This is a genomic window from Variovorax sp. PAMC28562 (genome assembly GCF_014303735.1).
Lineage (GTDB): Bacteria > Pseudomonadota > Gammaproteobacteria > Burkholderiales > Burkholderiaceae_C > Variovorax.
Window position 1 is genome coordinate 4,223,970 of the sequence record NZ_CP060296.1, and the last position, 56,678, is coordinate 4,280,647.

A 56,678-nucleotide genomic window follows, 5' to 3' on the forward strand; every position below is an offset into this window, starting at 1 on the left:
GCTTCAATGCGGACGTCACCGACGCGCTCGCGCAGGCTTGCCTCGCCGAACTCGAAGCGCTCGGCGTCGCCGCAAAAGACATCGACCATGTGCAAGTGCCCGGCGCACTCGAAGTGCCGATTGCACTGCAAGCGCTGGCCGAGCGCGGTGGCTACCACGCGCTGGTCGCGCTCGGCTGCATCATCCGCGGCGAGACCTACCACTTCGAGCTGGTCGCCAACGAGTCGGGCGCGAGCGTGAGCCGCGTCGCGCTCGACTACCGCCTGCCCATCGCCAACGCCATTCTCACCACCGAAGACCTCGCACAAGCCGTGGCCCGCCAGACCGACAAAGGTCGCGATGCGGCTCGCGTCGCCGTCGAAATGGCGCAACTGCTAGCCACACTTTCATGACCGAAGACACCACCAAAGACGCGATCGCCAAGACCGGCCCGCCCAAACAAATTCGCACCGGCCTCACCGCCACGGGCGTTCGCAAAGCTTCGGCCAAGTCGAGCCGAAGCCGTGCGCGCGAGTTTGCCTTGCAGGCCCTCTACCAGTACATCGTGGGCAAGAACGATGCGGCCGACATCGACGCCTTCACACGCGATCTGGCCGGCTTTCACAAGGCCGACTCGGCGCACTACGACGCGCTGTTGCACGGTTGCATCGAGGGCGAGGCGCAGCTCGACGTGCTGATTCTTCCCTTGCTCGACCGCGAAATGGAACGCATCTCGCCGATCGAACATGCAGTCATGTGGATCGGCGTTTACGAGTTCCAGAATTGCCTCGACGTGCCCTGGCGCGTAGTGCTGAACGAATGCATAGAACTGACCAAGGAATTCGGCGGCACCGACGGCCACAAGTACGTCAACGCCGTGCTCAATGGCTTGGCGCCACAGCTTCGCAGTGTCGAAGTCGAAGCAGACCGGCTGACCGGCAAGGCCAAGTAAAGAGATGAAGATTTCGTCGCGCGCCGAGCGCATCGAGCCGTTCTACGTCATGGAGGTGGCAAAGGCCGCGTCTGCCCTTGCCCGCGAAGTCGCGCACACCGATCGGCCGATGATCTTCCTGAACATCGGGGAGCCGGACTTCACCGCACCGCCGCTGGTGCAGGAAGCGGCCGCTCGCGCCATCCACGACGGCACCACGCAATACACGCAAGCGACCGGCCTCGATGCACTGCGCGAGCGCATCAGCGGCTGGTACGCCGAGCGCTTCGGCGTCGATATACCGGCGCGCCGTATCGTCGTGACGGCCGGCGCTTCGGCGGCGCTGCAGCTGGCTTGCCTGGCGTTGATCGAGGCGGGCGACGAGATCCTGCTGCCCGACCCCAGCTATCCGTGCAACCGCCATTTCGTCAGCGCAGCCGACGGCAAAGCCGTACTGGTGCCAACCACGGCGGCCGAGCGTTTTCAGCTCACTGCCGACAAGGTCGAATCCCACTGGACCGACAAGACGCGCGGTGTATTGCTCGCGTCGCCATCGAACCCGACGGGCACCTCGATCGCTCCCGATGAGCTGCGCCGCATTCACGAGGTAGTGACACGGCGCGGCGGCATCACGCTGATCGACGAGATCTATCTCGGCTTGTCTTACGACGCGAAATTCGGCCAGACCGCGCTTGCCATCGACGACCAGGTCGTCAGCATCAACAGCTTCAGCAAGTACTTCAACATGACCGGCTGGCGGCTCGGCTGGCTGGTGGTGCCCGATGCGCTGGTGCCGGTGATCGAACGGCTCGCGCAAAACCTTTTCATCTGCGCCAGCACGGTGTCGCAGTACGCAGCGCTGGCCTGCTTCGAAGCCGACAGCATCGCCGAGTACGAACGCCGTCGGGCGGAATTCAAGGCGCGCCGTGACTGGTTCATTCCGCAGCTCGACGCGCTCGGGCTGACCGTGCCGGTGATGCCCGACGGCGCTTTCTACGCATGGGCCGATTGCACCTCGTTCGCGCAAAAGCTGGGCATCGACGGCAGCTGGGATTTCGCCTTCGAGACCATGAAGCGGGCGCACGTGGCGGTGACGCCAGGCCGCGATTTCGGGACCGCAGAGACCAGCCGCTTCGTGCGCTTCTCTACAGCGAGTTCGATGGAACATCTGCAGGAAGCCGTCGAACGACTGAAGGCACTGGCCCGATGAGCTTCGCGTTTCCGATTCGGGTGTATTGGGAAGACACCGATGCGGGCGGCATCGTGTTCTATGCCAACTACCTGAAGTTCATGGAACGCGCGCGCACCGAATGGCTGCGGTCGCTCGGCATATCGCAGCATGCCTTGCGCGAAGAAACCGGCGGCCAGTTCGTCGTCAGTGAAACCACGTTGAAATACCATCGCCCCGCCCGCCTCGACGATGAACTGCTGGTTACAGCCGAAGCGCGGCAGATGGGCTCGGCGTCCTTGATAATCGGCCAGCGCGTGCTATCAAAATCAGAGCACGGACTTCTGCTCTGCGAAGGCACGATTCGCATCGGCTGGGTGGATGCCGTCACATTGCGCCCCGCGCGCATTCCGACACACGTTTCGGGAACCCTCGAGCACTCCATCGGCTCCATTGAAGAACCATCCAAGCCATGAACCAAGACCTGTCGATCATCAACCTCCTTATCCACGCGAGTTTCGTGGTGCAACTGGTCGTGCTGCTGCTCGTGATCGTTTCGATCTCCAGCTGGGCCGCGATCTTCCGCAAGTTCTTTGCGCTGAAGCGCATGCGCGCGCTGAACGACGAGTTCGAACGCGAGTTCTGGTCGGGCACCAGCCTGAACGAACTCTTTGCCTCGGCCGCGCAAAACGCCAAGCTGGCCGGGCCGATGGAGCGCATCTTTGCGTCGGGCATGCGCGAGTACCAGAAGCTGCGGGAGCGCCATGTGACCGATGCCGGCACGCTGCTCGACGGCGCCCGCCGCGCGATGCGGGCCAGCTTTCAGCGTGAACTCGATGCGGCCGAACAGAACCTGTCGTTCCTCGCGACGGTCGGTTCGGTCTCGCCCTACGTCGGCCTGTTCGGCACGGTCTGGGGAATCATGCATGCCTTCACTGGCCTGGCGGCGTTGACGCAAGTGACGCTGGCTACCGTGGCACCCGGCATCGCAGAAGCACTGGTCGCCACCGCCATTGGCCTCTTCGCCGCCATCCCGGCTGTGGTGAGCTACAACCGCTTCGCACGCGAGATCGACAAGATCGCCATCGCCCTCGAGACGTACATCGAAGAGTTCTCGAACATCCTGCAGCGCAACCTGTCGGCCAACGTCAATCCGGCGACCGCCGCGGTCTCGGCCACCGCGGGGCGCTGAGCATGGCTGCCGTATCGTCACGCGGCCGCGGACGCCGCACCATCAACGAGATCAACATGGTCCCGTTCATCGACGTGATGCTGGTGCTGCTGATCATCTTCATGGTCACCGCGCCGCTCATCACGCCGAGCGTCATCAACCTGCCGACGGTCGACCGCGCCAACAAGCAGCCCGACAAGCCGATCGAGATCGTCATCAAGAGCGACGACGAAGTGCAGATCAAGAAAGACCCGTCGACCGGCACCGGCGGAACCTCGTTGCCCATGACGCAGATCGGCGCGGCCGCCAAGGCAGCGCAAGGCGGCGACGACCAGCGGCCGGTCGTCATCAGTGCCGACAAGACGGTCAAGTACGACACCGTCGTCCGCGCCATGAACGAGCTGAAGAAGATCGGCATCGAGCGTGTCGGCCTGTCGGTCACGACCACCGGCACCGGCGCGGCGCCGGCCAGGGGCAAGTAAGCGCATGTCGCTCGCTGCCGATCGTCCCGAGTTCGCACCGCCGCCGCAGCGCGGCACCCCGCGCGCCGTCATCCTGGCGCTCATCGCGCATGCGCTGCTGATCGCGGCGCTGACCTGGGGGGTGCACTGGAAACGTGAAGCCGAGGACGATGCGGTCGAAGCGGAACTGTGGTCGTCGACCGTGCAACAAGCGGCGCCGCGGCTCTCCGCTCCGCCGACGCCGGTGACACCGCCGACGCCGACGCCGACGCCTCCACCCACCCCGGCACCGCCACCACCTCCTCCGCCACCGCCTGCACCGCAAGTCAGGCCCGATCCGACGCCGGCGCCACGCGCACCCGACATCGCGCTCGAACGCGAGAAGAAGCTGAAAGAACAGAAGGAGCGCGAGCGCGAAGAAGAGCGGCAAGACAAGCTGAAGGCGCAGCAGCAACAGCAACAACAGCAGGCCGCGAAGAAAGCGCAAGAGAAGAAAGACCTTGACGCCAAGCAGCGCGCCGAAGACGAGGCCGACCGCAAGCTGGAGCAGCAGCAAAAGCTGGCCGACGCCAAAAAGGCCGATGCGCAAAAAGCCGCCGAGGCCAAGAAGGCCGAGGCACAAAAGGCGGCTGCGGCCGAAGCGAAGCAGGCCGACGCTGCCAAGCAGGCTGCTGCCGACCGCGCCGCCACGCTCAAGCGCATGCAGGGCATGGCCGGAGCCACCGGTGCCGAGGGCTCGCAGGGCACGGCGCTGAAGGCGTCAGGCCCTTCCGGCGGCTATGGCGCACGCATCGCCGCCGCAGTGCGCCCCAACGTGACCTTTCCCGACGCTGACACCGTCAACGGCAATCCAGCCGCCGAGTTCGAAGTGAGCTTGGCGCCCGACGGCACCATCGTCAACGTCAAGCTCAGCAAGTCGAGTGGCTTGCCGAGTTGGGACGAAGCCGCCGAACGCGGCCTGCGCAAGACCGATCGTTTGCCGCGCGACAACGACGGGCGGATCTTTCCGTCGTTGATCGTTTCGCTGAAGCCGAAGCGTTAGAGGCCGAAGCGTCGACTGGGCCGGTAATCTACAACTCGTAGATCACCGCGGCCTTGCCCGCTTCAGCCTGCGCCGTCCAGCTCGCCAGCGCCGCATCGGTCGGGAAGAACTTCGCGCTTTCCCCCAGCTGCAATTCAACCTGCGCCCCGCCCCGCGCCAGCGACAAACGCACCGGCAGCCCCTGCCGCAATTCACCGTGCTCGCCCATCTCGGTGCGCGGTGGAAAGTCTCTGGCGATGCGCGCAATGTCCGGCGCCTTGCCATTGACTGCCACGCGCAGGAACTTGCCGAAGCGGCAACGCGCACTGGCCAGGTCCCACACCTGCTGCACCTGAAAACGCGCCTCGAAACCTCCGCGACCCGGCTGCAGTTTGCCGCTCAAGATCACCAGTTCGTCGTCCTTCAGCGTGTTGCGATTGGCGTTGAACAGCGCCTCGTCGGCGGTCGCGTCGATCGAGTCCGACTTGTCGTCGAGCTTGAAGATTGCCAGTCGACCACGCTGTCCGTTGATGACACGAAAGTCGCTCACGATGCCCGCGATGATTTGCGGTTCCCGGCTGTCCATCAGGTCACCCACCTCGCGCTTGCAGAAGCGCCGCACCTCGTGCGCGACCTCGTCGAACAGGTGTCCCGACAGATAGAAACCGACGGCCGTCTTCTCGAGTGTCAAACGCTCCTTCACCCCCCATGGCGTGGCGTCGACCAGCTCCGGCTCTTGCGTCGCCGAGCCATGCTCGCTGTCGCCGAAGATATCGACCTGGGAAGCGTTGGCTTCGGTGGCGCTCGCGAAGTCGAAGGCCTTGTCGACCGACGCGATGAGCGACGCGCGGTTCTGCTGGATCGAGTCGAAGGCGCCCGCCTTGATGAGCGCCTCGACCGTGCGCTTGTTGATGCGCTGCCGATCTACTCGCACGCAAAAATCGAACAGGCTCTTGAAAGGCCCGCTGGCGTTGCGCGCCTTGACGATCGCTTCGACCGCGAACTGCCCGGTGCCCTTGACGGCGCCCAGGCCATAGCGAATCGACTTGTCCGTTACCGGCTCGAAGCGGTAGTTGCCGCGGTTCACGTCCGGCGGCTCGAAGCTGATGCCGAAGTTCTTGATCGCGTCTTCGAACAGCACCTTCAACTTGTCGGTGTCGTCCATTTCAACGGTCATGTTCGCGCAGAAGAACTCGGCCGTGTAATGGACCTTCAACCAGCCGGTGTGATACGCCAGCAGCGAGTAAGCAGCGGCATGCGACTTGTTGAAGCCGTAACCCGCGAACTTCTCCATCAGGTCGAAGATCTCGTCGGCCTTCTCTTGCCCGATCTTGTTGACCGCTGCGCCCTTCCGAAAAATCTCGCGGTGCTCGGCCATTTCTTCGAGCTTTTTCTTGCCCATCGCGCGGCGCAGCAGGTCGGCGCCACCGAGCGAATAGCCGCCCAGGATCTGCGCGGTCTGCATGACCTGCTCCTGGTAGACCATGATCCCGTAGGTCTCCGACAGCATCTCTTCGACCAGCGGATGCGGGTACTCGACCGGCTCGCGGCCGTGCTTGCGCGCGACGAAGCTCGGGATCAGGTCCATCGGCCCCGGCCGATACAACGCGTTGAGCGCGATCAGGTCTTCGAGGCGCGTCGGCCGCGCGTCTTTCAGCATGCCCTGCATGCCGCGCGATTCGAACTGGAACACCGCCTCCGTCTTGCCTTCGGAGAACAGGCGGTAGGTGTGCGCGTCGTCGAGCTTGATGTCCTCGTAGGCGAACTGCTCCTGGCCCTTGTGTCGCGCGATGATGAAGTCCTTGGCGATCTCCAGAATCGTCAGCGTTGCGAGTCCCAAGAAGTCGAACTTGACCAAGCCGATCGCTTCGACGTCGTCCTTGTCGAACTGGCTCACCGCCGAGTCGCTGCCGGGCTGCTGGTAAAGCGGGCAAAAGTCGGTGAGCTTGCCGGGCGCGATGAGCACGCCGCCCGCATGCATGCCGATGTTGCGCGTCATGCCTTCGAGCTTTTGTGCCAGCTCGACCAGCATGCGAACTTCTTCTTCCTTCTCGATGCGGGCCGCGAGTTGCGGCTCCATCTCGATGGCGTAGTTGTTCTTGTCGCCCTCGACCTTCGGGTTGGGTGGGTACTGGATCGTCACCGGCTGTCCCGGCTTGTTCGGGATCAGCTTGCTGATGCCATCGCAGAACATGTAGCTCATGTCGAGCACGCGGCCCACGTCGCGAATCGCGGCCCGTGCGGCCATGGTGCCGAAGGTGGCGATCTGGCTCACCGCGTCGCGCCCGTACTTGTCCTTGACGTAGTCGATCACACGATCGCGATTTCCCTGGCAAAAGTCGATATCGAAGTCGGGCATCGACACGCGTTCCGGGTTCAGGAAACGTTCGAACAGCAGCTTGTATTCAAGCGGATCGAGGTCGGTGATCTTGAGTGCATAAGCGACGAGCGAGCCAGCGCCCGAACCGCGGCCCGGGCCCACCGGACAACCGTTGTTCTTGGCCCATTTGATGAAGTCGCCCACGATCAAAAAATAGCCGGGAAAACCCATCTTCAGGATGGTGTTGATCTCGAACTCGAGCCGCTCCACATAGCGCGGCCGCTCGACATCGCGCTTTGCGAGATCGGGGTAAAGATGCGCCAGACGCGCCTCGAGCCCCTCGAACGATTCGACGCGGAAGAACTCGTCGATCGGCATGCGCACGCCATCGACCTCAGGCGTCGGAAAGTTCGGCAATTGCGGCTTGCCGAGCACCAGCGTCAGGTTGCAGCGCTTGGCAATTTCAACCGTGTTGGCGACAGCGCTCGGCACGTCGACGAAGAGCGCTTCCATCTCGGCGACCGACTTGAAATACTGCTCCCGCGTGAACTTGCGAACACGGCGCGGATTGCCAAGAATTTCGCCTTCGGAAATGCAGACGCGCGCCTCGTGCGCCTCATAACCCTCGCGGTCTGCGAATTGCACCGGATGCGTCGCGACCACCGGCAATTTAAGGCGTGCAGCGAGTTGCACTGCGGCGATGACGTGTGGCTCGTCTTCGGGTCGACCGGCGCGCTGCAACTCGATATAGAAGCGATGCGGGAACAGGCTGGCGAGTTGCAAGGCGACCGCCGTTGCGCGCTCGGCGTGGCCTTGCAACAGCGGCGCGCCCAGCGGCCCGGCTTGCGCGCCCGACAGGCAGATGAGCCCACCCTGCAACTCTTCGAGCCATGCCAGCTTGCACACAGCTTGCGCCTGACCGCGGCCGACGTTCTGCGTCCATGCGCGCGCCAGCAACTCCGAGAGGTGCAAATAACCCTCGGTGTTTTGCACCAGCAAGACGATGCGCGTCACTGCACCGATTTCGGCGCCGAGGCCTTCGAGCATGACTTCGCAGCCCAGCACGGGCTTGACGCCTTTGCTGCGCGCTTCCTTATAGAACTTGACCGCACCGAACAGGTTGTTCAGGTCGGTGATGGCCAGCGCCGGCTGCTTGTCGGCAGCGGCGGCGGCGACGACTTCGTCGATTCGGTTGGTACCGTCGACGACGGAAAATTCGGTGTGCAGGCGGAGGTGAACGAACATGGATCGATTGTAGAAACTCGGCACTTCACGATGCGATTCAGCGCTCTCTAAAATGGTGGACTGTGCAAGAAATTTTGAATATCGCCGCTTACAAATTCGTAGGCATCGACGACGCGCCCATGCTGCGCGAAGACCTGCGTTCGCGTGCCCTGTCGACCGGCCTCATGGGCACGATTTTGCTGGCGCCAGAGGGCATCAACCTCTTTCTCGCCGGCGCCGCGGAGGCAGTGCGCGGATTCCTGGCCGGTCTGCGCGCAGACGAACGTTTTGCCGACCTCGAAACCAAAGAAAGCTGGTCCGCCACACAGCCGTTTCGTCGCATGCTGGTGAAGTGCAAGCGAGAGATCATCCGCATGGACCATCCGGCGATTCAACCCGCAGCCGGTCGAGCGCCGGGCGTCGATGCGCTCACGCTGAAGCGCTGGCTCGACCAGGGTCATGACGATGCCGGCAAACAGATCGTCATGCTCGACACGCGCAACGCCTTCGAAGTCGACGAAGGCACGTTCGAAGGCGCCGTCGATTGGCGCATCGACAAGTTCACGCAGTTTCCGCACGCGCTCGAAGAGCATCGCGAAGCACTGGTCGGCAAGACGGTCGTGAGCTTCTGCACCGGAGGCATCCGCTGCGAGAAGGCCGCCATCCTGATGCGCGAAGAAGGCGTGGCCGACGTGCTTCAACTCGAAGGCGGCATCCTCAAATACTTCGAGACGGTGGGCGGCGCGCACTACCGCGGCGACTGCTTCGTCTTCGACGGCCGCCGGGCGCTCGCACCCGACCTGAGCGCGCGCTCGACGCACGCCAGCGCTCGCGCACCCGAAGACCCGGACCTCGCAATCAAGCACTGATCGCGCACCTGCCAGTCTCGGCAGGTAGGCGTCAGGCAGGCTCGGATATTGTCCGCGCCATGCGCATCCTCCTGGTTGAAGACGAACTCGACATGGCCTCTTGGCTGGTCCGCGCGCTGACGCAAAGCGGCTTCGTAGCCGACCACGCGCCCGACGCACGCACGGCAGAGGCCTTCATGGACGGCACCGAATACGACGCCATCGTGCTCGACCTGCAACTGCCCGACAAGCACGGCATGAGCGTGCTGGCCGACATGCGGGACGCCGACAACCGCACGCCGGTGTTGATCCTGACCGCGCAAGGCGCGTTGCAAGACCGTGTGCGCGGCCTCAACCTCGGCGCCGACGACTTTCTGACGAAGCCCTTCGAGGTCGCCGAACTGGAGGCGCGCCTTGCGGCATTGGTCCGACGCAGTCGCGGACGACAACACCCGCGCATGCAATGTGCCTCGCTGTCGTACGACGGCGAGAGCCATGCCTTCTCGCTGCGCGGCACGTTGCTGCCGCTGACGCCGCGCGAACAGGCCGCGCTCACCGCCCTCTTGATGCGCACGGGCGCGCCGGTGAGCAAGTCGAACCTGTTCGGCAAGGTGTTCACCAACGACAGCACCGCGGGGCCCGACGCCATCGAGGTCGTGCTGCACCGGCTGCGGCGCAAGCTCGAGGGCAGCGACGTTCGCATCGTCACCGTGCGCGGGCTGGGTTACATGCTCGAAAGCACCGGCGATGCCGTGGTCGATGCCGATGTCTCCAACGCGCGCTGACAAGAACACCGAGCCGCGTCGCTTCGGCATTCGGGCGCGGCTGCTCGCGTTGCTGCTGCCGGGCATCGTCGCGCTGCTCGCGCTCGACAGCTGGAACGACTATCACGCCCTTTCGGAAACCGTCGCCAACGCCTACGACCAGAGCCTGCTGGAACCGGTCAAGGCGCTCGGCAACAGCATCGTCGTGCGGCCAGACGGCAAGGTGCAGGTGCATGAAGCCTTCTCGGTCGAAGCGATGTTCGCGGCGACCAGTGCGCGCTACAAGCATCTGCATGTAGGCATCACGCCCGTGGGCACAGACGGGCCGGAGACCACGCTCATGGGCGTACCCGACTTGCCTCCGCCGCCGGTCGCGCCGCCTGAGCAAAGCGTAGGCAAGCCGGTCTTCTACGACGCCTGGTACCAGGGGCGACCGGTGCGCATCGCGGCGCTGCGGCAGACCGTGTACGACACCCGCAGCACTCACGACATCCAAGGCGCCGGCGACACCAGCAGCAACGCCGCATGGCAGGTACTGATCCAGGCCGCCGAAAGCACTGGTCCGCGCACGCGTGCGGTCAACGAGTCGCTACAACAGGAACTGTGGCGCGATGCCCGGATGCTGCTGGTGGTCACGCTACTCGTCTGGCTAGGCGTCGCATGGACGCTGCGCCCGCTCGAAAGGTTGCGGGCCTCACTGCGCGAGCGTCAGCCCGACGACTTGAAACCGCTCGACCCGACCGGCATACCGCAGGAGGTGATGCCGCTGGTCGACGCCGTCAACCACCACATCGAAAGCCACCGCACGATGGTGGCCGAGCATTCGCAGTTCCTTGCAGACGCATCGCATCAACTGCGCACGCCGCTCGCGATCCTGTCGATCCAGGCCGGCTATGCAGTGCGTGAAACCGACCCCGAGCGCATGCGCGAATCGCTGCGGGCCATCGTGACGCAACTGGCGCGCACGCGTCGGCTCAGCGAGCAATTGCTGGCATTGGCACATGCGACGCACCAGGACAACGCGGGTGGCGCGCCTGCGCTCGTCGACCTCAACGCCGTGGCGCGCGCCGTGGTGCTTCAGTACCTGCCGCTCGCGCGGGAAAACGATCAGGATCTGGGCTGGATCGATGCGCGTGGCGACCTCCCCTTCGAGCGCACGGATGAAGCCGCAGCGGGCGATGCAGACGGCGAACCCACGCGGCCGGTGCTGCCCGTGCATGCGAACGAAGCCGAACTCCACGAGGTGCTGTCGAACCTCGTGCACAACGCCATCAAGTACACGCCGCGCGGCGGCAGCATCACCGTGTCCGTACGGCGCGATGCGCGCTATGCGCTGGCTGAGGTCTGCGACAGCGGACCGGGCATCAGTGCAGATCGGCGTGCCAGCGTGTTCCAGCGCTTTCAGCGAGACGCGTCGAGCGATGCGCGCGCCACGCAGGGCGCAGGCCTCGGGCTCACCATCGCGCGCAGCTACGCGCGCCGCAACCACGGCGACATCGAACTGGCGGATGCCGGAAGTGCGGACGGTGCGAGCGGGCCTGCCAGCACAGCGGGTGCGGGGCTCCGTGCGACCCTTCGTTTACCCTTAGCGAACCTTAAGTGATTACACGTATTTTGGGCGTCGACCGGGCTGCAGAGAGCCCATCGAAAGCCGATTGAAAGGCTCCATTTCTAGACTGCCTGCTCCAATCGAAGGAGACATATGCAAGAGCAGCAAGCCGGTGCGCCCGGGGCGACATCGCCCCTCAAGGCCCGGTTCAAGAAGGATTATTACGGCGGCGCGCTGATGGTGCTGGTCGGCGTCGCGGCCGCAGTCGCCGGCGTCGACTACCGCGTCGGCCAACTCGCGCGCATGGGGCCGGGCTTCTTCCCGGTCGCGTTGGGCTCGTTGCTTGCGCTGGTCGGCGTCATGATCGCTGCGTCCGCGCGCAACCCGAAGCCATCCGCAGAACCTGCCGTGTCGCACGGCCATCCCGGCGGCATGCCGGACATTCGCGGTGGTGTCTGCATCGTGCTGGCCATCCTGGCCTTCCTGCTGCTGGGCGTGTACGGCGGCCTGCTGCCGGCGACCTTTGCCATCGTCTTCATCTCGGCACTGGGCGACCGCGACAACACGCTGATCGAAGCCGGACTGCTGTCGCTCGCCATGTCGGCCATCGCCGTCGTGGTGTTCTGGTGGGCGCTGCAACTGCAGCTGCCGCTCTTCCAGTGGGGCGGCTGACACCATGATCTCGCAATCGCTTCATGACCTTTGGTTCGGCTTCGGCGTGGCCTTTCAGGGCACCAACCTGCTGTGGTCCTTCTTTGGCGTGCTGGTCGGCAATTTGATCGGCGTGCTGCCGGGCATGGGTGCGCTCCAAGCCATCTCGATCCTGCTGCCGCTCACCTACGTGATGCATCCGGTGCCCGCCATCCTGATGCTGGCCGGTATCTTCTACGGCTCGCAGTACGGCGGCGCCATCGGTGCCATCCTGCTGAACATGCCCTCGCATCCGCCGCATGCGGTGACCTGTCTCGACGGGTACCCGATGACCAAGCAGGGCAAGGGCGGGGTCGCGCTGGGCATCACGATGATCGCCTCGTTCTTCGCGGCATCGGTCGGCATCATCGTCATGATCTTTGCGTCGCCGTTGCTGGTGCAGATCGCCTTCAAGTTCGGCCCGACCGAGATCTTCTCGATCATGTTGCTGGGTTTGCTGGCAGGCTCGACCATGTCGCGCGGCTCGCCGCTCAAGGGCGTGGCGATGACGCTGTTCGGCCTGTTGTGCGGCGTGGTCGGCACCGACGTCAACAGCGGCAGCTTTCGCTTTGCCTTCGGCCTGCCGGAGTTGAGCGACGGCCTCGAGCTCACCGCCATTTCGATGGGCCTGTTCGGCGTGGCCGACTTCCTGCTCAACGTGAACCGCATGAAAGCCGTCGGCAGCAGCGCCAAGCTCACCCTGGCCGACATGCGTCCGAGCAAAGCCGAGCTGAAGCGTGCCTTCCCAGCAATAATTCGGGGCACTATCGTCGGCACCGTGTTCGGTGCGATGCCGGGCACCGGCCCGACCATCACGACCTTCATCGCGTACGCGCTGGAACGCAAGGTTTCGAAGACGCCGCACAAGTTCGGCACCGGCATGATCGAAGGCGTGGCGGGCCCCGAAGCGTCGGCGCACTCCAAGACGCAGGTCGACTTCATCCCCACCATGAGCCTTGGCATTCCGGGCGACGCGGTGATGGCACTGATCCTCGGCGCGCTGCTGATTCAGGGCATCCAGCCCGGCCCGCAACTGATCACCGAGCATCCGGACATCTTCTGGGGCCTGATCGCCAGCTTCTGGATCGGCAACGTCATTTTGGTGGTGCTCAACGTGCCGCTCATCGGCGTCTGGGTCAAGCTCTTGCGCGTGCCCTACAAGTACCTGTTCCCGGCTGCGATGTTCTTCATCGCGGTGGGTGTCTACAGCACGCAGAACAGCTTGTTTCAGATCTGGGAAGTGCTGGCCTTCGGCCTGATCGGCGCCTTGCTGATGTCACTTGATTTTTCGGTCGCACCGATTCTTCTGGGTTTCGTCCTCGGGCCGATGGTCGAAGAGAATTTTCGCCGTGCGCTGTTGCTTTCGCGCGGGGACATGACGGTGTTCGTGACACGGCCGATCAGCGGCACCTTCATCGGTTTGTGCGTGCTGCTGTTGGCCGGCGTGCTCTTCTCGGCATGGCGCAGCCGCCATGGTGAGACGCCGGTGCCGGGTCTCGACCTGCCCCAGCCACCGATCGACGCCACCCCGGCGGTCAACGAGTAAGCAACGAACGATCGGCCCTGCGGGGTCGATCCGAGCCGACGATCAAACCGGCGTGCTTTTAACGTCCGGCTCCTGGGCCCCGAACGGGTGCCCCGGCAGCGGAATGAACTCCGTCTCCCCTGGCACATGGCCCATGCGCTGGGCGGACCAGTCGGCGCCGGCCTGCAGGATTCGCTCCTTGCGGCTCGAGACGAAATTCCAGGTGATGTAGCGCGGCCCATCGAGCGGCTCGCCGCCGATCACCACGAGTTGCACATCGGCCGATGCGTGCAGCATGGCTCCCGCACCTTCCTGAAGAAACGCCATCGTGTGCGCTGGCACGTGCGTGCCATCGACCGACACATCGCCGTCGACCGCATACACAGCGAGCTCGGGTGCCAGCGCCGGCAGTACGAAACTCGCGCCGGCCTTCAACTGCACATCGAGGTAGACGGTCGGCGCATACGTCTTCACAGGCGACGTCTCGCCGAACGCGCTGCCGACGAGCACGCGCACCTTGGCGCCCTGCTCTTCGCACGATGGGATGTCCGCTGCAGCCGTATGCGCGAAATTGGGCTCGGCCTCTTCATGCGCCAGCGGCAGGGCGGCCCATAGCTGCAAGCCGTGGTTGACGTAGGTGTCGCTCTTCCGTTGATCCGGCTTGCGCTCGGAGTGCACGATGCCGCGACCCGACGTCATCCAGTTGATGGCGCCGGGGCGAATTTCCTGCGTATTGCCGAGGCTGTCGCGATGCATCATCGCGCCCTCGAAAAGATAGGTGACCGTGGCCAGGCCGATGTGCGGATGCGGCCGCACATCGTGCTCGCTGCCCGGTGTTTCGGTGGCAGGGCCGAAGTGATCGAAGAACACGAAAGGCCCGACCGATCGGCGCTTGGCCGAGGGCAAAAGGCGGCGAACTTTAAAGCCGCCGCCGAGGTCTTTGTCGGCCGGTGTCAGCAGTTGAGGTGCAGTCATGGCCGACATGTTGCATCAGGCTTTTGCAGAAGCCCAGCGTGCGCTGGCCTTGGCCACGCGCTCGCCGAAAAGGCGTGCGGTGTCGAGGTCGCCCTGCTGCATTTCGGCCGGCGACGAATCCGATGGCGACTGCGCCATGGCGCCGCTGAAAGAACCGACGTAGTTGACATCGTTGCGTTGCGCCGCCTTGCTGTTGCTCGGCATGATGGCCGTGCCGACCCAGAGACCGCCCTGCTGCATTGCCAGCGTGAAAAGGTAATGCAGCGTCGAGAGCTTGTCGCCGTTCATGGTGGCGCTGTTGGTGAAGCCGGCGAACATCTTGTCTTTCCAGGCTTGCGAGAACCATGGCTTGGACGAGGCGTCCGCGAACTTCTTGAACTGCCAGCTCACACTGCCCATGTAGGTCGGCGAGCCCATGACGATGGCATCGGCTGCTGCCAGGGTCTCCCAGCCGCCTTCAGGCAAGTTGCCGTCGGCATCGATCTGCACCAGCTCGGCGCCGGCGCCTTCCGCAACGGCTTGCGCCATGCGCAGGGTATGGCCGTAGCCGGAATGAAAAACGACTGCGATCTTGGACATGTTGATTTTTTCGGAGATTGAGGTGTTGGGTGGAGTGGATGCAGCGACTCAGCGCTTGTCGATGCTCAAACGGCCGGCACCGAAAGCAGCGAGCGCGAGCAGGCCGCCGGCAATGGCAATGTTCTTGTCGAAGTTGATCTTTGTGCCCATCACCTTGGCGACGTCCACAGCCCAGTACTTGTGGAAAGCCAGCGCAGCAGCCACGGTGAACACAGCCAGCACGATGGCGACGATGCGGGTTTTGAAGCCGAGCAGCAGCGCGATGCCGAAGCCAAGTTCCACGATGATCGCGATCACCGCGGCCACTTCGGGCAACGGCAGGCCAGCCGAGGTGATGTAACCGACGGTGCCTGCAAAACCCATGAGCTTGCCGATGCCTGCAGGAATGAACAGGTACGCAATCAGGATGCGGCCGACGAGCGCCAGAACGTCTTGCATCGAGGTGGTGGTGACGCCGGACGACGACATGGGTGCGGTGGTTGAGGCCATTGAAATACTCCTGAGTTGATAACGAAAAAAAGGGTCGTCTGCAGACGACCCGGTGGGGACTAAGCGGCGAGGTCGAACACCAGCACTTCGGCATCCTTGCCGGCACCGAGTTCGATCTTCGACTCGCCTTCGATCATCGCGGCGTCGCCGCCCGACAACTTCTGGCCGTTCACTTCGAGCTCGCCGCGCACCAGTTGCACGTAGCTCTTGCGCTTCGGGTCGAGCGCGAGGCTTGCCTTCTCGTCGCCGTCGATGAGACCTGCGAACAACCGCGCGTCGGCGTTCATGCTGACCGAGCCTTCGGCACCGTCCGGCGATGCGACCAGGCGCAGCTTGCCGCGCTTTTCAGCATCGTCGAACTTCTTCTGCTCGTAGCCTGGCGCCACGCCGCGCTCCTTGGGCTCGATCCAGATCTGCAGGAAGTGCGTGGTCTCGTCGGCCATGTGGTTGAACTCGCTGTGCTGGACGCCGCGCCCTGCGCTCATGCGTTGCACGTCGCCCGGCGGAATGGACTTGACGTTGCCCATGCTGTCTTTGTGAGCGAGTTCGCCCGACAGCACGTAGCTGATGATTTCCATGTCTTTGTGGCCGTGGGTGCCAAAGCCGCCACCCGCCGCCACGCGGTCTTCGTTGATGACGCGCAGGTTGCCGAAACCCATGTGCGCCGGGTCGTAGTAGCCCGCAAAAGAAAAGCTGTGAAACGAACGCAGCCAGCCATGGTCTGCATAGCCGCGTTCCTGTGATTTCCTGACTGTCAACATTTGGATTGCCTCTGCCCCTGTCGAGGAGCCTTGCTAACTGCCGCGCCGTATGCGCAGCGGATGGAAGTGACTTTAGGCCGGGTCGGCACTTGCAAAGGCATCCCGATTTGATGGCACCATTCAAATTATTTGAACGATGATCGGCCATGCCAACCCCTCGTGATGTCCTGACCCCCGACGCGTTGTCGATGCTGCAGACGGTGGTGAGCACCGGCAGTTTTGCCGGTGCAGCCCGCGCGCTGAACCTGGTGCCGAGCGCGCTCAGCTACCGCGTTCGGCAGATCGAAGACGCGCTCGACGTGCTTCTCTTCGACCGCAGCGCAAGGCAAGCCCGCCTCACCGAAGCAGGCACCGAGCTGCTGCGCGAAGCGGGCCGCATGCTGGCCGAGATCGATGCTGTCGCCAACCGCGTGAAGCGGGTCGCCACCGGCTGGGAACCGATGCTCACGGTGGCGATCGACAGCGTGATCCCGCGCGAACCGATCCTCGATCTCGCCTGCGCCTTCTATGCGATCGATCCACCCACGCGCCTGAAGCTGCGTGACGAAACGCTGCTCGGCACCATCGAGGCACTGACGACGGGTGAGGCCGACCTGGCCATCGGCAGCGTGCTCGATGCGGCCAGCCTGGCCTTCACCGCGACCGGCATCCGCAGCCGCCCGATCGGCGAGTTGCGCTTCGTCTACGCCGTCGCGCCGCAGCATCCGCTGGCACGTCTCGAAGGCGTGCTGACCGACGAGGTGCTGCGACAGCATCGTGCGGTGGCCGCAGCGGATTCGTCGCGCTCCGGGCCGACCATGACGGTCAACCTCGTCGGTGGGCAAGACGTGCTCACCGTCGGCTCGATGGCAGCCAAGCTCGCCGCCCAGCTGCATGGCCTCGGCGGCGGCTTTTTGCCCGAGCCGATGGCCCGCCCTTACATCGAGGCCGGCCATCTGGTCGAGCGTTCGACCTCGCGTGTGTTGCCTGTTGCGACCATGCATTGCGCCTGGCGCGTGCCCAGCGCAGGCAAGCCCGGCCGCGCCCTCGAATGGTGGCTCGCGCAGTTCGACCACGAGGGAACTCGCAAGGCACTGCTCGGGTGGCACCGGGGCCGCTGAAGCCGATGTAGAGTGCAAGCCGACTGTCATTCATCCCGTCAAAAAAAAGAGAGACCCGCCATGACCAAAAGCCCGCCTGCCAAGCGCCATCGAAGCGCCATCTCCCCGGCCCTCAAAGCCACTGCAACTTCGGCTTCGACCTCGACGTCGACTGCGAAGCCGAAGATGGCCGAGCGCCATTACGCCGTCATCGGCGCCGGCATCGCGGGCATTGCCGCCGCGCGCACGCTGGTGCAGGCCGGTCACCGCGTCACGGTGTTCGAGCGCGAGTCGCAGGTCGGCGGCCGCATGGCGAGCGACAAGACGCAGTTCGGCCGTTTCGACACCGGCGCGCAGTACTTCACCGTGCGCGATCCGCGCTTCGCCGCCGCCATCGAAACTGCGCCAGGCTTGTGCAAGCGATGGAGCGCCAATGCCGTGCGCGTGCTGGATGCCCATGGTCTCGTCGCTGAAGCCGCGCTGCCGTCGCGGGAGCCGCATTGGGTGGCGCAGCCGGGCATGGATGCGCTGGTCGCGCAATGGGCTGTGCCGCTGGGCAGCAGCGTCGTCACCGACACGCACGTCGTGCAGATCGAGCGCGACACCATCGACGGCAAGCGCTGGCAATTGCGCACCGCCGGCGCCGACGATTCGGTGCATGTGTATTCGGGCTTCGATGCGGTGTTGCTCGCCGTGCCACCGTCACGCGCACGGCAGTTGCTCAGTGCGCATTCACCCACGATGACGCAGAAGATCGAGAAGGTCCGCATCGCGCCATGCTGGACCTTGATGATCGCGTTTCCGCAGGCCAACCAGGCCAACATGTCGCACCTCGGTCCGCAGTGGAACGCGGCGCGCAGCACGCACCATCGCGTGGCCTGGCTCACGCGCGAATCGTCCAAGCCGGGACGCGAGCGTGTCGAGCGCTGGACCTTGCAAGCCAGCGCTCCGTGGTCGCAAGAACATCTGCGCGACGACAGCGCCCGCATCGAGGCCAAGCTGCTTCGCGCCTTCTCCGAGATCACCGGCATCCGGGCCGAACCTTCGTTCGCGAAGACCCGTTGCTGGGCCGAAGCGCAGACCCAAGTGCCGGTCGGCAAGTCGCACCTGTGGGACGCGAAAGCCCGCATCGGCATCGCTGGCGACTGGTGCATGGGTCATCGGGTCGAAGACGCTTTTCTGTCCGGACTCTCGCTCGCTCTCGCCGCACTGTGACCGCATCGGGGCGCGCTGTCCGCACCGGGCGGTTCGCCCCCTCGCCCACCGGCCCGCTGCACGCGGGCTCGCTGGTCGCCGCGCTGGCAAGCTGGCTCGATGCGCGTGCGCAAGGCAGTCGTTGGCTGGTGCGCATGGAAAACGGCGACACAGAGCGCTGCCTGCCCGGTGTAGGTGAAAGCATCCTCGAACAGTTGGCCGCATGTGCGCTCGTGTCCGATGAGCCGCCGGTTTGGCAGACGCAACGCCTGCCGGCTTACCAACAGGCTTTCGATCGATTGGTGGCCGCCGGCCTTGCCTACCCCTGCGCCTGCTCTCGCGCCGAGATCGATGCCGCACTCGCGCAGCAAGGTGTGCCGCACACGCGCCATGGCGAGCGCGTGTACCCGGGCACCTGTCGCAACGGACTGCATGGCAAGCCGGCGCATGCCTGGCGCTTTGCCACGGCGCGATTCGAAGCCGCGCACCCGACCGAGGGCGTCACCTGGATCGACCGCCGGCTCGGCCCGCAATGGCAAGACGTGGCGCAGGAGGTCGGCGACTTCGTACTGCGCCGCGCCGACGGACCGTGGGCCTATCAACTGCGCGTGGTGGTCGACGATGCCGAACAGCATGTCACCGACGTCGTGCGCGGCGAAGACCTGACCGACAACACCGCGCGCCAGCTATTGCTGCAGCGCGCACTGGGCCTGCCAACACCTCGCTATCTGCACACGCCGCTGGTGCTCGGTGCCGACGGCGAGAAACTGTCGAAGCAGACAGGCGCGGCTTCGTTCGACACCCGCACGCCGCAAGCCGCGCTGGCCGAGCTCGACAAGGCGGCGCGAGTTCTCGGCCTGCCCCCCGCACAACAAGCGATATCGCCGTCCGACGCGCTCACATCATGGGTTCCGCAATGGGCCGTTCTCTACAATCCGCCGCCGTGATGACCCAACTGCCTGACACCCCCCAAGACCCCAAAGACCCCAAAGACCCGACGCCATCCTCGGACCCGACCCATCCGTTGCACCGTCGCCTGAAAAGCTTCGTGCGCCGCGCCGGCCGCACCACTGACGGCCAGGCGCGCGCCTTTACCGAACTGGGTCCGCTGTACCTGCTGCCGTACAGCGAAGAGTCGATCGACCTCGCCACCGTGTTCGGCCGCGCGGCGCCGACCGTGCTCGAGATCGGCTTCGGCATGGGTGAAGCCACCGCATCCATCGCCGCGCTCATGCCCGACACCAACTTCCTGTGCTGCGAAGTGCACGAGCCCGGCGTCGGCGCCCTGCTCAAGCGCATCGGCGAACAGCAACTGACCAACATCCGCATCTGCGCCCACGACGCGGTCGAGGTGCTCGACCACATGCTGCAGCCCGACACGCTCGACGGCGTGCATGTGTTCTTCCCGGACCCGTGGCACAAGAAGCGCCACAACAAGCGGCGCCTGCTGCAGTCGCCCTTCGTCGCCAAGCTGGCCGCGCACCTCAAGCCCGGCGGCTACCTGCATTGCGCGACCGACTGGCAGCCGTATGCCGAGCAGATCCTCGAAGTGCTCGCGCACGAACCGCTGCTGCGCAATACGGCGGTCGATGCCAGTGGCTATGCCCCCAAGCCCGCTTACCGCCCGCTCACCAAGTTCGAGAACCGCGGCATCAAGCTGGGGCATGGCGTGTGGGACGTGGTGTTCGAACGTAGGGCGGAAACGCATCAGCGGCCACCCATCGTGCTGCGCAAGGCGACCGCTTCTGACGCCGCACTTATTGCCGACATCCACACCCGCAGCCGGGCGACCACCTACCGCGGCATGCTTTCCGATGCCTACCTCGACAACGAGATGGCAGCCGAAAGCCTGGCGCTCTGGCAGTCGCGCGCAGACGAACTCAGGGCCAACACCGGCAACGTGCTGATCGCCGAACGCAACGGTCAGCCGATGGCCTTCGTCCGCGTGCTGGCGCCCGACGACACCGGCGGCGCCTACCTCGACAACCTGCACGCGATGCCCGACCAAAAGGGCTCCGGCGCCGGCACTGCCCTGCTCGCAGCCGCGGCAGAGTGGGCGAAAGAACGCGGCGCCACTCACCTGCACCTGCGCGTGCTGGACGACAACGCGGCCTCCATCGGTTTCTATGAATCACGCGGCTGGCAACTCACCGATCGCATCAAGGACATCATGGGCGGCCAGGAAGTGACGGCACGGATCTATGCGTTGAGGCTGGACGTTCGTCGCACCTTCATCGCAAGCGCATAGCGTCGCGGCGCATGCCCGACGTGTCGCGTAAATGCTGTGCTGAAGGTGCTCGCCGAGCTGTAGCCGACGCGTTCCGCCACCTCGACCATCTTGCCCTCACCGCGACGCAGCAGGTCCTTGGCAAGCGCCATACGCCAGTCGAGAAGGTATTGCATCGGCGGCACGCCCACCGCGCGACTGAATCGCTCGAAGAAGGCCGAGCGCGAGAGTGCTGCTTCTTTCGCCAACTCGGCGACCGTCCATGGCCGGCTCGGCGTTTCGTGCATCTGACGTATCGCGGCCGCAAGTCTCGTGTCGGCAAGGCCTTGCAGAAGGCCGGGCGATGCAGTGCTCGCATCGGTTGACCGGAGCGCCTCCATCAGCAAGACCTCAAGCAGGCGCGCGATGATGACGCCGCGCGCCGGCCGTTGCTGTCGCGACTCCTCGGCGAGCAGTTTCACAATCGTGGCCAGCCGCGCCTCGCCATGCACATGAACAAGCACCGGCAGCAACGAGACGAGCAACGCCGCGTCGGGTGAACCGAAGACGAAATAGCCGCCCAGCAATCGCACATCGGCCGGACCTTTCTGCCTGCCGAAGCGCTTGTCGCCCAGGTCAGAGAACGGTGAAGTTGAGGACGAGTGCAACGAAATGGCCTCACGCCTTTTCGTGCTCGTCCTTTGCGTCAGGCTCGACGCGGTGAAGCCGGGGTTCGCAGGCATCAAGACGAAGTCGCCTTCCTCAATCGTGAGGGGCGCTTGACCATCGAACGCGAGGCGGCACGACCCTTCCAGCACCGCGCAGAAGAACGGATGTCCAGCAAACGGCTGGCGGGCGCTCCAGCGACCCGCACCTGTGACGACCTTGGAGAAGGCGGCGCCCGGCTGGAGCATGCCGACGACCTCGGAGAGCGGATCTACCATGTCTGGACTCCTGCAAACTAAACGTGGACTATAGACAGTAGTCAGTCCGGTCCCGCGGCCCTAACCTGTGGTTTTGCACCAAAGAAAACCTCATGAGAACCATATTGATCACCGGCTGCTCTTCAGGCTTCGGCCTCGAAACCGCGCGCTACTTCCTCGAGCGAGACTGGAAGGTGATCGCGACCATGCGCACGCCGCAGCAAGACCTACTGCCCAACTCCGATCGCCTGCGCGTGCTGGCGCTCGATGTCACCAAGGCCGAAAGCATTCGCGAGACCATCGAAGCCGCAGGGTCGATCGACGTGCTGGTCAACAACGCGGGCATCGGCGTTCTGGGCGCCTTCGAAGCCACGCCGATGCAGACCGTGCGCGAGGTATTTGAGACGAACACCTTCGGGCTCATGGCGATGACGCAAGCGGTGCTGCCTCAGTTTCGGCAGCGTAAGGCCGGTGTGGTCGTCAACGTCACTTCGGCCGTCACGATCACCCCGTACACGCTACTCGCCGCCTACACGGCGAGCAAGGCGGCGGTCGAAGCTTTCACCGAATGTCTTGCGCTGGAACTCGCCGGATTCGGCGTGCGCGTCAGCCTGGTCGAACCGGGCATGGGCCCGAGCACGCAGTTTGGCGCGAACGCGAGGAAGCGCATGGACGGACTGATTCCTGAAGCCTATGCAAGCCTTGCCGAAAGCGTGTTCGCCGGGATGTCCAAGGCGTCCGCCGTCACTCATGCGATCGATGTGGCGCAGGCGGTGTGGCGCGCCGCGAACGATGCATCGAGTCCGTTGCGCATCCCGGCGGGCTCCGATGCCGTGGCGCTGGCTGCAGAGGTCGATAGCCGTCGTGGAAAAATGGCGGAATGAGCATTGCATCGCCATGACCCTCCTCGACCTCGCGACGGTCCGCGCGTTCGAACAGCGCAGCTTCAACGCGTGGCCTGCGCGCGAGACGGTGTTCTTCAACGGCTGGCTGTTTCGCATGAGCGGCGGCTATACCAAGCGTGCCAACTCGGTCAACGCTGCCGAGGCGGGCGCATCTTTCGAGGGCGTGCGGGGCGCGGCGGAAACCTTCTATGCGCAGCATGGACTTCCGACTGTTTTCCGCTTGTCACCGTTGGCGCCGCCAGAGGCCGACCGCGAACTGGCCGATGCCGGATACGCGTTCTTCGACCCGACGCAGGTGGCACGTGCGACGCTGAGTGCTGCGGCGCCGCACGCATCAGTGAACATCTCGGCCGCACCATCAGCTGACTGGCTCGATGGCATCGCCGCGGCCAATGGCATCGCGTCGACGAACCACGAACTGCACCACGCCATGGTGCGTTCCATCACGATGCCGAGCGCCTTCGCCACCTTGCAGGACCACGGTGAGGCCATCGGCTTTGGGCTGGCGGTGCTGGAACGTGGCGCAGTGGGTTTCTACGACATCGTCGTGGCGCCGCACCGACGCCGGCAGGGTCATGGTCGTATGCTCACCTGCGCACTGATGCAATGGGGCCGCACGAAGGGCGCGGAGTCTGCTTACCTCCAGGTGCGTGAGCAAAACGAAGTCGCGCGGCGCCTGTATGCCCAGCTCGGGTTCGAAGACTTCTATGGCTACCACTATCGGGTGCCGGACAACCTGTTCGCGCGGCCGGCTTCGGTCCCGCTGGCCAAAAAGGATTGACCCTCGACCCGACCTGCGCCGGCTGCCGTGGCAGGATGACTTGCCCCAGCCCCATCCACCTCTTGAGCCCGGAGTACTGCAGATGATCCGCATCTTTCACGACACGCGCGAGACTGTGATCTCGGACGCACCACTCACCGACGCGCCAGCCACCGACGCTCTGTGGCTCGACGCAACCCAGATCCACGATGCCACCGGCTGGGACTGGAAGCCGCAAGGCCTGTGCCGCGACGACGCCTGCATGCCCGTGCCGCGCAACGCCGACGCGCCAATGGTCGATGGCGACCGGCTCGATCTTGCCGCCTTCTGGCGCTACGCGGGCTGGCCGGTCGTGCATGACGAGAGCGGCCGCGTGTGGGTGTTCGGCGAAGGCGCCGCCAATCGCGCCGATGCCCTGAACAGCCTGCAGGCCCCGGACTTCGAGCTACCCGACCTGGAAGGCCGCATGCATCGCCTGTCGGACTTGCGCGGGCAACGAGTATTTCTAAGCACGTGGGCCTCCTGGTGAGGCTGCAGGTTCGACTTGCCCGTGTGGCAGTCCCTGCATGAAGCGGCCAAAGACCATGGCTTTACCGTACTGGCGATCGCGCTCGACGAGCCCGAGCCCGCACGGCCCTGGATCGAAGCAGCCGCCCTCACATTCCCATCTCTGATCGATCGCGAGCACCGCGTCGCCGAGCTCTACAACCTGGTCAACGTGCCGCAGGCGGTGTGGATCGACGAGACCGGCCGCATGGTGCGTCCGCCCGAGAGCGCCGGCTCGACCGACGGCTTCAACGAGCGCGATCGAACCACCAATGCATTGCCGGCCGAGGTGCTGGCCCGACGCGCCCGCGCCAAAGCGGCGTACTTCGACGCGGCGCGCGACTGGGCACTGAACGGCGCAGCCAGCCGCCATGTCATGAGCCCCGACGAAGTGTTGAAGCGCCTGCAAGTTCCCGATGCCGGCATCGCCGAAGCGCACGCGCGCTTCAGGTTAGGACAGGTGCTGCTGCGCGATGGCCGCGAGGCAGAAGCCAGGGCGCAGTTCGACGCCGCATCGCAACTGCATCCCGACTCGTGGGCGATCTGGCGGCAGCACGCGGAGCGCGACGCGCGAGGCCTGGCGGCTGGTGCGGACTTCTGGGCACGCCTCGATGCAAGGGCCGACAAGCCGTACTACCCGCCGGCCGATATCCGCGACGGACCATGACACGTCACGGTACACGCACAACGACTCCGCCGCCGTTGGCGTACCCGCAAATTTACTTGCCAAACAATCCGGTCACGCGCTGCCATGAGCGCAGCATCAGGCCCGCGCGTTCCACATCGGCCTGCGCGACCAGCGGGGTTTCTCCGACCTGTTTGCCGTTCGAGCTAGCAACCACCTTGCCGATCACCGCGCCCTTGGTCACTGGCGCCTCCAGCCCAGGCTTGATCTGCACTGCGGTCTGCACCTTTTGACCGCGCGGCACGGTCACTGTCCATGGTGACCCCAGAACCGCGGGAACCGTGTCGGCCTTGCCGAAGTTGACTTTGGCAGCTGTCACCGCCGTGTTGGGCTGGATGGGCGTGGCCTGCTCGAAGTTGGCGAAGCCCCATCCGAGCAGCGAGCGCGTCTCGTCTGCACGTGCCTTTGCGCTGCTGGTGTTGAGGATCACCGTGATCAGACGCATCCCGTTGCGCTTGGACGACGTGACAAGGCAGTAACCCGCTTCCTCGGTGTGGCCGGTCTTCAGTCCGTCGACCGTGGGATCGGTGTAGAGCAGCGCGTTGCGGTTCCCCTGCTTGATGTTGTTGTACTTGAACTCACGCTCCGCATAGATCGGATAGAAGTCGGCGCTGTCGCGGATGATGGCGCGCGCCAGGATGGCGAGGTCGCGCGCGGACGACTTGTGCTCCGGAGCGGGCAGGCCCGTCGCGTTCACGAAATGCGTGTGCGTCATGCCGAGGCGCTGGGCTTCGGCGTTCATGAGCTTGGCGAAGTTCTCCTCGGAGCCGGCCATGTGCTCGGCGATCGCCTTGGACGCGTCGTTGCCCGACTGGACGATGATGCCGCGCAGGATGTCGATCACCGTGGCCTGGCTGTTGAGCGGCAGGTACATGCACGACTCGGTGCTCGATCCGCGGCACCAGGCGTACTCACTGACCGAAACAAGGTCTTCCTTCTTGAGCTTGCCCGATCGAAGCGCCTGCTCGACCAGGAAGCTGGTCATCATCTTGGTCAGTGACGCCGGCGGCAGCGCTTCATCGGGGTTGTCAGAAGCAAGCACCTCGCCGGAGTCGAAGTCCATCAGCAGCCACGCCTTGGCGGGCAGCGCCGGTGGGCCGCCGGCCGTACTGGCCTGCGCGGCGACTGACGCCGCCGCAGGCTTGGCGGTCGCCTGCTTCTTGGCAGCTGACGGCTTGGCGGCGTGGTCCGAGGCCGCGAAGGACGCCGAGTACGGTAGGACGACGCCAGAGGCGATCGCGACAACGATGGAAAGAGCGGAAAGAGCGGAAAGAGCGGAAAGGCGCATTGTTTGCATGAGTCAGGGGCTTAACGAAATTTGTAGTGAATCGGAGCGTTGGTTTCGATCAGCCTGCATTTTCAGGCCTTGGAATCCACGACAGCGGCATTACCGCTGCTTAAAAAGGTAACGCCGTGGTTCGCTTGACCGTGTCGAGCACGAAGCTCGTCTTGCAGTCCTGAACACTCGGATGCTTGAGCAATGTCTCCATCACGAAGCGCGAGTAGTGCGCCATGTCACTCACCATAACGCGAAGCAGGTAGTCCATGTCACCCGTCAGCGAGCTGCATTCGACCACTTCGGGCCAGGCTTGCACGGATGCGCGAAATGCATCCATCGGGCTGCGCTTGTGCACGGCGGAGTGCTTTTCCAGTCGGACGTTGATGTAGGCCGTGAGTGCAAGCCCCACGCCCTCAGGATCGAGCAGGGCGACATAGCCCGAGATGACCTTCGATTCCTCGAGGCGCTTCACCCGCCGAAGCGTGGCGGAAGGCGACAGGTTGACGACCTGTGCGATCTCGTCGTAGGTGGCTCGGCCGCTGGCCTGGAGCACGCGAAGGACGCGCAGGTCGATTTGATCGAGTTCGATTGGTGCAGACATCAGCGGTATGTTGCAGGATTCCTGCGTCAATGCGCAAGCGCAGCGTGAACTTGCAGGAAAACTGCTTGCCTCATCCTTAGGATTGAATCATCACAAACCACCCACTGATGGAGACGGCATGAGCACCGACCTTTTCGACAACCCCATGGGACTGCAAGGCTTCGAGTTCGTCGAGTTCGCCGCGCCCGAGACCAACACGCTCGAACCGTTCTTCGAAAAGCTCGGCTTCTCGCTGGTAGCAAAGCACCGCTCGAAGGACGTGGTGCTCTACCGGCAGGGCGATATCAACTTCATCGTGAACCGCGAGCCGAACAGCCCGGCTGCGTACTTCGCCGCCGAGCACGGCCCGTCTGCCTGCGGGCTGGCATTTCGCGTCAAGGACTCGCACAAGGCTTATGCCCGTGCGCTCGAACTCGGCGCGCAGCCCATCGAGATTGCCACGGGTCCGATGGAGCTGCGCTTGCCTGCGATCAAAGGCATTGGTGGCGCACCGCTGTACTTGATCGACCGCTTCGAAGATGGCAAATCGATCTACGACATCGACTTCGAATTCATCGAAGGCGTCGAACGCCATCCTGTCGGGCACGGGCTCAAGGTGATCGATCACCTGACGCACAACGTGTACCGCGGCCGCATGACCTTCTGGGCCAACTTCTACGAAAAGATTTTCAACTTCCGCGAGATCCGCTACTTCGACATCCAGGGTGAGTACACAGGCCTCACCTCGAAGGCGCTGACGGCGCCCGACGGCAAGATCCGCATCCCGCTGAATGAGGAATCGTCGAAAGGCTCGGGCCAGATCGAAGAGTATTTGATGAAGTTCAACGGCGAAGGCATTCAGCACATCGCGCTCTTGAGCGACAACCTCGTCGAGACGATCGACCAGCTCGGCCTTGCCGGCGTGCCGCTGATGACCGCGCCGAACGACGTCTACTACGAGATGCTGGAGACGCGCTTGCCCGGCCACGGCGAGCCGATCTCGGAGCTGCAGGCGCGCGGCATCCTGCTGGACGGCACCACAGAGGGCGGGACCCCGCGCCTGCTGTTGCAGATCTTCTCGCAGACGGCCTTCGGTGGCCCGGTGTTCTTCGAGTTCATCCAGCGCAAGGGTGACTACAGCGACGGTTTCGGTGAAGGCAATTTCAAGGCGCTGTTCCAGTCGATCGAGCGGGATCAGGTGCGACGCGGCGTGCTGCAAACGGCCTGAAGGTGGCGTCCGTGCTTTGCCTCGATACCGCCGCAGTTCAGAGCGCCAAACACGGTCTGGCGGCCGGCGATGCGGGCCAGCCCCGGCGCGCCGATTGGACCATCGACCAGGGCTGGGAAGCCTATACCGCTGCCGAGCATGGCGTCTGGAAGACCCTGTTCGAACGCCAGTCGAAACTGCTTCCGGGCCGTGCGTGCGACGAGTTCGTCGAAGGCATGCGCAATCTGCCCATTGGGGCGGATGAGATTCCGGATTTTCGGCGCCTCAGCGACGTGCTGATGAAGAAGACAGGCTGGCAGGTGGTCGCGGTGCCGGGCCTGGTGCCTGACGAGGTGTTCTTCGAACATCTGGCGCATCGACGATTTCCGGCGGGTCATTTCATCCGCAAGCCGCACGAACTGGATTACCTGGAGGAGCCCGACGTGTTCCACGACGTGTTCGGCCACGTGCCCATGCTGATGAACCCGGCCATCGCGGACTACATCCAGGCGTATGGCGAAGGCGGATTGCGCGCGCAAAAGCTCGGCGTGCTCGACAAGCTCGCACGCGTCTACTGGTACACGGTGGAGTTCGGTCTGCTGAAGCAACCGGACGGGCTGCGCATCTATGGCGCCGGCATCGCGTCGTCATTGACGGAGACGGCTTTTTCGCTCGACGACGCATCGCCCAATCGCATTGGCTTCAATCTGGAAAGGGTGATGCGAACCAACTACCGCATCGACGATTTCCAGGAAAGCTACTTCGTCATCGACAACCTGGAGCAGTTGCTGAAGCTCGCGAAGATCGACTTCGCGCCGCTGTATCAACGCATCGCAGGCCAGCCCGACTTCGATCCGGGCACAGTGCTGGCGAGCGACACCGTGCTCGCACGCGGAACGGGTCGCTACCACGACGACAAGCGTAAAAAGGTCGCTGGCTGAGTACCGCATCGAGACGAAGGAGAACGCCACGTGGTCGTTTTCTTGAACTGTGAATCGCTGTTGCGAAGGTTCTGCGAGTGCCCGCCACGAAGCTGCTTCCGGACATTCTCTTTGCGGCGTCGTCCGTCGGCAGAGGGCCTAAAGCGGAAGTTAACCTGCAGCCAACAGAAGCGTCGAAGGCTGGTGGAGCCCTTCATAATCAATATCTGCCCCCCCCGCTTGTTCGAGACGCCTACCTTTCATCATGGATAAATTCTTGCTGCAACAGCAGGTGCTGGAACGGCTTGCCGAAGACCTGCTGCAAGCCGAACAGGCCGTACGTGCGGCCCATGAAACGGCGACCCACGAAGAAAACATCGCTGAAAACAAATACGACACATTGGGACTCGAAGCCGCCTACCTGGCCACCGGCCTAGCTCGGCGCGCCGAAGCCATCCGCCAGGCGATGGCCAACTGGCGCCAATTCCGCCCGCGTCCCTACGACGCCAGCAAAGGCATACAGCTCGGCGCGCTGGTCTGCCTGGTCGATTCCGACGACAAGCAGCAACAGCTCTTTCTCGGCCCGGATGGGGGCAGCATGAAGTTGGTCAGCGGCGCGCAGGGCGTTCAGGTCCTCAGCAGCGAAGCCCCTTTGGGCAGGGCCATGCTGGGCAAATGCGAGGGTGATGAGGTGTCGATACAGGTCGCCCCAATCCGACAGCAGTTTGAGGTGCTGCGGGTTCATTAAGCCGCAAGCAAGCTGATTCCGCATTGGCCGAGGTCAGCAGACGTGCAGGCGTCGTGAACGTACCGGCTGGCTGGCGAGGTCAGCAGTACTTTGAGACTGGCCACGGGGTCCGACATGACACTGGCGCATGAATGACCGCTGCGTGGCCAAAGACCGTGAACTCAGGGGGCCGACATCACCGGTAGCAACCGCTGCAAATGCGTCAGTAGACCTGTCGCATAAGGACTGCTTCGGGCCCGAAGCAGCCATATGAGGCGCACCCAAAACGGAATTTTCGGTGAACAGTCCAACTATTCGTACCCGCGCTGTCGAATGGTCGCTTCGGCAACTGACTTCGGTGTAGCGACTACCGGGGCACTGTCGGTGATACGATTCTTCTCGATGCCCGTGAGAGCAGAACCCTTGAGCGACTCGGCACGTGTAAGCAAAGCGGAAATGCCGGGGATGTGAAGCAACACCAAGCCTTCCGAGTTCACCCTTGTTGCCAACTCGGCATACGACCCGGTATCTCCGACTTTCAAATTGATGACTTGAGACATGGTTGATCCAACATAAGAGATGGTGAGCGCTACTATCACGACAACGCGGAGCGGAAGGTTTCGTAGGTTCATGGTTTCAGCGTCTGCTTCTGCTTCTGGCCGAGTGCAGCCCTATCGGGCCACCGCTCAAACTTCCCAATAGTCCAGAAGCGCCGCTGCACAATTAAGCGATTGGGCCTTCTTGAACGCGCTTGAGTTCTCAACCTCAGAAAAGAAAGGAACACGGTCATCGCCGTCATCACAAAACAGCCCGGTCGTGAATTCGAGCAAGTCCGAATCGGCTGGGAAATAGAGCATCAGGTGAAGTTGTTCGTAGCCCGCAAACTGGCCGTCCTCGAAGAAACCGAACTGGCGACAAAGATCGACGGTGAACGCTGGCCTCAGCGGTTGAAACTCGAAGTCGCAAATTCTGACGTCCACAAGTACGTAGTCGGAAGCTCCGGCGACAGGGACCCCCAGATGCTCGCGAAAAGACTTCCAAGCAGTGGCAAGGCTTGGCTGCTGGAAATTGAATCCAGCATCACTAAGCCTTCGTTCGAGGTCCGATTTTGCGTCAGCAGGTGTCATTGATGTGGTGTTGCGGATGAAGGTTTTAACGGGATCGCGTGTAGCCACGAATGTCCGGTTTTGGCCCGATTGCGGACATAGGCCGAGCAACAGTGTAGGTCCGCTTCGCGCCGCAAAGCGGACATCGAAGGCAGCGTCGTACGGAACCACGGCGGCCAGCAGTCGGCAAGGCGGCAGACGAGTTGATGGCACCGATCGACAGAACCGAACGTGAGCGGCCATCCGAGCCGCCTCATCGACTCAACCCAACAACCGCCCCAGCACCGAAGGCAACGACGCGGCGTCACCCAACAGCGCGCTTTGCCCTGCGCCGAAGATCCGCCGGCTCGCCGCCGCCCCTTCCGCATCGAGCAACAAACCGAGCGTGCCAATACCCACCAGCCGCGCCGATTGCACCGCATGTCGCGCGTATTCAATCAGGTAATGCGGATCGTGGATGTCGACATCGTGCGGCTCGCCATCGCTCATCACGACGACCAGTCGACGGGAAGCGGGTTGCGCTGTCAGTGCACGCGTCGCGTGGCGCAACGCGGCGCCGAGCCGTGTCGACAGGCCGCTTTGCAAGCTGGCCAGTCGCGCGGCAGTGCCGTCGCTCCACGCCTCATCGAAGTCTTTCACACGCCAATGATTGACGCCCTCTCGGCCATCGGAATCGAAGCCCTGAATCGCGAGTGAGCCACCGGTTGTGGCCAACGCCCCGGCGAGCAGTCTGGCCACACGCTGCTGCGTCGTCAACTGAGTGCCGCCCGCCGCATCGCTGCCGTGCGGCCGCGCGCTGGAGGCCGAACTGTCGATCAACAACAGCACGGCGACGCTCTCCGCCGCCTGCGTCGATCGGGTGTGCACCCGAAGCTCATCCGCACTGCCGCTGCGCTGTGCCAGCACCGCACTGACGGCTTCGTCGAGTTCGATGTCGTCGCCGTCGCGCTCACGCCGTCGCAGCACGCGGGAGCGCATCGCAGACTTCTGCAGCATCAGGGTCAATGCGCGCTGCACCGGTGCGTCGTCCTCAAGCGTCGCCACCGCAGATGCATGCGCGCCGACAGACTCCGCAACCTGCGGATGCCGCTCTTGCACCACGCACCAGTCCGTCCGCAACTTGCCGATCCGCCGATCCCATTCCGGATATCGCCACTGCACGCGCGCAGGAGGCGTTGCATCGGCAGGTCCCTCTTGCAGCCGTGCCGCGGCAGACAACGGTTGCGACTGCTCGGGCTGTTCGCCGGCATGGCCTTGCCAGAGCCAGCGGTTGTCGTCGCGATAGCTCGGCCCCGGCCGGTACATGCGTGCGTTGAAGCCCATTCGCATCTGGCCGATGTCGTTGCCGAGGGCCGATGCCATCGCACGCAGCGCATCGGGTTGCGACTGCGCCAACACCTCGCCACCATCGTCGAGATAGAAGCGCGCCCTGCCCTTGCGCACCCACGGATGCGGATCGTCGTAGCCAGGGTCGACGAGGCCGCGTGCGAGCCGAAGCATCAGCGTTTCGAAGTCGTCGCCGTCTTCCGGCGTTGCGGTGTGCAGCGGCGCCCAGAGTCTCCGCAAGCCGGGTAACTCACGGCATGCGAGCGCTTCGGCCCGCGCGTCTTCGAGCAGGCCGAGCAAGGCCTGCGTGATGGGCGCCGTGCCTTCGCGCACGAACACGCGGCGAGAAAAAACGATGTGTGCTGCAGCGTGCGCGGCGGCTGCGCTGTACCAGCGACGGGCATCGGCCTTGCTCGCGCCGGCGGGTGGCGATGGCAGGTGCAATCCACTCTCTGCAAGAAACGGCGTCTGCCGGCCTTCGATTCCTGCGGGAAGATGCAGCAACGGTGGCGTCACGTTCCAGAGCAGCCGCAGCCAGGCGCCGATGGGAAGCCGCACCGCATCGAGCTGGCCGCTTTGCTCGGTGCTGTCGCTACCCGTGATCGCGCGAGCCGTCGCTACAGACGAGTCCATGCCCGCTTGAAGGTCTGCTCGCAAGTCCAGGTCAACCACCGCGCTCATCGCAGCAGGCGTTCAGAACGAAGCGTCGACCGCCGCCACCAGCGCATCGCGCAACGCAACGTCGTCGGTGAGCGGCGCCACCAGCGCCATACGGCAGGCCGCAGCCGGGTTCGCACCCGCGCGCACGAGCGCAGCGGCGCGCACCAGCATGCGCGTGGATGCGCCTTCGTCGAGACCATGCCCCGCCAACCTGCGCGAGCGACGTCCGAGCGCAACCAGCGCAGAAGCCAACTCGATCTCGACACCGCTCTCGCGCATCACGATTTCAGCTTCGTTTTCTGCATCGGGATAGTCGAACTCCAACCCGCAGAAACGTTGCCGCGTCGACGCTTTCATCAAGCCGCTGCCGCCACCCGGGTTGTACGAAACGACCAGCGCGAAGTCGGGGTGCGCATGCACGAGTTCGTTGCGCCGTTCCAGCGGGAGCATGCGGCGCGTGTCGGTGAGCGGGTGGATGACCACGGCCGTGTCGGCACGCGCTTCGACGATCTCGTCGAGGTAGCACAGCGCGCCGTGACGCGCCGCCAAAGTGAGCGGACCGTCTTGCCAGCGCGTCTCGCCACCATCGAGCAGCCAGCGGCCGACGAGGTCGCCCGCGCTGGTGTCGGCATTGCACGCCACAGTGACCAGCGGCCGGCCGAGCCGCCACGCCATGTACTCGATGAAGCGTGTCTTGCCGCAGCCGGTCGGCCCTTTGATCAGCACCGGCAGCCGGCCCGCGTAGGCCGCCTCGAACATCTCGCACTCGTCGCCGATGGCGCGGTAGTAAGGCTCGGTATCGATGCGCCAGGGCTCGAGCCCATCTGAACCCGACGGCACCATCGACATCACCGGTGCACGCTGACCGTGTCTTCGTTGGGGATGCCCTCGATCGGCGCTTCCGATGTGCCCACGGTGGTCCGCGTGAACGACTCGACCATCTCGCGCGTGCCCTGCGGATCGGCGATCCATTTGCCGTAGAACTCGAATGGGCAGTCGGCCACGCCCTTGTCGCCTTCGCGCGAGTTGATCAGGCCGGTGTAGCCGCGGTGCACCAGCTTGAAGAGATGGTTCTCGGACTGGCCGTGCTTGCGGAAGTCGCGAATCAGGCTCTTGCTGAGTGCGGCGTACTGGATGCCCATTTCTTCGGTGCCGCATTCGCCGAGGGTGCGGCCGTCGAAGCCGATGAGCGCCGAATGGCCGAAGTACGAGTACACGCCGTCGAAGCCCGCCGCATTGGCGACCGCCACATAGGTGTTGTTGGCAAAGGCCATCGCCTTGGACATCAGGATCTGCTGCTCCTTGGCCGGGTACATGTAGCCCTGGCAACGGATGATGAGTTCGGCGCCCTTCATCGCGCAGTCGCGCCAGATTTCCGGATAGTTGCCGTCGTCGCAAATGATGAGGCTGATCTTCATGCCCTTGGGGCCGTCGCTCACGTAGGTGCAGTTGCCGGGGTACCAGCCTTCGATGGGCACCCACGGCATGATCTTGCGGTACTTCTGGACGATCTCGCCCTGGTCGTTCATCAGGATGAGCGTGTTGTAGGGCGCCTTGTTGGGGTGCTCTTCATGGCGCTCGCCGGTGAGCGAGAAGACGCCCCATACCTTGGCCTTGCGACAGGCTTCGGCAAAGATTTCAGTTTCGACGCCGGGGATGCTGGCGGCGTTTTCATACATCTCGCCGGCGTCGTACATGATGCCGTGGGTGCTGTACTCGGGGAAGATGACCAGGTCCATGCCGGGCAGGCCGGACTTCATGCCGATGACCATCTTGGCGATGGCCTTGCAGTTGTCGAGCACCTCGGCCTTGGTGTGCAGCCGCGGCATCTTGTAGTTGACGACCGCCACGCCGACGGTGTCTTTGCTGCTCGATATGTCTCCGTGAATCATGGTTCGACCTTGTCTGGGGCTTGTTAGACGAAAGTCATTCTGCAAAGCGGTCGCGTGGCGGCGAATACGTTGATTGACGTAGCCCCTTGCGGCTCGACGTCACGGCGCCGGTACGACCCCGGCGCGGTGTACCGTCTGTGTATTCCGGAATCGGACTACGTCAGCGCACAAACGCCGATGTGCACCGGCGGACTCACAGGAATCTAAGAACATGCTGCCTCAATTGCATCGCCACGAATGGATGAGTGAAGAGATCGACGCGTTTCGCGAACAGGCGCGGCGCTATATCGCCGGTGAGATGACGCCACAGCTCGACGGCTGGCGCCGTCAGGGCTTCATCCCGCGCGAGGTGTGGAGGCCGTTCGGCGCCATGGGCCTGTTGCTGCCTGAAATCGACGAAAGCTGGGGTGGCGCCGGTGCCAATCTCGCCTATCAGCTGGTGGTGCAAGACGAGCTCGCCAAGGCGGAGATCCCCGGCAACACAGCGGTTCACTCCATCGCCTCGCACTACATCCTGGCCTACGGCACCGAAGAACAAAAGCAGCGCTGGCTGCCCAAGCTCGCGAGCGGCGACATGCTGGCCGCCATCGCCATGACCGAGCCGGGTTGCGGCTCCGATCTGAAGGCACTGCGCACCAAGGCTCGGCGCGACGGCGACCACTACGTCATCGACGGCGCCAAGACCTTCATCACCAATGGATTCACCTGCAATCTGCTGGTGCTGGCGGTGCGCACCGGTGAGGCGGGGAGCCGTGGCGTGTCGCTGGTCGTGCTCGAAACCGAAGACCTGCCGGGCTTTCGTGTGGGGCGCCGGCTGGAAAAAATCGGCCAGCACGCCGCCGATACCGCCGAGCTGTTTTTCGACGGCGTACGCGTGCCGACCGACAACCTGGTGGGCGGCAAGGAGGGCGACGGCTTCATCCAACTGATGAGCCAGTTGCCCTACGAGCGCATGTTGCTCGCCGTCTCCGCCGCTGCGGTGATCGAGCGCGCGCTCGAAGTGACGGTCGACTACACCAAGGAGCGCAAGGCCTTCGGTCAGAGCGTGTTCGACTTTCAGAACACCCGCTTCAAGCTGGCCGAAGTCGCGACGATGGCACACGTAGTGCGCACCTTCGTCAACGACTGCACCCAGCGCCTGCTCGACGGCACGCTCGACAACGAAGCCGCCTACATGGCCAAGTGGTGGTGTTCCGAGCAGCAGTGCAAGGCGACGGACGAGTGCCTGCAACTGTTCGGCGGCTACGGCTACATGGCCGAGTACCCGATCGCGCGGATGTACGCCGATGCGCGGGTGCAGCGCATCTACGGCGGCACGACCGAGGTGATGAAGGACCTGATTGCGCGCAAGCTTTAGCCGAACTCAGCTGGCGAGCAAGCCCTTCAACGCATCGTCCAGCACCTTGATGTCCGCCGGGCTGGTGCCCGGACCGCCGGCGAAGTGGCCCCAATGCGTCTCGACCACTTGCAGCGTCGCGTTGGGCATGTGCGCGACTTCGAACTCGTTGTCCGCGGGCGGAAAGTAAAGGTCGGTCGACGCCGGCATGACGATCGCCTTGGCCTTGATCGCGCCGAGTGCCTTGACGAAGTCGCCGTTGAACAGCTCGTTGTTGCTGATGTCGCCGTTCTGCCAGGTCGACAGCATCGTGAGCAGGTTGTTCGCGTCTCGATTCAGGAAGAGTCCTTCCCAGAACCCGACCATGAAGTCTTCTAGCGAGGCGTAGCCCATCACCTCCATGTCGAGCTTGTGGCGATAGAACGCCTGCGAGAAGCCCCAGCCTGCATAGACGCGGCCAAAGGCGCGCAGGCCCTTGGTCGGTGGTGAGGTGTACCAGCCGTCTTCGAAGGCGACATCGGCCAGCAGCGCCGCTTTGGCACCCTCGAGAAACACGTGGTTGTGGCGCGAACACTTGGCCGACCCCATGAACGGCAGGATGCGCTCGACCATGTCCGGGTACATCGCTCCCCAGTGGTACGTTTGCAGCGCGCCCATCGACCAGCCCGTGACCAGCGCCACCTTTCCGATGCCAAAGAGTTCGGTCACCAGCTTGTGCTGGCACTTGACGTTGTCGTAGGCGGTAATGTCCGGAAAGCGCGATGCGTTGTACGGTGCAGGACAGTTGCTGGCCGAGGTCGAGAGGCCATTGCCCAGCATGTTGGGAATGATGATGAAGTACTTGGCCGGGTCGAGCGCCATGCCTGCGCCGATGAGCCATTCGTTCTCGTAGTGCTGGCCTGAATACCAGGTCGGGTAGACGATGACGTTGTCCTTCGCCGCGTTGAGCGTGCCATAGGTCTTGTACGCCAGCTTGACGTCGCGCAGCGTCTTCTTGCACTGTAGAACGACATCGCCGAGGTCGAACATCTTGTAGTCGGTCATGGTGGTTCCTTGGTGGGTGGTGAAAATTAGGGCGAGTTCGGTTCAGGCCATCGCGGCCAGGCCGTGCGCCTCGGTCGCAGCCCAGCTGCAGCACACGCGCTGGCCCACCGACACGGGGTCGCCGAAGAAGGTGTTCTCTTCGACGTAAACCACGCAGCCGGGCGCGGTCGGGTCGTCGGTGACCAGGCTCACCTTCATGTAGATGCCCTGGTATTCCAGCTCGCGCACGCGGCCGCGCAAGGTGTTGACGGCCAGCACCATCGCATCGTCTTCGCCGGTGACGCGCATGCGGTCGCGGCGCACCGCAAAGGAGACGCCGATGCCGATCGCGACCGAGGTCGAACCCAAAGTCGAGCCGGCAAAATCCTCGCGCGGCAGGCGGTAGCAAGCGCCCTGCGCACCGCGCAAGGTGACGAGGCCGGCATCGAGCTCGACCACCTCGCCGTGCATCACGTTCTGGCCGCCGATGAAGGCCGCGACGTACTCGGTGCGCGGCTGCGCATAGATCTCACGCGGCGGCGCCGACTGCGCGATGCGGCCCTTGTCCATCACGACCACCTGGTCGGCCACCGCGATGGCTTCGAGCTGTGTGTGCGTGACGTGCACGAAGGTGATGCCCAGCTCGCGCTGCATGCCGCGCAGCTCGCCCCGCATCTGCAAGCGCAGGAATTCGTCGAGGGCCGACAACGGCTCATCCAGCAGCAGCACGGTCGGCCGCATGATGATGGCGCGGGCCAATGCCACCCGCTGTTGCTGGCCGCCGGACAGCTGGCCCGGCAAGCGGTCGGCCAATGCGGTCAGTTGCACTTGCTCGATGACGAGATCGGCCTCGTACATCCGCTCCTTCTTGGCGACACCGCGCACGCGCATCGCGAAGGCCACGTTGTCGCGCACGGAGAGATGCGGGAACAGCGCGTAGTTCTGGAACATCATCGCCGTGCCACGCTCGCGAGGTGACTTGTCGATGACGTCCTTGCCGTCGATCAATATGGCGCCTTCGCTCGGCGTCTCGTGACCAGCGATCATCCGCAGCATCGTCGTCTTGCCACAACCGCTCGGGCCGAGCAGGCAGCAGTAGGTGCCAGCCTCGATGCGCAGGTCGATGTTGTCGACGGCGGTGGTGCCGTCGGCGTAGCGCTTGGTCAGTGCGGCCAGAACGACCCCGCCGTGTGCTGAAGCAAGAGCTCCGGTCGGCACCACTGCGCCGACGGAAATCGGTGGTGAGGTGACGGCGGAAATTGAGGTTGCGTTGTCCATGTACATGGTGCCGTGCAGTCGATAGAAGATGGATGCGAAGTCGGTGTGTGCGATCTCGGCGCCTCAGTGCGCCGAAGGTGCCAGCCGCCGCCGCTGAATCACCACCACGGCAAGGATTGCCAGGCCGATGAAGAGAAACGAGATCGCCGTCGTCACCGTGCCCAGCGCATAGATCGTCGGCGACGTCACGTTCTGCGTCATGCTCCAGATCTCGATCGGCATGGTGTTGCGCGAGCCAGTGGTCTGCAGCGTGCGGGCGAATTCGTCGTAAGACAGCGTGAAGCCGAACAGCGCGATCGCGATGATCCCGGGCGCCAATATGGGCAGCACGATGAGGCGCAGCGTCTGTGCCGGTGTCGCGCCCATGTCGCGCGCCGCTTCCTCATACGCCGGGTTGAAGCGGCCGAACACCGCGAAGGTGATGAGCACACCGAACGGCAAGGTCCACGACAGCTGAGCGCCGAGCGCCGACGTCGTCCAGTCGGTCTGCCAGCCGAAGATGCTGAACATCAATCCGATGCCGATGCCAAGGATGTAGCCCGGCGCTGTCAGCGCGATGATCACGCCATAGAAAATGGCGGTGCTGCCGCGCACGTTGCGGCGGAAGCCGAGACCGGCCGCGACAGAGAAGACCACCGTGACGACCATCACCACCAGCGCCAGCGGAATCGAGCGCTGCACCGCGCCGGCAATGTCGCCGCTGCGGCCTTCCCACAGTTGATGGAACCAATGCACCGAGAGGCCGCGCATCGGGAAAGACAAGGCACCCTGCTCGCCCTGGAACGACAGCAGGTACATGCACAGCATCGGGCCGTAAAGGAACAGCACGTAGGCCGCGAAGAACAGCGCAAGTGCGTAGAAGGTCCATGGGCGCACAGGCGCATCACCCACCGAACGCTTGATCGCAGGGGCCGACATCGTCATGGTCATTGCTGCAGGTGCCGCCATGCCCTTACCTCTTTTGCACGAGTTCTTGCCGCACGTCGACGAAACGCGTGAGCACTGCGATCAACGCAGTCAGGATCAGCAGGAGGATGACGGCCGAGGCAGCAGCTGGCGGGAACAGCAGGGTCGACACGTTGTCGTACATGGCCGACACCACCGACGCCGAGCCACCGCCGCTCATCACCTTGACCACGTAGAAGTCTCCCATCACCAGCGTGATGACGAAGATCGAGCCCATCACGATGCCGGACTTGGTGAGCGGAAGCACCACCAGCAGCATCGTCTTCAGGCGGCTCGCGCCAGCGTCCCGCGCCGCCTCGAAAAGGTTGCGGTCGATGCGACTCATCGAGTTGAAAATCGGCACGATCATGAAGATGGTGAACAGGTGTACATACGCCACCACCACCGAGAAATCGGAGAACAGCAGGATGCGCAACGGCACCCGGATGAGGCCGAGTTTCATCAGCACGGTGTTGATGGCGCCCTGCTCCGCCAGCACCGGCATCCACGAGATCATGCGGATCACGTTCGATGTCCAGAAGGGCACCGTGCACAGCAAGAAGGGGCCGATGGCGACGGTGCGATTACGCACGTGGAACACCAGGAAGTACGCGACGAAGAAACCGATGACCGCCGACGCCGCCCAGGTCATGAGCGCGTACTTGATCATCTTCAGGTAGAGCGACACCGTCAGGCCGGAGGTCAGGATCGCCTGATAGTTCTCGAAGGTAAAGGCCGGAATGGTGTCGAAGCCGTCGGTCTTGAAGAAGCTGACGATCACCACGAACACCAGCGGCGCCGCCACGAAAAGAAGCAACACCAACACCAGCGGCGTCAGTTGAATATAGGACTTGGTTCGTTCGCGCATGCGTCGCTTCCGCTCCCGTCAGACGATCAAGCAGCCTTGAACTCGTTCCACCTTTGCACCATGTACTGGTTCTCGTCCATCACCGTGTTCCAGCAAGCGATGTTCGAGAAGCGCTGTGCCAGCGAGCCACCGTCACGCACCGTGTTGATCGCGCCAATCGGCTGGCCGTGGTCGCTCTTGATGACTTCGGCCGCGGGCTTGCCCATGTACCAGTAGTCGAACTCGGCCGGCGTCATCTGCGACTTGGCGGTGCGCGGCACCGGGCTGTAGTAACCGTGACGTGCGACGTACGCACCTTGCCATCCCGAGTAGTACCAGTTCAGGTACTCATAGGCAGCTTCGAGCTTCTTGCCGCTCAGGTGCTTCATCAGGCTCATGCCGTTGCACCAGCCGCGATACCCTTCCTTGCCGTTCGGCTTGATCGCCATCGGCGCGTAGACACAGGGGATGCCCTTCTCCAGCACGGCGGTGACGGCCGGCGACCACATCGACTGAATGAACACCTCTCCGCTGGCCATCAGTTCGACCGACTGCTCGAAGGTGCTCCACGAAGCGCGGAAGTGACCCTTCTTCTTCAGGTCGATCAGCGCATTGATCGTGATGTCGATTTCCTTCTTGGTCATGTTCCCCTTGTTGCCATAGACCAGGTCACCGCGCGACTCCAATGCTTGCGCAGCGTCCATGATCCCGATGTTGGGAATGTCCAGAATGGCGGCGCGGCCGGCGAACTTGGGGTCGATCAGGTCTTTCCACTCGGTGACTTCGCGGCCGACCTTGTCGGGGCGATAACCGAGCGAATCTGCGTTGAACACCTGCGGCAGGAAGGTCAGATATTGCTGCTGGCCTTCGACGATTTTCTTGGCCGCGGCGCTCTCGGTGTACATCACCTCGTAAGGCGAGATGCCCTGGCGCGAGATCTTGCGACCTTCATACACGCCGGTAGTGAAGATCGGCAGGATGCCGTCGAACTCCTTGATCTTCTTGGAGTCGATGCCCTGCAGCAGTTGCCGTTGCATCGCGACCTTGACCTGCCAGCCTTCCATGTCGGCAATATCGACGCTGTTGGGCTGCGTGACGAAGCGGGTGATGGAAGCCGACGTATCGAGGTTCTGCATCTCGATCTTGAAACCAAGGTCCTTCGAAGCCTGCTCGCCGATCTCGCGTTGCACCGCGTACGAAACGCCGATGTGGCGAAGCGTGATGCCCTGGAAGTCGCGCTTCATGATCTGCGGAAATCCGGCGATCGGCATGCCTGCCAACGCGGTACCGACAGCGGCGCCGGCTGCCGCTTTCAACATGCTGCGGCGGCTGGTGCCAGGCGCGATTGCAGTGGCAGTGACCGCAGTGGCGGGCTTGTTGATCTCGTCGGTCATGGTGTCACTCCAAAGGGGTTTGCGATGAAGACGAGTGTCGGGACTCGAGCGCGTTACTCAAATACGTGGGATCGCGCATAAGTGCGTTTTGTGTTGATGACGGGGACGATCGCCAGACACGCCCGCGCAAACAGCTATTTGCACATACCGAACAACTCAAACAAAAACGCGACTAAATAACGTCCCGTCCATCACCAGAGAAGCCGCAGCAGTCCGTGTCTCGACATTGAGCTTCTCGAAGACGTGCTGCAGATGCTTGTCCACCGTGCGCGGACTCATGCCAAGGATCTCGCCGACATCGCGATTGATCTTGCCGCACGCTACCCAGTAGAGAACTTCTGCTTCGCGACTGGTGAGTCCGCAAACACCGGTCAATGCTTCCGGCTCGGGCACGCTGGCGCGCTTGCGGACCAGCAACGTAATGCCGCTGCCGTCACTGGCCAGGCGCGACAGGCTCAGGCGACGGCCATCGACCACGACCGACAGCGGATCCGGCCCGCGCGCGTCGAGCCACGCCATCGCTACGGGCGGCAAGCGGCCTTCGCTAGACAGATAGCCGCGCAACCACTCGCGTGAGGCGGGTGATTGCCAGCGCATGCACCCGGTTGAATCGACCGACAACATCGCATGGCCCGCGGCATCGACAGCGTCGCGTGCGCTGGCCATCTGCCGCGCATTGCGCACGTGCGCGACGATGCGCACCAGCACCTCGGGCGGGTTGAGCGGCTTGGTGAGGTAGTCGACGCCACCGGCCTGGAAGCCTGCGAGGATGTGGCCGGTTTCGGTCAGGCCGGTCATAAAGACGACGGGGATGTGGGCCGTCAGTGGATCGGTCTTCAGGCGTCGGCAGGTCTCGAAACCGTCGATGCCCGGCATCATCGCGTCGAGCAATATCAGGTCTGGCATCAGCAACGCCACCCGGTCGAGGGCGCTCTGGCCGTCGGTGGCAACGAGCACTCGGTAGCCGGCGGCGTCGAGTGCCTCGTGCAGCATCGCCAGGTTTTCAGGGGCGTCGTCGACGATCAGCACCACGCCGGGATCGCTCGTCATACGCTGCCCTCTTCCAGCACGCGTGCGAAGCCTTGCAGGTCGAAGCGCTGCACGCAACCGCGCAGCACCTTGGTAACCGGCGCATAACGCGTGTCGAGCAGGTCGAGTTCTTCGAGCTTCTCGAGGATGCCGCGCACGTAGCCCATGTCGCCGAGCTGGCGCAGCACCAGCAGGCTGGCTTCGGGCAACATCGTTCGACTGCTGCCGGTCTCGACGTAGTCGACACCATCGTCCGGCGTCGCCCATACCAGGTCGAGCTTGGTGCGCACCCGCTCCAGCAAGTCGTCGATGCGAAAGGGCTTGATCAGAAAATCTTCGCGAGCTACGCCCACGTCGTTGCGCAAGTCGCAGTCGAAGGCGTTGGCCGACACGATGAGCACGGGCGCCATCGAGATGCGATTGGCACGCAGCAGGCGCGCCGTCTCCCAGCCGTCGATCTCGGGCATGTCGATGTCGAGCAGGATCAGGTCGGGCGCGAACTGGCTTGCGACTCGCAGTGCCTCGACACCCGATGCGGCCTGCATCACGGTGAAGCCCAGCGGCTCGAGCACGTCGCTCAGCAGTTGCCGGTCGGCCGGCGCATCGTCGACCACCAGCACGCGCTTCGGCTCGCCTGCATAGCCGGTGATATGGCGCGGTGCCGGTGCATCGACCGGCATCTTCGGATGTGCGACCGAAGGCAGAAAGAGGCGCACCGAGAAGCACGAGCCAGTCCCGACGCGGCTGCTTGCTGTCAGCTCGCCCCCCATCAGGCTGGTCAGCAAACTGGAGATCGTCAATCCCAGACCGACGCCACCGGCCGCCGGACTCGCGCTGTTGTCGGCGCGCTCGAAAGGCAGAAAGATGCGCTCCATGTCGTCGTCGGCGATGCCGGGACCGGAGTCTTCGACCTCGAAGGTCGCAATCTCCGTCGCATAGCGCACGCGGAAGATCACCTGCCCGCGCCCGGTGTACTTGACCGCGTTGGCGAGCAGGTTGATGAGCAGCTGCGCGAGTCGCTTGCGGTCGCCGCGCACCGCTGGTGGCAACGGATAGGTCGGCTGGTACGAAAACGCAATGCCCTTGTTGCGCGCCTCGAGCTGAAAGATGTCCGCGAGCTGCGTCAGGAAGTCGGCGAAATGGATCTCTTGCCGCACCAGCGTGAGCCGGCCGGTCTCGATGCGCGCGATGTCGAGCAAGCCATCGATGAGCGACACCACGTGGTCGCCGCTCTTGCGGATTACCTCCAGCGCGGCGCGGCGATTGGGCGGCAAGCTCAGGTCGCGCTCCAGGATTTGCGCGTAGCCCAGGATGCTGTTGAGCGGCGTGCGCAGCTCGTGGCTGATCGTGGTGATGAAACGGCTTTTGGCCTGGTTGGCCCGTTCGGCGACCTGGCGCGCGGCCTGCAGCGCCGCGTCGGTCACTTCATGCGCGCTGATTTCTTCGCGAAGCAGCAGCGCCTGCCGGTTCGACTCGTCCTGCGCGACGCGCCGGCTGTCGGACGTCAGCAGCAACCAGCACGAGCCGATGGCCACCACCAGCAAGACCAGCGCGCAGGCGATCTTGATGCGCATCAGGTGCCACAGTGCGGGCGAGCCCGGTGCCAGCTCGCGCAACACCTGCCCCTCCTGCGCCACGATAAAAGACAGAATGGCGCCGAGCACCAACGCGAGGCCGAGCAGGCATGCCAGGTAGTGCATGCGACGGCTGAGTGCGACCTTCAGCACCTTCGGCGCCCAGCGTGTGAAGGCTTCGGCGAACTGATGCCCCAGGCCAGTGCGCGGCTTGCACACATCCTTGCAGCGCGCATCGAGCGAGCAGCACAGCGAGCAGATGTTGCAGCCGTAGGCAGGGCAACTTGCCATGTCCTCGACCTCGTACGACTTCTGGCACACCCCGCAAGCCACCGAAGTGCCTTCAGCAAACGGCGCCGGTTGCCGCGCGATGTAGTAGTTGCCGCCGGTCATCCACGCGACCAGCGGCGCGCAGCAAAAGGCCACGCAAAAGCCGATGGCCGTGCTGAAGGCCTGCGCCGCCGGACCGAAAACGCCGACGAAGGCACTGAGCGCCAGCACTGTGCCGAGACCCATCGAGACGAAGCCGACCGGGTTGATGTCGTAGAGATAAGCGCGGCGGAATTCGATGCCGGGCGGGCTCAGCCCCAACGGCTTGTTGATGACCAAATCTGCCACCAGCGCGCCGATCCACGCCACCGCGAAGTTCGCATAGAAGCCGAGCATGCCTTCAAGCACGTCGAAGATGCCGACCTTGATCAACGCCACGCCGATCAGCACGTTGAACACCAGCCACACCAGCCGGCCCGGATGCGCATGCGTCAGCCGCGCGAAGAAATTCGACCACGCCAGCGAACCGGCATAGGCGTTGTTGACGTTGATCTTGATCTGCGAGACCGTGACGAACAGACAGGTCAACGCCAGGATCCATGTCGGGTCTCGCAGCACCTGCGCGAAGCCGACGAGGTACATCTGCGTTGGCTTGACCGCCTCGGATGGCGCCATGCCCTGGCGGATGGCGAGGTAGGCCAGCACTGCACCGCCGAGCATCTTGGCGCCGCCGATCAGGATCCATCCCGGGCCGGCCGCCAGCACCGCAGTCCACCAGCGCCACGCCTGCCCGGCACGTGGCTTGGGCATGAAGCGCAGCGAGTCGACCTGCTGTCCGATCTGCGCGACCATCGACGCGACCACCGTACCCGCCGCGCCCAACAGCAGCCAGTCGAAGTGGCCGTCGTTGATGCCGTACGACGCATGCATCAGCCCCGTCAGATGGTCGGGCCAGCGAATGATCAAAAAGGCGTAGGGCAGCACCAGCAACACCAGCCACAGCGGCTGCGTCCAGGCCTGCAGCCTGCTGATCATGGTGATGCCGTACATCACCAGCGGTATCACCACCACCGAACAGATCAGATAGCCCAGCCACAACGGAATGCCCAGCCCCAGCTCCAGCGCCGACGCCATGATCGACGCTTCCAGCGAGAAGAAGATGAAGGTGAACGATGCATACACCAGCGAGCTGAAGGTCGAGCCGAGGTAGCCGAAACCCGAACCGCGCGTCAGCAGGTCGATGTCGACCGAGTACCGCGCCGCGTAGATGCTGATCGGGATGCCCGTCAGAAAAATGAAGATGCCGACGAGCGCGATGGCCCAGAAGGCATTGAAGAAGCCATAGTCCAGCGCGATGGAGGCGCCGATGGCTTCGAGCGCCAAAAAAGAAGTGGCGCCCAGCGCGGTGTTCGCGACCCGGAATTCGCTCCACTTCCTGAAGCTTCGCGGCGTGTAGCGCAGCGCGTAGTCCTCGATGGTTTCGTCGGCGACCCAAGCGTTGTATTCGCGCCGGATCGGCACGATGCGCTGGATCGGTTCCATCGGGACGACGTCAGTGGCTGATCATCCACGGCCGCCGCCCCGGCGCACTTTTGGCCCCGTTGGGTGCCGTCACCGTCGCACCACGCTTGCCGGCCGTACTGCAGCAGCCGCAACCCGACGGGTGCTTGAGCCGAGCATAGTCACCAGAGCGCTTGGGCTCGTGCGCAGCGCGTTCGTTGACGGCAATGGCACGGCGCGTGCCGTCAGACATCAATGAAAGTCGTGGCGCGCCGGACAGCACCCGCGGCGATGCGCCGGCGCAGTCCGGACACGCGGCCGGCAGGTCTCGCTGGCTCACGCTGCGGAGGGCGTCGAACCCCCCGCAACCGCCGCATTCGTAGTCGTAGGTGGGCATGCGCGATCACTCCGTCGATGTCAAATAATGTCGTGCGACAACGGCATGTTGATGCTGCCGTCGATGAACTTCGTCGGCCCGTTGGCGTTAGGGTTGATGTCGAAGTCGAAGATCTCGGTCGGCAGCCAGAGCGTCGCGCACGAGTTGGGCACGTCGACGACTCCGCTGATGTGGCCCTGCACCGGCGCCGTGCCGAGGATCGAATAGGCCTGCGCCCCGGAATAGCCGAACTTCTTCAAATACTCGATGGCGTTCAGGCAGGCCTGGCGGTACGCGACGTTGACGTCGAGGTAGTACTGCTTGCCGGACTCGTCGACAGAGATGCCTTCGAAGATCAGGTAGTCCTTGTAGTTGGGCGTCATCACGCTCGGCTTGAAGATCGGGTTCTTGATGCCGTACTTGGCCATGCCGCCCTTGATGAGCGTGACCTTCATGTGCACCCAACCCGCCATTTCGATGGCGCCGCAGAAGGTGATTTCGCCGTCGCCCTGGCTGAAGTGCAGGTCGCCGACCGACAGGCCTGCGCCGTCGACATACACCGGGAAGAACACCTTGGAGCCGCGCGACAGATCCTTGATGTCGCAGTTGCCGCCGTGCTCGCGTGGCGGCACGGTGCGTGCGCCTTCTGCCGCCGCCTTGGCCTTGGCTTCACCCGTCAGGCGGCCCATGTGTGCGGTGCCGGCCGAAGGCGGGTTGGCGAGGCCGCCGGTCGGATTGGTGTCGATGAGTTGCTGCTCGCGTGTGTTCCACATGTCGAGCATCGACTTGTCCGGCAGGCAACCGATCAGGCCGGGGTGGATCAGGCCGGCGAAGTTGACGCCCGGGATGTGGCGCGAGCTGGTGAACATGCCCTTGAAGTCCCAGATCGATTTCTGCGCCTCAGGGAAGTGCTCGGTCAGAAAGCCGCCGCCGTTCTTCTTCGAGAAGAAACCGTTGAAGCCCCACAACGAATCTTGCTTGGCGCCGATGTCGAGCAGGTCGACCACCAGCAAATCGCCGGGCTCGGCACCCTTCACTCCCACCGGACCCGACAGGTAATGCACCGTCGTCAGGTCGATGTCGCGCACGTCGTCGGCGCTGTCGTTGTTCTTGATGAAGCCGCCGGTCCAATCGAAGGTCTCCAGAATGAAGTCGTCGCCGGGATTCACCCAGCAGGCCATCGGAATGTCCGGGTGCCAGCGGTTGTGAATGTTCTCGTTCTCGGTGGGCGACTTCGTCAGGTCGACCTTGATCAGCGTGTCTGTCATATCTATGGCTCCAGGGTTATGGTCAAACGGAAAGGTATGCCTTGATGTGGTTCACATCGGTCTTGTCGCGCGCGGTCTCGTGCACGAAGATGCCGCCCTCGATCACGAAGAGCCGGTCGGCCACGTCCATCGCAAAGCTGAGCACCTGCTCCGACACGATGATGGTGATGCCGCGCATCTTTCGGATCTCGTTGAGTGCCTTGGCGATGTCCTTGATGATCGATGGCTGGATGCCTTCGGTCGGTTCGTCAAGCAGCAGCACCTTGGGGTCTGTCACCAGTGCGCGCGCAATGGCGAGCTGTTGCTGTTGACCGCCGGAGAGGTTGCCTCCCTTGCGCCGCTTCATGTCCCACAACACCGGAAACAGCGCGTAGATTTCTTCGGGGATGCGGCGCGTCTTCGAGTTCTCGAGGCCGGTCTGGATGTTCTCTTCGACGGTCAGCGTCGGAAAGATCATGCGGCCCTGCGGCACATAGGCGATGCCCTTGGCGACGCGCACATAACTTTCGTCGCGCGACACTTCCTGGTCCGCCACTTTGATGCTGCCGCTCTTGATCGGCAGTACGCCCATCAAGCTCTTGAAGAGCGTCGTCTTGCCCATGCCGTTGCGGCCCATGATGGCGACCGTTTCGTTGGCGTAGCCCTCGAAGCTGATGCCGTGAAGTGCTTCGCTCTGGCCGTACGCGACGTGCAGGTCTTCTACCTTCAGCATGACGTTGCTCATCTTTGCTTCTCCAATGCTGCGGTGAGTTGGGGGGAACGTTGCGGGATGCTGGCAAACCTCATCAATGCCCCAGGTACACGTCGATGACCTTCGGATCCGCCTGCACCTGCTCCATCGGTCCCTCGGCCAGAATCTTCCCCTGGTGCATGACGGTGACCTTGTGCGCGATGCGCTTGACGAAGTCCATGTCGTGCTCGATGACGATGACCGAGCGGCCTTTACAGATGCGTTGCAACAGGTCGGCGGTGAGCTCTCGTTCGCGTGCGCTCATGCCGGCGATGGGCTCGTCGAGCATCAGCAACTCCGGCTCCTGCATCAGCAGCATGCCAATCTCCAGCCACTGCTTCTGTCCGTGGCTCAGCAGGCCGGCTTCGGTGTCGAGCTTGTCGTGCAGATGGATGTCTTCGGCGATGGTCTTGACGCGGCTCTTGACCTCGTCGGTGCACTTGAAGGCGAGCGCACCCATGACGGAGCGGCCGGCCGGGAACGACACTTCGAGGTTCTGGAAAACGCTCAGGTTCTCGTAGATCGACGGTGTCTGAAACTTGCGGCCGATGCCCAGGCGCACGCGCTTGTGCTCGGCCATCTTGGTGAGCTCGGTGTTCTTGAACTTGATGCTGCCGGCACTCGCCTTGGTCTTGCCGCAGATGAGGTCGAGCAGCGTGGTCTTGCCGGCGCCGTTGGGGCCGATGATGACGCGCAGCTCGTTTTTGTCGATGTAGAGCGTCAGCGCATCGATGGCTTTGAAGCCGTCGAACGAGACGGTCAGATCTTCCACTGCGAGGGCGAAGTCGGTATTGCTCATGGGGTGCTCGTGGAACGGGTTCAGGCGCGCTGCGGGCTGACGCCGTCGGGCAGCGTCGGCTCGGCGGCGCTGTCGACAGTGGCGGCCACGGCGGCCGCATGCAGTGCCGGCGACTGCGGTGCGTCGTCACCGAGCGGCAGCAACTTGCGGCGCTGCAGGCGCGGCCGGATGTGCTCTTCCCACACACCGGCCAGGCCCATCGGGAACGCCATCGTCACGCCGATGAAAAGACCGGCCATCAGGAACAGCCACATGTCCGGAAAGCTCTCGGAGAAGTACGTCTTGCCGAAGTTCACCAGCAGCGTGCCGTAGACCGCACCGACCAGGCTCATGCGCCCGCCGACCGCCGCGAAGATCACCATCTCGACCGAAGGAACGATGCCCACGAAGCTGGGCGACATGAAGCCGACCTGCAGCGAGAACAACGCCCCGCCGATACCCGACAGCGCGGCCGCCAGGCAGAAGGTGAAGACCTTGAAGTTGGCCACGTCGTAGCCGGAGAAACGCACGCGGTCTTCCTTGTCGCGCATGGCCAGCAGCAGCGTGCCCGCCTTGCCGGTCTGGATCCAGCGACACAGGATGATGCTGGCGAGCAGCAGCGCCACGCACAGGAAATACAGCACGTACTTGGCGTGGTCGGTGCGCGTGTCCCAGCCCAGCACCGTCTTCAGGTCGGTCATGCCATTGACGCCGCCGGTGTAGCCCTGCTGGCCGATGATGAGCACCGTCAAGATGAGCGCGACGGCCTGCGTGATGATCGCAAAGTACACGCCACCGACGCGCCGCTTGAACATCGCGAAGCTGATGATCCAGGCCAGCAGCGTCGGGGCCGCGATCACCAAAATGAGCGTGAGCGTCAGGCTCTTGAAGGGCAGCCACATCAACGGCAGTTCGGTGATCTGGTTCCAGTCCATGAAGTCGGGGATGCCCGGCGTGGTCTGGATCTTGGTGGTGATCGGGTCCGAGGCTTCGAGCTTCAAGAACATCGCCATCGCATAACCACCGATGCCGAAGAAGATGCCCTGCCCCAGGCTCAGCACGCCGCCGTAGCCCCACACCATCACCAGCCCGACGGCGACGAAAGCATAGGTAAGGTACTTGCCGATCAGGTTGAGCCGGAAGATGTCGAGGCTCAACGGCAGGATGACCACCAGCAGGATGGCCAGCAGCAGCAGGCTGCCGAGCTGGTAGCGCTTGATGAAGGTCTTGAGGGCAATCATTTCAGCGACGCACCTTGGAAGCGAAGAGACCTTGCGGCCGGATCATCAGGATGAGCACGATGAGCGTGAGCGTCAGCACCTTGGCCATCGAGCCGGCCATGAAGAACTCGGTGATCGATTGCGTCTGCGCGATACCGAAAGCCGACACCACGGTGCCCAGCAAGCTGGCCGCGCCGCCGAAGGTGACGACCAGGAACGAGTCGACGATGTAGAGCTGGCCAGAGGTCGGTCCGGTCGAGCCGATGGTCGTGAAGGCCGCGCCGGCGACACCGGCGATGCCGCAGCCGATCGCAAAGGTCAGGCGGTCGGTCTTCTTGGTGTTGATGCCGATGGCGTTGGCCATCACGCGGTTGGCGACCGTGGCACGCACGCGCAGGCCCCAGCGGCTCTTGCTGAGCGCGAGCAGCATGCCGCAAGTAACCACCGTGGTCAGCACCAGCACGAACATCCCGTTGATCGGAATATCGAGTCCGGGAATCGGCGCCCAGGAACCGAGCAGCCACTCGGGCAGCACCGGACTCACTTCCTTGGGGCCGATGAAGGTACGAAAGCACTGCTGCATCGCGAGGCTGATGCCCCAGGTGGCGAGCAGCGTGTCGAGCGGGCGCTTGTACAAGTGGCGGATAAGTGCCCACTCGACCAGCCAGCCGGCGACGAACGCAAAAAAGAACGCCAACAGGACGGCGAACGGAAAGTAGTACGGCAGCAGCGTGGGAGCATGCTTTTCGACAAGTGTCGAGCCGAGGTAGATGGTGTAGGCGCCGATGGTCATGAACTCGCCATGCGCCATGTTGATGACGCCCATCTGGCCGAAGATGACCGCGAGACCCAGACCCATCAGCAGCAGCACCGCGAACAGGCTCAGCCCCGCGAAGCCCTGCATCAGGCCAATGTTCAGCAACTCTGAAAAACTCATATCGCGCAGTCCTCGTGTGTTCTCCTTCCCCCGTTGGGGGAAGGTTGGGATGGGGGCACCCCCACCCCTGCCCTCCCCCAAAAGGGGAGGGAGTCAGATCACTGGTAACCCTTGGGGAATGGATCAGGCTTGATGAGCTCTGGCGATTCCGACACCACCTTGAAGCTCCCGTCCGGCAAGCCCATCGCAATGCGCGACTTGCTCCACAGGTGATGGTTGGCGTCGAGCTTCACGTAGCCTTCTGGCGCCTGCTTGAGTTCGATGCCTGGCGATGCGGCGACGACCTTGTCGACGTCGAAGCTCTTGGCGCGCTCGACTGCGGCCTTCCACAACCAGGGGCCGAGGTAGCCGGCCTGGGTCACGTCGCCGATCACCGAGTCCTTGCCGTACTTGGCCTTGAAGGCGGCAACGAACTTCTTGTTGTTCTCGTTGTCCAGCGACTGGAAGTACTTCATCGACGAGTAGAAGCCAGCGAAATTCTCGCCGCCGACACCGGTCATTTCGTCTTCCGTCACTGCCAGCGTCACGAGCAGTTGCTTGTCACCGGTGATGCCGGCTGCCTTGAGCGCCTTGTAGAACGCGACGTTGGAGCCACCGACCACGGCTGCATAGATGCAGTCGGGCTTTTGCAGCTTGATCTTGTTCATCAGCGAGCCGAAGTTGGTGCTGCCCAGTGGGTAGTACTCCTCGCCGACGACCTTGCCCTTCTGGAAATTCTCGATGTGCTTGCGCGCGATCTTCATCGAGGTGCGTGGCCAGATGTAGTCGGAGCCGATCAGGAAGAAGGTCTTTGCCTTCTTCTCGGTCTTGGCCCATTCCAGGCTGTACAGAATCTGCTGCGTGGCTTCCTGGCCGGTGTAGAAAACGTTCTTCGACTGCTCCAGGCCTTCGTAGAAGGTCGGGTAGTACAGCAAGCCGTTCTCTTTTTCGAACACCGGCAGCACGGCCTTGCGCGAAGCCGAGGTCCAGCAGCCGAACACCGCAGCGCAGTGGTCGTTGATGAGCAATTTCTTCGCCTTCTCGGCAAAGGTCGGCCAGTCGGATGCGCCGTCTTCTTTGATGACCTTGATCTTGCGACCGAGGATGCCACCCATGGCGTTGATTTCATCGATGGCGAGTTGCTCGGCCTGGATCGAGCCGGTTTCGCTGATGGCCATGGTGCCGGTCGACGAATGCAGCTGGCCGACGATGACTTCGGTGTCGGTCACTGCCAGCTTGGTCGTGTTGACCGAAGCGGTCGGCTGCGCAAAGGCAAGGCCACCCAGGCCCATCATGGGCAAAGCGGCGGCGCCCTGAAGCAAGCGGCGGCGGCGCATCGCAATGCGCTCGGGCGATTCATCGATGGACGGGTCTTGATCGCGGGACATTGGCGGTATCTCCAGGCTGGTTGAGGTTCAAAAGTGAGCGCGGGGCGCCGGGTATGCACCACAGCTGTGCGCTTTGAGTGATCGCACCGAGTGCGGCACACCGAGCGCCATGGCCTGCACTCTAGAAACGGAATGCGTACTTCCGAATACGTCAATCAACGTAGCCTTGCCGATCAGCCGTGCGGCGAGACTGGCGATCCGTCGATGAGTTCGCTTGCTCCGGCGGAACGGACAAGGAGCGCTTCTTGCAGAGTCTTGGGCAAACACCATTCCTGATTGAACGGAACATGCCGCCCGCGAACCCCTCCGCCACCTCTTCCGCCCCGTCCTCCACACCGTCTTCCACGACGTCGCCCGTCACCGGTCAAAAAATCTTTCGCATCCGTCGCGACTACAACACCTGGGTCGCCAACGAGACGCTGGAAGACTACGCGCTGCGCTACACGCCGCGCAGTTTTCGCAAGTGGTCGGAGTTCGGCGTGGCCAACACCGCGTTCGGCGCCACCTCGTTCCTGGCGCTGGAGGCCATCGGCGGCGCCATCGCGCTGAGCTACGGGTTCTCGAACGCGCTGTGGGCCATCCTGGTGGTCGGCATCATCACGTTCCTGACAGGCCTGCCGATTTGCTACTACGCCGCCAAGTACGGCGTCGACATGGACCTGCTCACGCGCGGCGCCGGCTTCGGCTACCTGGGCTCGACGCTGACCTCGCTCATCTACGCGAGCTTCACCTTCATCTTTTTCGCGCTGGAGGCAGCCATCCTCGCGCTCGCTTTGCAGATGTATTTCGACTGGCCGCTGGCAGCCTGTTACCTCGTCTCGTCGATCGTCATCATCCCGCTGGTGATGCGCGGCATCACGATGATCTCCAAGCTGCAGCTCTGGACGCAGCCGATCTGGCTGGTGCTGTTCCTTTGCCCCTTCATCGCGGTCGCACTCAAGAACCCACAGGCCTTTGCCGACTTCACCGGGCTGGTCGGGCGCATCTCGGGCAACAACGACTTCGATCCGCTGATGTTCGGTGCCGGCGCCACTGTGGCGTTCTCGCTGGTGGTGCAGATCGGCGAGCAGGTCGACTACCTGCGCTTCCTGCCGGAGAAGACCGCCGCCAACCGGCGCCGCTGGTGGGCGGCCGTGTTGGTCGCCGGGCCGGGCTGGATCGTGCCCGGCATGCTGAAGATGATGGGCGGCGCCTTCCTCGCGTTCCTTGCGCTGCAGCACGAGATCAAGCCCGACCACGCGGTCGAGCCGACGCACATGTACCTGGCCGGTTTCGCCTACGTCTTCAAGGACCCGGCATGGGTGCTGGGCATCACGACGCTGTTCGTCGTGGTGTCGCAGATGAAGATCAACATCACCAACGCCTATGCCGGCTCGCTGGCGTGGTCGAACTTCTTTGCGCGGCTCACGCACAGCCATCCGGGCCGCGTGGTGTGGCTGGTGTTCAACGTGCTCATCGCGCTCCTGCTGATGACGCTCGGCGTGTTCGCAGCGCTGGAGAAAGTGCTCGGCCTCTACAGCAACATCGCCATCGCATGGGTCGGCGCGCTGGTGGCCGACCTGGTCATCAACAAGCCGCTGGGCTGGAGCCCTAAATCGATCGAGTTCAAGCGCGCCCATCTGTACGACATCAACCCGGTCGGGCTCGTGTCGATGCTGGTGGCGGCGACGATCGCGATGGTGGCCTATGCCGGGCTGCTCGGGCGCTGGGCCGAGTCGTTCTCGCCCTTCATCGCGCTGTCGACAGCGCTGCTGGTATCGCCGTTGCTGGCCTGGAAAACCAAAGGCCGCTACTACCTGGCGCGCACCGACCTGCAGCACTGGACGCCGGGGCAGATCGTGCGCTGCTCGGTTTGCGACAACAGCTTCGAGTCCGAGGACATGGCGCACTGCCCGGCCTACAGCGCACCGATCTGCTCGTTGTGCTGCACGCTCGAATCGCGCTGCCACGACGCCTGCAAGACCGACTCGCGCGCGTCGGAGCAGATCAGCGTCTGGCTCAAGGCACTGCTGCCACCGGCGATTGCGTTGCGGCTCAACTTCCGGGTCGTCCACTACATCCTCGTCACGACATCGCTGATCGCCTTGCTCGCCACGGTGATGGGCATCGTCTATGCGCAGGAAGGCTTGCTCAACGCCGATGCCGCCGGCGTGTTTTTGCAAACGCCCTTTCTCAAGGTCTTCGCGATGCTGTCGATGGTGGTGGCCGTCGCCGCCTGGTGGATCGTGCTGGGCAGCGAGAGCCGCAAGATGGCGCAGGAAGAATCGAACCGCCACAACCACCTGCTCACGCTGGAGATCGAGGCGCACGGCCGCACCGGCGCCGCGCTTCAGGCCGCCAAGGAAGCCGCCGAAGCCGCGAACCAGGCCAAGACACGCTACGTGGCCGGCATGACGCACGAGCTGCGCACGCCGCTCAACAGCATCCTCGGTTACTCGCAGATCCTGCTGAAGAACGACGACACCGCGCGCCCGCCGCGGGAAGCGGTGCAGACCATCCACCGCAGCGGCGAACACATGCTGAGCCTGATCGACGGGCTGCTCGACCTGGCGCGCATCGAGGCCGGCCGCCTGCAGCTCGAGTCGATGCCGCTCGCCCTGCCCGACTTTCTGGAAGAAGTCGTCCGCATGGTGCGACCGCAGGCCGAGAGCAAGGGCCTGGCCTTCGTCTACACGCAGAGCGGCAGGGTGCCACCCTGGGTGCAGGCCGATGCCAAGCGGCTGCGCCAGATCCTCATCAACTTGCTGAGCAATGCGGTGCGCTTCACCGATGCCGGCAGCGTCACTCTGCATGTCGATGCACGCCGACAGGTGCTGCGCTTCGATGTGGTCGACACTGGCATCGGCGTGGCACCGCAAGACCATCAGCGCATCTTTCTGCCCTTCGAACGCGGTGCCGCCGGCAGGCGCCATGGCGGCGAGCCGGGCACCGGCCTCGGGCTCACCATCACCGGCCTGTTGACTTCGCTGATGGGCGGCGATCTGCAACTCGCGGACACCTCGTCGAAAGGCAGCGTCTTCAGCGTGCGTGTGTACCTGCGCGGGGTGGCCGACCCCGGTCCGCAGGTCGTCCCGCAGCGCGTGATTTCCGGCTACTTCGGCCCGCGCCGCACGCTGCTGGTGGTCGACGACCAACCGGTGCAACGGCAGATGCTGGCCGGCATGCTGGCGCCGCTGGGCTTCGATGTGCGCGAGGCTGCCAGCGGCACCGAGTGCCTCGACAGCCTGCGCCAGCACGTGCCCTCCGCCATCCTGCTCGACCTCAGCATGGACGACATGGACGGCTGGGAAACGGCAGGCCGCGTGCGCGCCGCCGGCTTTGCCGTGCCGATCATCATCGTGTCGGCCAACGTGTTCGAGAACCAGGCCGACAGGCTGCGACTGCACGATTGCCAGGCCTTCGTCGGCAAGCCGGTGATCGAGTCGGAACTCACCACCACGCTGGAGCGACACCTCGGCCTGCAGTGGCTGCAGCCGGGGCTGGTGCTGGCCGGCGGGCAGACATCGGCAGAAGCCGCGCCCGAATTGCTGACCTTGCCCGAAGAAGCGCGGCACGAGCTCATGCGGCTGGTTCAGGTGGGCCATGTGCGCGGCCTGCAGCAGGCGCTAGACCGGCTCGCAGCGGCGCACCCCGACCTGGCCGCCACCTGCACGCACTTGCGCGGCATGGTGGCTCGCTTCGATCTCGACAGTTTCAAGAACGCACTCGCCGAGGAGGTCCATGCCCCCAATTCCTGAAGCCGACCGCCCCGTGGTGCTGGTGGTCGACGATGCACCGAGCAGCCTGGGCATGTTGTGCGACACGCTGGAGGCCAGCGGCTACACCGTGCTGGTCGCGGCGGACGGCGAATCGGCGCTGCAGCGGCTCGAACTCGTGGTACCCGACGCCATCCTGCTCGACGGCATGATGCCGGGCCTCTCGGGCTTCGAGACCTGCCGCCGCATCAAGGCCAACCCGGCGCTGGCGCACATCCCGGTCTTGTTCATGACCGGCATGTCGGAGACGCACGACGTGGTCGAAGGCTTTGCCAGCGGCGGTGTCGACTATGTGGTGAAACCGATTCGTGCGCAGGAGGTACTGGCGCGACTGCACACGCATGCCCGCAACGCGCGCATCACCCGGATGGCGCGCGACGCCGTCGATGTGGCGGGCATGGGCGTGGTGTTCGTCGACACGCGCGGCCGGCTGGCTTGGCGCTCACCGCAAGCCGCGCTGTGGCTGCACGCGCTCGGCGAGCCCGCCGAGCCCGGCCATTTGCCGGCGGCGCTCGAAGACTCATTGGTCCACGGCAGCACGCGCGTCCTCACCACCGCAGGCGGCACGCGGCTGTCGGTGCGCAACCTCGGCGCGGCCACG

52 protein-coding genes and 2 pseudogenes (2 of these 54 cut by a window edge) are annotated in these 56,678 nt (G+C 63.9%); 27 read left to right on the plus strand and 27 right to left on the minus strand.

What is annotated here, in order from left to right; genetic code table 11:
- The 7 genes in view from ribH to tolA are tightly spaced (at most 4 nt apart) and all read left to right on the plus strand, a layout consistent with a single transcriptional unit that may run on beyond the window.
- Positions 1 to 392 carry the 3' portion of a 6,7-dimethyl-8-ribityllumazine synthase gene (gene ribH / locus H7F36_RS19780; protein ID WP_187052377.1) on the plus strand. The gene continues 73 nt to the left of window position 1, outside the view, so only the last 392 of its 465 coding nucleotides appear in the window; the start codon falls outside the window, past its left edge; its stop codon occupies positions 390 to 392.
- Positions 389 to 931: a transcription antitermination factor NusB gene (gene nusB, locus H7F36_RS19785; protein ID WP_187052378.1), complete on the plus strand. Its 543-nt coding sequence runs from the start codon at positions 389 to 391 to the stop codon at positions 929 to 931. The genes ribH and nusB overlap by 4 nt, the downstream gene beginning before the upstream one ends.
- 4 nt (positions 932 to 935) lie before the next feature.
- Positions 936 to 2,120, plus strand: coding sequence for a pyridoxal phosphate-dependent aminotransferase (locus H7F36_RS19790; protein ID WP_187052379.1), 1,185 nt, complete (start codon positions 936 to 938; stop codon positions 2,118 to 2,120).
- Positions 2,117 to 2,554, plus strand: a complete 438-nt coding sequence (gene ybgC / locus H7F36_RS19795; protein WP_187052380.1) for a tol-pal system-associated acyl-CoA thioesterase — start codon at positions 2,117 to 2,119, stop codon at positions 2,552 to 2,554. Before H7F36_RS19790 ends, ybgC begins: the two co-directional genes overlap by 4 nt.
- On the plus strand, positions 2,551 to 3,270 hold the full coding sequence (gene tolQ, locus H7F36_RS19800) for a protein TolQ (protein WP_187052381.1): 720 nt from the start codon (positions 2,551 to 2,553) through the stop codon (positions 3,268 to 3,270). Before ybgC ends, tolQ begins: the two co-directional genes overlap by 4 nt.
- Positions 3,271 to 3,272: 2 nt before the next feature.
- Positions 3,273 to 3,731 (plus strand): biopolymer transporter ExbD, encoded by a 459-nt coding sequence (locus tag H7F36_RS19805; RefSeq protein WP_187052382.1) that lies wholly within the window; start codon positions 3,273 to 3,275, stop codon positions 3,729 to 3,731.
- Between the two features lie 4 nt (positions 3,732 to 3,735).
- The gene (gene tolA / locus H7F36_RS19810) at positions 3,736 to 4,752 is read left to right on the plus strand and encodes a cell envelope integrity protein TolA (RefSeq protein ID WP_187052383.1); all 1,017 of its coding nucleotides are present in this window, start codon (positions 3,736 to 3,738) and stop codon (positions 4,750 to 4,752) included.
- Positions 4,753 to 4,780: 28 nt separating this feature from the next.
- Here the strand turns inward: tolA and dnaE are convergent, their stop codons facing one another.
- A complete protein-coding gene (gene dnaE, locus H7F36_RS19815) occupies positions 4,781 to 8,296 on the minus strand; it encodes a DNA polymerase III subunit alpha (protein ID WP_187052384.1) in 3,516 nt (1,171 codons plus the stop codon).
- 62 nt (positions 8,297 to 8,358) lie between these two features.
- Here dnaE and H7F36_RS19820 point away from each other — a divergent pair, with 62 nt between their 5' ends.
- The 5 genes from H7F36_RS19820 to H7F36_RS19840 all read left to right on the plus strand — a co-directional run bounded on the left by H7F36_RS19820 (position 8,359) and on the right by H7F36_RS19840 (position 13,672).
- A complete protein-coding gene (locus H7F36_RS19820; RefSeq protein ID WP_187052385.1) occupies positions 8,359 to 9,144 on the plus strand; it encodes a sulfurtransferase in 786 nt (261 codons plus the stop codon).
- Between the two features lie 59 nt (positions 9,145 to 9,203).
- Positions 9,204 to 9,908, plus strand: coding sequence for a response regulator (locus tag H7F36_RS19825; RefSeq protein WP_187052386.1), 705 nt, complete (start codon positions 9,204 to 9,206; stop codon positions 9,906 to 9,908).
- Positions 9,883 to 11,490 carry a sensor histidine kinase gene (locus H7F36_RS19830; RefSeq protein ID WP_187052387.1) on the plus strand — a complete coding sequence of 536 codons (1,608 nt, stop codon included), beginning with the start codon at positions 9,883 to 9,885 and terminating at the stop codon, positions 11,488 to 11,490. Before H7F36_RS19825 ends, H7F36_RS19830 begins: the two co-directional genes overlap by 26 nt.
- Before the next feature lie 99 nt (positions 11,491 to 11,589).
- Positions 11,590 to 12,108, plus strand: coding sequence for a tripartite tricarboxylate transporter TctB family protein (locus H7F36_RS19835; RefSeq protein ID WP_261802411.1), 519 nt, complete (start codon positions 11,590 to 11,592; stop codon positions 12,106 to 12,108).
- A 4-nt stretch (positions 12,109 to 12,112) separates the two neighbouring features.
- Positions 12,113 to 13,672, plus strand: coding sequence for a tripartite tricarboxylate transporter permease (locus H7F36_RS19840; RefSeq protein ID WP_187052388.1), 1,560 nt, complete (start codon positions 12,113 to 12,115; stop codon positions 13,670 to 13,672).
- Positions 13,673 to 13,714: 42 nt separating this feature from the next.
- Here H7F36_RS19840 and H7F36_RS19845 read toward each other — a convergent pair whose 3' ends face one another.
- The 4 genes from H7F36_RS19845 to H7F36_RS19860 are packed head-to-tail and all read right to left on the minus strand — an operon-like array spanning position 13,715 to position 16,455.
- Positions 13,715 to 14,626 (minus strand): pirin family protein, encoded by a 912-nt coding sequence (locus H7F36_RS19845; protein WP_187052389.1) that lies wholly within the window; start codon positions 14,624 to 14,626, stop codon positions 13,715 to 13,717.
- Positions 14,627 to 14,641: 15 nt separating this feature from the next.
- Complete coding sequence (locus H7F36_RS19850; RefSeq protein ID WP_187052390.1) at positions 14,642 to 15,205, minus strand: flavodoxin family protein; 564 nt, start codon at positions 15,203 to 15,205, stop codon at positions 14,642 to 14,644.
- Positions 15,206 to 15,253: 48 nt separating this feature from the next.
- Complete coding sequence (locus H7F36_RS19855) at positions 15,254 to 15,694, minus strand: DoxX family protein (protein WP_261802412.1); 441 nt, start codon at positions 15,692 to 15,694, stop codon at positions 15,254 to 15,256.
- A gap of 59 nt (positions 15,695 to 15,753) precedes the next feature.
- Entirely contained in the window at positions 15,754 to 16,455 is a 702-nt protein-coding gene (locus tag H7F36_RS19860; protein WP_187052391.1) for a pirin family protein, read from the minus strand.
- Positions 16,456 to 16,601: 146 nt separating this feature from the next.
- On the opposite strand from H7F36_RS19860, the gene H7F36_RS19865 reads away from it, so the two are divergent.
- From H7F36_RS19865 to H7F36_RS22345, 5 genes and pseudogenes are all read left to right on the plus strand, one after another.
- Positions 16,602 to 17,555, plus strand: a complete 954-nt coding sequence (locus H7F36_RS19865) for a LysR family transcriptional regulator (RefSeq protein WP_187052392.1) — start codon at positions 16,602 to 16,604, stop codon at positions 17,553 to 17,555.
- A gap of 60 nt (positions 17,556 to 17,615) precedes the next feature.
- The gene (locus tag H7F36_RS19870) at positions 17,616 to 18,749 is read left to right on the plus strand and encodes an NAD(P)/FAD-dependent oxidoreductase (RefSeq protein WP_187052393.1); all 1,134 of its coding nucleotides are present in this window, start codon (positions 17,616 to 17,618) and stop codon (positions 18,747 to 18,749) included.
- Positions 18,746 to 19,675, plus strand: coding sequence for a tRNA glutamyl-Q(34) synthetase GluQRS (gene gluQRS / locus H7F36_RS19875; protein ID WP_187052394.1), 930 nt, complete (start codon positions 18,746 to 18,748; stop codon positions 19,673 to 19,675). The genes H7F36_RS19870 and gluQRS overlap by 4 nt, the downstream gene beginning before the upstream one ends.
- A pseudogene (trmB, locus tag H7F36_RS22340) lies at positions 19,675 to 20,424 on the plus strand (tRNA (guanosine(46)-N7)-methyltransferase TrmB); the annotation flags it as partial. The gene gluQRS and the pseudogene trmB, both read left to right, overlap by 1 nt.
- Before the next feature lie 27 nt (positions 20,425 to 20,451).
- Positions 20,452 to 20,976 carry an N-acetyltransferase family protein gene (locus H7F36_RS22345; RefSeq protein WP_410003093.1) on the plus strand — a complete coding sequence of 175 codons (525 nt, stop codon included), beginning with the start codon at positions 20,452 to 20,454 and terminating at the stop codon, positions 20,974 to 20,976.
- On the opposite strand, the gene H7F36_RS19885 is transcribed toward H7F36_RS22345, so the two are convergent.
- Positions 20,928 to 21,878, minus strand: coding sequence for an AraC family transcriptional regulator (locus tag H7F36_RS19885; RefSeq protein WP_187052396.1), 951 nt, complete (start codon positions 21,876 to 21,878; stop codon positions 20,928 to 20,930). The two genes, H7F36_RS22345 and H7F36_RS19885, sit on opposite strands and share 49 nt — an antisense overlap.
- Before the next feature lie 92 nt (positions 21,879 to 21,970).
- Here H7F36_RS19885 and H7F36_RS19890 point away from each other — a divergent pair, with 92 nt between their 5' ends.
- The 3 genes from H7F36_RS19890 to H7F36_RS22420 all read left to right on the plus strand — a co-directional run bounded on the left by H7F36_RS19890 (position 21,971) and on the right by H7F36_RS22420 (position 24,735).
- Positions 21,971 to 22,741, plus strand: coding sequence for an SDR family oxidoreductase (locus H7F36_RS19890; protein ID WP_187052397.1), 771 nt, complete (start codon positions 21,971 to 21,973; stop codon positions 22,739 to 22,741).
- A 13-nt stretch (positions 22,742 to 22,754) separates the two neighbouring features.
- Positions 22,755 to 23,543 carry a GNAT family N-acetyltransferase gene (locus tag H7F36_RS19895; protein ID WP_187052398.1) on the plus strand — a complete coding sequence of 263 codons (789 nt, stop codon included), beginning with the start codon at positions 22,755 to 22,757 and terminating at the stop codon, positions 23,541 to 23,543.
- 82 nt (positions 23,544 to 23,625) lie between these two features.
- Positions 23,626 to 24,735: a redoxin domain-containing protein gene (locus H7F36_RS22420; protein WP_263499979.1), complete on the plus strand. Its 1,110-nt coding sequence runs from the start codon at positions 23,626 to 23,628 to the stop codon at positions 24,733 to 24,735.
- Positions 24,736 to 24,787: 52 nt separating this feature from the next.
- Here the strand turns inward: H7F36_RS22420 and H7F36_RS19910 are convergent, their stop codons facing one another.
- Complete coding sequence (locus tag H7F36_RS19910; RefSeq protein WP_261802413.1) at positions 24,788 to 26,050, minus strand: D-alanyl-D-alanine carboxypeptidase family protein; 1,263 nt, start codon at positions 26,048 to 26,050, stop codon at positions 24,788 to 24,790.
- 100 nt (positions 26,051 to 26,150) lie between these two features.
- Positions 26,151 to 26,633: an Lrp/AsnC family transcriptional regulator gene (locus tag H7F36_RS19915; protein WP_187052401.1), complete on the minus strand. Its 483-nt coding sequence runs from the start codon at positions 26,631 to 26,633 to the stop codon at positions 26,151 to 26,153.
- Between the two features lie 118 nt (positions 26,634 to 26,751).
- Between H7F36_RS19915 and hppD the strand changes: the two genes are divergently transcribed.
- The 3 genes from hppD to H7F36_RS19930 all read left to right on the plus strand — a co-directional run bounded on the left by hppD (position 26,752) and on the right by H7F36_RS19930 (position 29,487).
- Positions 26,752 to 27,840: a 4-hydroxyphenylpyruvate dioxygenase gene (gene hppD, locus H7F36_RS19920; RefSeq protein WP_187052402.1), complete on the plus strand. Its 1,089-nt coding sequence runs from the start codon at positions 26,752 to 26,754 to the stop codon at positions 27,838 to 27,840.
- Between the two features lie 11 nt (positions 27,841 to 27,851).
- Positions 27,852 to 28,760, plus strand: coding sequence for a phenylalanine 4-monooxygenase (gene phhA, locus H7F36_RS19925; protein ID WP_187052403.1), 909 nt, complete (start codon positions 27,852 to 27,854; stop codon positions 28,758 to 28,760).
- A gap of 244 nt (positions 28,761 to 29,004) precedes the next feature.
- A complete protein-coding gene (locus H7F36_RS19930; RefSeq protein ID WP_187052404.1) occupies positions 29,005 to 29,487 on the plus strand; it encodes a GreA/GreB family elongation factor in 483 nt (160 codons plus the stop codon).
- A gap of 290 nt (positions 29,488 to 29,777) precedes the next feature.
- Here the strand turns inward: H7F36_RS19930 and H7F36_RS19935 are convergent, their stop codons facing one another.
- The 5 genes from H7F36_RS19935 to H7F36_RS19955 all read right to left on the minus strand — a co-directional run bounded on the left by H7F36_RS19935 (position 29,778) and on the right by H7F36_RS19955 (position 34,450).
- Positions 29,778 to 30,026: a hypothetical protein gene (locus H7F36_RS19935; RefSeq protein WP_187052405.1), complete on the minus strand. Its 249-nt coding sequence runs from the start codon at positions 30,024 to 30,026 to the stop codon at positions 29,778 to 29,780.
- Positions 30,027 to 30,152: 126 nt separating this feature from the next.
- Positions 30,153 to 30,641, minus strand: a complete 489-nt coding sequence (locus H7F36_RS19940; protein WP_187052406.1) for a hypothetical protein — start codon at positions 30,639 to 30,641, stop codon at positions 30,153 to 30,155.
- 192 nt (positions 30,642 to 30,833) lie between these two features.
- Positions 30,834 to 32,579 carry a nitric oxide reductase activation protein NorD gene (locus H7F36_RS19945; protein ID WP_187052407.1) on the minus strand — a complete coding sequence of 582 codons (1,746 nt, stop codon included), beginning with the start codon at positions 32,577 to 32,579 and terminating at the stop codon, positions 30,834 to 30,836.
- Between the two features lie 12 nt (positions 32,580 to 32,591).
- Positions 32,592 to 33,407, minus strand: coding sequence for a CbbQ/NirQ/NorQ/GpvN family protein (locus tag H7F36_RS19950; RefSeq protein ID WP_315971428.1), 816 nt, complete (start codon positions 33,405 to 33,407; stop codon positions 32,592 to 32,594).
- On the minus strand, positions 33,407 to 34,450 hold the full coding sequence (locus H7F36_RS19955) for an aliphatic amidase (protein WP_187052408.1): 1,044 nt from the start codon (positions 34,448 to 34,450) through the stop codon (positions 33,407 to 33,409). The genes H7F36_RS19950 and H7F36_RS19955 overlap by 1 nt, the downstream gene beginning before the upstream one ends.
- Before the next feature lie 117 nt (positions 34,451 to 34,567).
- On the opposite strand from H7F36_RS19955, the pseudogene H7F36_RS22350 reads away from it, so the two are divergent.
- Both H7F36_RS22350 and H7F36_RS19960 read left to right on the plus strand, forming a co-directional pair.
- Positions 34,568 to 34,657, plus strand: a pseudogene (locus tag H7F36_RS22350) (3-oxoacyl-ACP reductase); the annotation flags it as partial.
- A gap of 4 nt (positions 34,658 to 34,661) precedes the next feature.
- Positions 34,662 to 35,807, plus strand: coding sequence for an acyl-CoA dehydrogenase family protein (locus tag H7F36_RS19960; RefSeq protein WP_187052409.1), 1,146 nt, complete (start codon positions 34,662 to 34,664; stop codon positions 35,805 to 35,807).
- Between the two features lie 6 nt (positions 35,808 to 35,813).
- Here the strand turns inward: H7F36_RS19960 and H7F36_RS19965 are convergent, their stop codons facing one another.
- The 14 genes from H7F36_RS19965 to urtA form a co-directional block, all read right to left on the minus strand.
- Positions 35,814 to 36,830, minus strand: coding sequence for an alpha/beta fold hydrolase (locus tag H7F36_RS19965; protein ID WP_187052410.1), 1,017 nt, complete (start codon positions 36,828 to 36,830; stop codon positions 35,814 to 35,816).
- A 42-nt stretch (positions 36,831 to 36,872) separates the two neighbouring features.
- On the minus strand, positions 36,873 to 38,087 hold the full coding sequence (locus H7F36_RS19970; RefSeq protein ID WP_187052411.1) for an ABC transporter ATP-binding protein: 1,215 nt from the start codon (positions 38,085 to 38,087) through the stop codon (positions 36,873 to 36,875).
- 63 nt (positions 38,088 to 38,150) lie between these two features.
- Positions 38,151 to 39,005, minus strand: coding sequence for an ABC transporter permease (locus H7F36_RS19975; protein ID WP_222620495.1), 855 nt, complete (start codon positions 39,003 to 39,005; stop codon positions 38,151 to 38,153).
- Between the two features lie 34 nt (positions 39,006 to 39,039).
- The gene (locus tag H7F36_RS19980; protein ID WP_187052413.1) at positions 39,040 to 39,900 is read right to left on the minus strand and encodes an ABC transporter permease; all 861 of its coding nucleotides are present in this window, start codon (positions 39,898 to 39,900) and stop codon (positions 39,040 to 39,042) included.
- A gap of 26 nt (positions 39,901 to 39,926) precedes the next feature.
- Positions 39,927 to 41,273, minus strand: coding sequence for a PotD/PotF family extracellular solute-binding protein (locus H7F36_RS19985; RefSeq protein ID WP_222620406.1), 1,347 nt, complete (start codon positions 41,271 to 41,273; stop codon positions 39,927 to 39,929).
- Positions 41,274 to 41,429: 156 nt separating this feature from the next.
- Positions 41,430 to 42,323, minus strand: a complete 894-nt coding sequence (locus tag H7F36_RS19990; protein ID WP_187052414.1) for a response regulator transcription factor — start codon at positions 42,321 to 42,323, stop codon at positions 41,430 to 41,432.
- Positions 42,320 to 45,688 (minus strand): ATP-binding protein, encoded by a 3,369-nt coding sequence (locus H7F36_RS19995; RefSeq protein ID WP_187052415.1) that lies wholly within the window; start codon positions 45,686 to 45,688, stop codon positions 42,320 to 42,322. Before H7F36_RS19995 ends, H7F36_RS19990 begins: the two co-directional genes overlap by 4 nt.
- A 10-nt stretch (positions 45,689 to 45,698) precedes the next feature.
- On the minus strand, positions 45,699 to 46,043 hold the full coding sequence (locus tag H7F36_RS20000) for an FmdB family zinc ribbon protein (RefSeq protein WP_187052416.1): 345 nt from the start codon (positions 46,041 to 46,043) through the stop codon (positions 45,699 to 45,701).
- A 20-nt stretch (positions 46,044 to 46,063) separates the two neighbouring features.
- A complete protein-coding gene (gene fmdA, locus H7F36_RS20005; RefSeq protein WP_187052417.1) occupies positions 46,064 to 47,290 on the minus strand; it encodes a formamidase in 1,227 nt (408 codons plus the stop codon).
- 22 nt (positions 47,291 to 47,312) lie between these two features.
- Positions 47,313 to 48,002: an urea ABC transporter ATP-binding subunit UrtE gene (gene urtE / locus H7F36_RS20010; protein WP_187055114.1), complete on the minus strand. Its 690-nt coding sequence runs from the start codon at positions 48,000 to 48,002 to the stop codon at positions 47,313 to 47,315.
- A 73-nt stretch (positions 48,003 to 48,075) separates the two neighbouring features.
- On the minus strand, positions 48,076 to 48,819 hold the full coding sequence (gene urtD / locus H7F36_RS20015; RefSeq protein ID WP_187052418.1) for an urea ABC transporter ATP-binding protein UrtD: 744 nt from the start codon (positions 48,817 to 48,819) through the stop codon (positions 48,076 to 48,078).
- A 20-nt stretch (positions 48,820 to 48,839) separates the two neighbouring features.
- Entirely contained in the window at positions 48,840 to 50,039 is a 1,200-nt protein-coding gene (urtC, locus tag H7F36_RS20020) for an urea ABC transporter permease subunit UrtC (protein ID WP_187052419.1), read from the minus strand.
- A 1-nt stretch (position 50,040) separates the two neighbouring features.
- Entirely contained in the window at positions 50,041 to 50,955 is a 915-nt protein-coding gene (urtB, locus tag H7F36_RS20025) for an urea ABC transporter permease subunit UrtB (protein ID WP_187052420.1), read from the minus strand.
- 98 nt (positions 50,956 to 51,053) lie between these two features.
- On the minus strand, positions 51,054 to 52,322 hold the full coding sequence (gene urtA, locus H7F36_RS20030; protein WP_187052421.1) for an urea ABC transporter substrate-binding protein: 1,269 nt from the start codon (positions 52,320 to 52,322) through the stop codon (positions 51,054 to 51,056).
- 287 nt (positions 52,323 to 52,609) lie between these two features.
- On the opposite strand from urtA, the gene H7F36_RS20035 reads away from it, so the two are divergent.
- Together H7F36_RS20035 and H7F36_RS20040 are read left to right on the plus strand one after the other, a co-directional pair.
- Positions 52,610 to 56,059: an ATP-binding protein gene (locus H7F36_RS20035; protein ID WP_187052422.1), complete on the plus strand. Its 3,450-nt coding sequence runs from the start codon at positions 52,610 to 52,612 to the stop codon at positions 56,057 to 56,059.
- Positions 56,043 to 56,678 carry the 5' portion of a response regulator transcription factor gene (locus H7F36_RS20040; protein ID WP_187052423.1) on the plus strand. Its footprint extends 258 nt past the window's final position, so the window shows 636 of its 894 coding nt (coding positions 1–636); it begins with the start codon at positions 56,043 to 56,045; its stop codon lies off the right edge, out of view. The genes H7F36_RS20035 and H7F36_RS20040 overlap by 17 nt, the downstream gene beginning before the upstream one ends.

Bases quoted from the DNA above. Each gene is read 5' to 3' on its own strand.
- H7F36_RS20035 (WP_187052422.1), top strand. From the start codon at position 52,610: ATGCCGCCCGCGAACCCCTCCGCCACCTCTTCCGCCCCGTCCTCCACA.
- H7F36_RS19985 (WP_222620406.1), bottom strand. From the start codon at position 41,273: ATGACCGACGAGATCAACAAGCCCGCCACTGCGGTCACTGCCACTGCA.
- H7F36_RS19960 (WP_187052409.1), top strand. From the start codon at position 34,662: ATGCTGCCTCAATTGCATCGCCACGAATGGATGAGTGAAGAGATCGAC.
- H7F36_RS19950 (WP_315971428.1), bottom strand. From the start codon at position 33,407: ATGTCGATGGTGCCGTCGGGTTCAGATGGGCTCGAGCCCTGGCGCATC.
- H7F36_RS20000 (WP_187052416.1), bottom strand. From the start codon at position 46,043: ATGCCCACCTACGACTACGAATGCGGCGGTTGCGGGGGGTTCGACGCC.
- H7F36_RS19965 (WP_187052410.1), bottom strand. From the start codon at position 36,830: ATGACCGACTACAAGATGTTCGACCTCGGCGATGTCGTTCTACAGTGC.
- H7F36_RS19790 (WP_187052379.1), top strand. From the start codon at position 936: ATGAAGATTTCGTCGCGCGCCGAGCGCATCGAGCCGTTCTACGTCATG.
- H7F36_RS19840 (WP_187052388.1), top strand. From the start codon at position 12,113: ATGATCTCGCAATCGCTTCATGACCTTTGGTTCGGCTTCGGCGTGGCC.
- urtC (WP_187052419.1), bottom strand. From the start codon at position 50,039: ATGATTGCCCTCAAGACCTTCATCAAGCGCTACCAGCTCGGCAGCCTG.
- H7F36_RS19850 (WP_187052390.1), bottom strand. From the start codon at position 15,205: ATGTCCAAGATCGCAGTCGTTTTTCATTCCGGCTACGGCCATACCCTG.
- nusB (WP_187052378.1), top strand. From the start codon at position 389: ATGACCGAAGACACCACCAAAGACGCGATCGCCAAGACCGGCCCGCCC.
- H7F36_RS19930 (WP_187052404.1), top strand. From the start codon at position 29,005: ATGGATAAATTCTTGCTGCAACAGCAGGTGCTGGAACGGCTTGCCGAA.
- urtE (WP_187055114.1), bottom strand. From the start codon at position 48,002: ATGCTGAAGGTAGAAGACCTGCACGTCGCGTACGGCCAGAGCGAAGCA.
- H7F36_RS19835 (WP_261802411.1), top strand. From the start codon at position 11,590: ATGCAAGAGCAGCAAGCCGGTGCGCCCGGGGCGACATCGCCCCTCAAG.
- H7F36_RS19895 (WP_187052398.1), top strand. From the start codon at position 22,755: ATGACCCTCCTCGACCTCGCGACGGTCCGCGCGTTCGAACAGCGCAGC.
- fmdA (WP_187052417.1), bottom strand. From the start codon at position 47,290: ATGACAGACACGCTGATCAAGGTCGACCTGACGAAGTCGCCCACCGAG.
- H7F36_RS19855 (WP_261802412.1), bottom strand. From the start codon at position 15,694: ATGGCCTCAACCACCGCACCCATGTCGTCGTCCGGCGTCACCACCACC.
- urtD (WP_187052418.1), bottom strand. From the start codon at position 48,819: ATGAGCAATACCGACTTCGCCCTCGCAGTGGAAGATCTGACCGTCTCG.
- H7F36_RS19995 (WP_187052415.1), bottom strand. From the start codon at position 45,688: ATGGAACCGATCCAGCGCATCGTGCCGATCCGGCGCGAATACAACGCT.
- urtB (WP_187052420.1), bottom strand. From the start codon at position 50,955: ATGAGTTTTTCAGAGTTGCTGAACATTGGCCTGATGCAGGGCTTCGCG.
- H7F36_RS19860 (WP_187052391.1), bottom strand. From the start codon at position 16,455: ATGTTGACAGTCAGGAAATCACAGGAACGCGGCTATGCAGACCATGGC.
- H7F36_RS19915 (WP_187052401.1), bottom strand. From the start codon at position 26,633: ATGTCTGCACCAATCGAACTCGATCAAATCGACCTGCGCGTCCTTCGC.
- tolQ (WP_187052381.1), top strand. From the start codon at position 2,551: ATGAACCAAGACCTGTCGATCATCAACCTCCTTATCCACGCGAGTTTC.
- H7F36_RS19955 (WP_187052408.1), bottom strand. From the start codon at position 34,450: ATGATTCACGGAGACATATCGAGCAGCAAAGACACCGTCGGCGTGGCG.
- H7F36_RS19970 (WP_187052411.1), bottom strand. From the start codon at position 38,087: ATGGACAACGCAACCTCAATTTCCGCCGTCACCTCACCACCGATTTCC.
- H7F36_RS19805 (WP_187052382.1), top strand. From the start codon at position 3,273: ATGGCTGCCGTATCGTCACGCGGCCGCGGACGCCGCACCATCAACGAG.
- ybgC (WP_187052380.1), top strand. From the start codon at position 2,117: ATGAGCTTCGCGTTTCCGATTCGGGTGTATTGGGAAGACACCGATGCG.
- H7F36_RS19865 (WP_187052392.1), top strand. From the start codon at position 16,602: ATGCCAACCCCTCGTGATGTCCTGACCCCCGACGCGTTGTCGATGCTG.
- H7F36_RS19935 (WP_187052405.1), bottom strand. From the start codon at position 30,026: ATGTCTCAAGTCATCAATTTGAAAGTCGGAGATACCGGGTCGTATGCC.
- dnaE (WP_187052384.1), bottom strand. From the start codon at position 8,296: ATGTTCGTTCACCTCCGCCTGCACACCGAATTTTCCGTCGTCGACGGT.
- H7F36_RS19945 (WP_187052407.1), bottom strand. From the start codon at position 32,579: ATGAGCGCGGTGGTTGACCTGGACTTGCGAGCAGACCTTCAAGCGGGC.
- tolA (WP_187052383.1), top strand. From the start codon at position 3,736: ATGTCGCTCGCTGCCGATCGTCCCGAGTTCGCACCGCCGCCGCAGCGC.
- H7F36_RS19910 (WP_261802413.1), bottom strand. From the start codon at position 26,050: ATGCAAACAATGCGCCTTTCCGCTCTTTCCGCTCTTTCCGCTCTTTCC.
- H7F36_RS19980 (WP_187052413.1), bottom strand. From the start codon at position 39,900: ATGCGCGAACGAACCAAGTCCTATATTCAACTGACGCCGCTGGTGTTG.
- hppD (WP_187052402.1), top strand. From the start codon at position 26,752: ATGAGCACCGACCTTTTCGACAACCCCATGGGACTGCAAGGCTTCGAG.
- H7F36_RS19885 (WP_187052396.1), bottom strand. From the start codon at position 21,878: ATGGTAGATCCGCTCTCCGAGGTCGTCGGCATGCTCCAGCCGGGCGCC.
- H7F36_RS19845 (WP_187052389.1), bottom strand. From the start codon at position 14,626: ATGACTGCACCTCAACTGCTGACACCGGCCGACAAAGACCTCGGCGGC.
- H7F36_RS19825 (WP_187052386.1), top strand. From the start codon at position 9,204: ATGCGCATCCTCCTGGTTGAAGACGAACTCGACATGGCCTCTTGGCTG.
- urtA (WP_187052421.1), bottom strand. From the start codon at position 52,322: ATGTCCCGCGATCAAGACCCGTCCATCGATGAATCGCCCGAGCGCATT.
- H7F36_RS19830 (WP_187052387.1), top strand. From the start codon at position 9,883: ATGCCGATGTCTCCAACGCGCGCTGACAAGAACACCGAGCCGCGTCGC.
- H7F36_RS19890 (WP_187052397.1), top strand. From the start codon at position 21,971: ATGAGAACCATATTGATCACCGGCTGCTCTTCAGGCTTCGGCCTCGAA.
- H7F36_RS19975 (WP_222620495.1), bottom strand. From the start codon at position 39,005: ATGTCGGCCCCTGCGATCAAGCGTTCGGTGGGTGATGCGCCTGTGCGC.
- H7F36_RS19990 (WP_187052414.1), bottom strand. From the start codon at position 42,323: ATGACGAGCGATCCCGGCGTGGTGCTGATCGTCGACGACGCCCCTGAA.
- H7F36_RS19870 (WP_187052393.1), top strand. From the start codon at position 17,616: ATGACCAAAAGCCCGCCTGCCAAGCGCCATCGAAGCGCCATCTCCCCG.